Genomic DNA, 57,671 nt, shown 5'->3' on the forward strand with positions numbered 1-57,671 from the left:
GCCAGTGACGCCGACACGCCACCGAACACCGGATCGGTCAACACGGAGATATAGGGCACGCCGGCCTGCTTGAGGCGCTCAAGCGCGGCGGAGGTCTTGGCCATCTGCATCAGCGAGAACAGCGCTTCCTGCATGCGCGCACCGCCGGATGCGGAGAAGCACACCAGCGGCTGGCCCTCTTCGAGAGCGATAGTGGCGGCACGTACGAACTTTTCGCCGACCACGGCCCCCATGGAGCCACCCATGAAGGTGAACTCGAAGGCCACCGCGACCACCGGCAGGCCATCCAGCGAACCGCGCATGGCGATCAGGGCGTCGTTCTCGCCGGTGTCCTTCTGGGCCGCGGCCAGGCGGTCCTTGTACTTCTTGGAGTCACGGAACTTGAGACGATCCACCGGCTCGAGGTCGGCGGCGATCTCTTCTCGACCTTCCTTGTCGAGGAACCAGTCAAGGCGCTTGCGCGCGGTCAGGCGCAGATGGTGATCACACTTGGGACACACGTTGTGGTGCTTTTCGAGTTCGGGCAGGTAAAGCACCGACTCGCACTTGGGGCACTTACGCCAGAGACCGTCCGGAACGCTCGCCCGGCGGTCCTTGCGCTGAATGCGGCCCACCGAGGGCACAATCTTGTCTAGCCAGCTCATGTCAGAAGTCTTCCGTTGCTACGGTCGCCGGCGGTGGCCGACGACAGGGTCGAATCTCTTCCCCGATCGCCTCTCAGGCGTCCAGGGCCTGGCGTATCTCTGTCATCACCGCCTTCAATTCGGCGATGGCCTCGCGGGGAGCGTCACAGTGCTCGGCGATGCGTGAGACCAGGGCACTGCCGACGATGACGCCATCGGCAACCTTTGCCACTTCCGCGGCGGAGGCGCCGTCGCGGATACCGAAACCGACACACAGGGGCAGGTCGGTCAGTTCGCGCAGCGGCGCCAGATGGGCCGCCACATCGTCGGCGTTGAGGCTCGCCGAGCCGGTCACTCCCTTGAGCGACACATAGTAGAGATAGCCATGCGCGTGGGCGCATATTGTAGCGGCACGCTCTGGGGAAGTGGTAGGGGCGACAAGAAAGATTGGCGCCAAATCCTCGGCTTCCAGCAAGGGCCCCAGTTCATCGGCCTCTTCCGGCGGCATGTCCACCACCAGCACGCCATCGACGCCGGCCGCCCTCGCCTCGCGGGCGAAGCGCTCGATACCCAGGCGCTCGATGGGATTGAGATAGCCCATCAGCACTACTGGGGTGTCGTCGTCCTGACGCCGAAATTCGGCCACCATGGCCAACAGGTCGGTCAGGCGGGTGCCGTGCTTCAAGGCACGCTCACAGGCCTTCTGGATGACCGGGCCATCGGCCATGGGGTCGCTGAAGGGGACCCCGAGCTCGATGATGTCGGCGCCGGACTCTACCAGCGCGTGCATGTAGTCGACGGTCACCTCAGGGGTGGGATCTCCCCCGGTGATGTAGGGAACCAGCGCCTTGCGACCCTGATTGGCGAGAGAACGAAAGCGTTTATCGATACGAGACATGAAATTCTCTAGCTCCTACAGGTCGATTCCGTCGATCTTGGCAACGGTGAGGATGTCCTTGTCGCCACGCCCGGACAGGTTGACCACGATGTTCTGGTCCGGCGACAGGGTCGGCGCCAGCACCTTGGCGTGGGCCAGGGCGTGGGCCGATTCCAGCGCCGGCATGATGCCCTCGACGTGGGTCAGCTCACGGAAGGCCTCGAGCACGGCGTCGTCGTTGGCGGCCACATAGTTGACCCGGCCGACGTCCTTCCACAGCGCGTGTTCGGGTCCGACACCGGGGTAGTCGAGGCCCGCCGAGATCGAGTGGGTATCGCTGACCTGGCCGCCCTCGTCGGACATCAGGTAGGTGCGGTTGCCGTGAAGCACGCCGCGGGGCGCGCCGGAGGCCAGGGGCGCGGCGTGACGGCCGGTCTCGACCCCGTCGCCGCCGGCTTCGACGCCATACATCTCGACGCCGTCGTCCTCGACGAAGGGATAGAACAGCCCCATGGCGTTGGAGCCACCGCCGACGCAGGCGATCAGCGCGTCAGGCAGCTTGCCGAACTGCTCGAGCGACTGGCGCCGCGCTTCACGGCCGACCACCGCGTTGAAGTCACGCACCAGTTGCGGGTAGGGATGCGGCCCCGCCACGGTGCCGATGATGTAGAAGGTATCGTCGACGTTGGTGACCCAGTCGCGCAGCGCCTCGTTCATGGCATCCTTGAGCGTGCGGGTGCCGGAAGTCACCGGAATGACGTTGGCCCCCAGCAGGCGCATGCGATAGACGTTGAGCTTCTGACGCTCGGTATCGGCCTCGCCCATGTAGACGTCACAGCGCAGGCCCAGCCGCGCCGCAACCGTGGCGGTCGCCACGCCATGCTGGCCGGCGCCGGTTTCTGCGATCACCCGGGGCTTGCCACTCTTCTTGGCCAGCAGCGCCTGGCCAATAGTGTTGTTCACCTTGTGGGCGCCGGTGTGGTTGAGATCCTCGCGCTTCAGCCAGATCTGGGCACCGCCAAGCTGCGCAGACCAGCGCCGGGCGTGATAGAGCGGCGACGGCCGACCGACGTAGTGCGCCAGGTCGTGGTCAAATTCGGCCTGAAAGTCAGGATCATCCTTGAGGCTTTCGTAGGTGCGGCTCAGATCGTCCAGCGCAAAGCTCAAGGTTTCCGAGACAAAGCGACCTCCGTAGGCCCCATAGTGCCCCCGAGCGTCAGGCCATTGGGTCAGTTCACTGAACTTGCTCACGTCGGACTCCTTGCGGATAAACTGGCTGAATAAAAAGTCGGTGATGGTCGCTCGCTACCGGGCGTGGGGCCTGCTGCCGCGTCAGCGGCGGGCGTCGCCCTGCCCCACGGCGCGCATGAAGGCCTGCATGCGCTCTGGATCCTTGGCGCCCGGCGCGCTTTCGATGCCCCCGGAGACGTCGAGGGCGAAGGGCCTCACCCGGTCAATCGCCTCGGCGGCGTTGTCCGCCGACAGGCCACCGGCGAGGATAACAGGTTTTGCCAGCGACGACGGGATGCGCGACCAGTCGAAAGTGTCACCGGTGCCGCCGGGCACGCCTGGGCGATAGGCGTCCAGCAGCAGTGCCTGGGCGCCGGCGTAGGTGCGTTCGGCCTCGTGCAGATCGAGGCCGTCGCGCATTCTCAGCGCCTTTATATAAGGGCGCGCAAAGCGCTCGCAGGCCTCGGCGCTCTCGCTACCGTGAAACTGCAGCAGGTCGAGACACGGCAGTGCCCTTTCGATGGTCTCGTCGTCGGCATCGACGAACAGCCCCACCCGGGTGACGAAGGCCGGCACCCGCGCCGCGAGTTCTGCCAGCCGCTCCAGGCTGACCGCCCTCTTGCTGCCGGGCCACAGCACAAAGCCCAAGGCATCGGCGCCCAACGCCACGGCGGCGTCGATATCCTCTTCGCGGGTAAAGCCGCAGAACTTGACGCGGGTACGGTGCGCGGAAGCGATCATCAGGACTCCTTGTCCGCGGCGTGCGCCGCCGAAGCGCCGGCAGGTCCTTCAGCGAAACCGTCGCCGAGCCCGTCGCCGAGCCCGTCGCCGAGCCCGTCGGCGAGCTCTTCGGCACGTACCGCCCTGCGCGTCTCGGCGATCGGACGTCCGCGGCGAAACTCCACCATAGGGCAGTCCGGCAGCGGGCGCTCTCCTGTCCACTCCCCCAGGAAGGCCAGCAGATTCGGCCCCAAGGGTTCGGCGGGCAGTTGCCACTCGGGGTCGTACAGGGTGTCGACGAAGTGCAACCCACAGCCTGGCGCCGTCACATCGCTCTGCTTGCGATCCTTGAGTGCCATCAGTCGCGCGATGTAGTCGGTGCCCTGCTCACCCCGTCCCACCGTCACCAGCGCGCCGACGATGTTGCGCACCATGTGGTGCAGGAAGGCGTTGGCCTGAAGGTCCACCACCACCAGCGGGCCGTGGCGGTGTACCTCGATAAAGTGCAGGTGGCGCCAGGGCGTCTTCGACTGACAGCCGGCGGCACGAAAACTCGAGAAATCGTGCTCGCCGACCAGCGCCTGGGCGGCCTCGTGCATGGCGTCGGCATCCAGCGGGTCGCGGCACCAGGTGGCGTTGGCACGCTCCAGCACCGGGCGGCTCGGCTGGTTGAGGATGACGTAGCGATAGCGCCGGCCCAACGCCTTGAAGCGGGCGTGGAATTCGTCGGGCACCTCGCGAATCCAGCGGATCGCCACATCCCGGGGGAGGTTGGCGTTGCCGCCGAACACCCAGGCCTTCTCGGAACGCTCCACCGGCGGGTCGAAGTGGGCGATCTGGCGGGTCGCGTGCACGCCTGAGTCGGTGCGTCCGCTGCAATGCAACGTGATCGGCACACCCGCCACCTTGGCCAGCGCCTTCTCCACCGCCCCCTGCACCGACGGGGCGTGCTTGAGCCGCTGCCAACCGCAATAGTGGGTACCGTCGTACTCGACGCTGAGCGCCAGACGACCCTTGAGGGGGGTACGTTCATCGAGATGGTGAAAGAAGGACATACGACCTGCTGAATACAAGATAATCAATAGAGGCAACCAGATCCGCGCTCCACAGCCGAATCTGCACCGCTGGCGCTAGTCGGCCATTATCGCCTATCCGCGTCGCGGCAGCCAGCCGTGCGCACAACTGGCGTTTTTCGCGTACAAACCAGGACCGGCTCATTACCATTTTTACCCCCCAGCCATGGCAGCGAACCCCGCATCACGACATCGTCTCAAATACCGCCCGATATCCAATGTAAGGAAAAACCCTTTTAGGCAAAAAAAAGACGAAAAGGTCTTTAAAAACCATCCCACATTTCGGGCATTCAGCCCCCCTCTGCCACCCTCTACTCTGAATCCCTTGCACCCGCCCATGAGTACAATGTCGCCATCTTTTTTCCTTGCATACGTTTAACAAGCCCCGCCTTCCCTAACGGCATCCATGCAAGGAATTACCCAATGAACTTCAACACCGATTCATCATTGAATCAGTCCACTGCCGCCACACTGCTGGCGCAGGACAGCACCACCCAGGTCACCGCCCTGGCGCTGCTGGATGAAGATGGCTTGCCCAATGGCATTCCTGGCGGCCCACAGGATGCGGCTGGCCAGGACACCGTGGCCACCGGCACCCTGGGCTATAATTTCGGCGCCAACGGCCCAGCCGCGACCCATCCCTTTCGCTGGGAAACCACCGGCCTTCCTTCACTGAAATCTGGCGGCGAGTCCCTTTCCTATCAGGTTTCCACAAGCGGCCGGACCTTGTCCGCCTCTACCAGCGATGGCACCACCCTACTTCAGGTCAGGCTGACCGATCTTGCCTCAGGCAGCTACAGCATCTCGCTGCTCGGCCCGATCGATCATCCCGACGCAACCATCGAGAACAACCTGATCTTTTCGGTCTACTACACCATCACCGATGGTGACGGTGATAGCGCCACTGCACGCCTGGGCGTGGATATCGACGATGACTCGCCGACCACCACCGTTATCGCGCCCTCGAGCCTGGAAGCCGGCGATACCGTCACCGGTACCTGGTCACAGCAAGGCGGGGCCGACGGCGTCGCCGATACCGTCGTCAACCTCCAGGCCGACGACAACGAGTATCCGCTCGGCACCCCGATCGATACCGGCAAGGGCATCTTGACCGTCAACCCCAACGGCACCTGGAGTTTCAGCGCCGACAACGATGCCAGTGGCGCACTCGATTTCAACATCACCACCAAGGACGGCGACGGTGACAGCTTCAGCTCCAGTGCCCACATCGTCATCTCCGGCGGCAATGGGATAGGCCCCACCACCCCCGAGACGGATGGCAATTCTGCCACCGTATCGCCCAAGGCGGTGGTCGATGAAGATGGCCTTCCCGGCGGCATCGCCGGTGGCATCAATGACTACCCGGGCGAACGCACCATCGCCACCGGCCGGCTGCGCTATAACTTCGGCGATGACGGCCCTGGCGGCTTCACCTGGAGCACCGCCGGCCTGCCGGTACTGACCTCCCAGGGAAGCCTGGTCAGCTGGGCACTCAGCGCAGACGGACGCTCTCTTCTTGGCACCAGCGCCAGCGGCCAGCAGGTCCTCTCGATTGAACTGAGCGATCTTGCCGCCGGCACCTACCGGGTCGACCTGTTCAAGCCGCTGGATCACCCCCGAGCCGATGTCGAGAGCGACATCAACTTCAGCGTCGGCTACACCATCACCGACGCCGACGGCGACAGTGCGCAGGGCATCCTCCGCGTTACCGTGGATGACGACATGCCAGTGCCGGGCGACGATACCGCCGCAGGCGACAACAGCGGGCCCATCACGGTTGACGTACTGGACAACGACAACTTTGGCGCCGATGGCCCCGGCGAGCTCACCAGTGTCACCGTCCAGGGCGGCCCGGATGTTGGCACCGCCACCATCAACCCCGACGGCACCCTGACCTTTGTTCCCAACCCTGGCTTTACCGGAAACGCCACGATTGACTACACCGCCACCGATGGCGATGGCAGCACCGTTACCGGCAATCTCAGTGTCGGGGTCGCGGACGGCGGCGGCACAGGTACAGGCCCCACCACGCCGGAAACCGATGGCAATCCCGACACCACCCCGCCAAAAGCGGTTCTCGACGAGGACGGCCTGCCTGGCGGCATCGCCGGTGGCATCAATGACGTGGCTGGTGAACGGCTCGCGGCGATCGGCTCGCTGGGCTACGACTTTGGCAGCGACGGCCGCGGCAGCTTTACCTGGAATACCGCCGGCCTCCCCGTCCTGACCTCCGGCGGCAGCCCGGTCACCTGGTCGCTGAGCGGCAATGGTCGTTCGCTGGTCGGCTTCAACAACGCGGGTGAACGTGTCATTTCCGTCCAGCTCACCGACGTTGCCAACGGCATCTACAAGGTGGTGCTGGCCAAACCGCTGGATCATTCCAACCCCAGTGTCGAGAGCGACATCAACTTCAGCGTCGGCTACACCATCACCGACGGCGTCGGTGACAGCGCCTCGGGCACTATCGGCATTACCGTCGATGACGACACGCCAGTGGCCAACGCCGACGTCGCCACCACCGACAACGACGGCTCCGTCACCGTCGATGTGCTCGGCAACGACCAGTTCGGCGCCGATGGCCCCGGCGGCATCACCAACGCCACCGTCCAGGGCGGCGCGGGTGTCGGTACCGTCACCGTCAACCCCGACGGCACCCTGACGTTCGTCCCCCACCCGAACTTTGTCGGCAACGCCAACATCAACTATACCGCCACCGACGGTGACGGCAGCGCTGTCAACGGCAGCCTCAGCGTCCAGGTGAATGATGGCGGCACTGGCCCCACCACGCCGGAGACCGATGGCAATCCCCACACCACGCCCCCCAAGGCGGTACTCGACGAAGACGGCCTGCCTGGCGGCATCGCCGGCGGCATCAATGACGTGGCCGGCGAACGGACTGCGGCGGTCGGCTCACTGGGCTACGACTTTGGCAGCGATGGCCCCGGCAGCTTTAGCTGGAACACCGCCGGCCTCCCCGTCCTGACCTCCGGCGGCAGCCCGGTCATCTGGTCGCTGAGCGGCAATGGTCGTTCGCTGGTCGGCTTTGACAACACAGGTAACCGTGTCATCTCCGTCCAGCTCACCGACGTTGCCAACGGCATCTACAAGGTGGTGCTGGCCAAGCCGCTGGATCATTCCAACCCCAGCGTCGAGAGCGACATCAACTTCAGCGTCGGCTACACCATCACCGACAGCGTCGGTGACAGCGCCTCGGGCACTATCGGCATTACCGTCGATGACGACACGCCGGTGGCCAACGCCGACGTGGCTACCACCGACAATGACGGTTCCGTCACTGTCGACGTGCTCGGCAACGACCAGTTCGGCGCCGATGGCTCCGGCGGCATCACCAACGCCACGGTCCAGGGCGGCGGCGCTGTCGGCACCGTCGCGGTGAACCCCGACGGTACCCTGACCTTCACGCCCAACCCTGACTTCGTCGGCAACGCCACCATCGACTATACCGCCACCGACGGTGACGGCAGCACGATCGGCGGTAGCCTCAGTGTGGCGGTCGGCGACGGCGGCACTGGCCCCACCACGCCGGAAACCGATGGCAATCCCAACACCACGCCCCCCAAGGCGGTACTCGACGAAGACGGCCTGCCTGGCGGCATCGCCGGCGGCATCAATGACGTGGCCGGCGAACGGACTGCGGCCACCGGCTCACTGGGCTACGATTTTGGCAGCGACGGCCCTGGCAGCTTTAGCTGGAACACCACCGGCCTCCCCGCCCTGACCTCCGGCGGCAGCCCGGTCACCTGGTCGCTGAGCGGCAATGGTCGTTCGCTGGTCGGCTTTGACAACACGGGTAGCCGTGTCATCTCCGTCCAGCTCACCGACGTTGCCAACGGCAACTACAAGGTGGTGCTGGCCAAGCCGCTGGATCATTCCCACCCCGGTGTCGAGAGCGACATCAACTTCAGCGTCGGCTACACCATCACCGACAGCGTCGGTGACAGCGCCTCCGGCAGTATCGATATCACGGTCGATGACGACACGCCGGTGGCCAACGCTGACAGCGCCACCACCGACAACGATGGCACCGTCACCGTCGATGTGCTCGGTAACGACCAGTTCGGCGCCGATGGTCAAGGCGCGTTAACCGGTGCCACCGTTCAGGGTGGCGCGACAGTCGGTACCGTCGCAGTCAACCCGGACGGCAGCCTGGCCTTCACGCCCAACCCCGGCTTCGTCGGCAACGCCACCATCGACTATACCGCCACCGACGGCGACGGCAGCACGGTCGGCGGTAGCCTCAATGTCGCAGTCGCCGACGGTGGCACTGGCCCGACCACCCCCGATAGCGATGGCGACCCAACCACCACCAACCCCACTGCTGTCGTTGACGAAGATGGCCTGCCTGGCGGCATAGCCGGTGGCGTCGGTGACGTGGCAGGCGAGAACACCGTCGCCAGTGGCACCTTAGGCTACAGCTTTGGCACCGATGGTCCTGCAGCCAACGGTGCCTTCACCTGGCGCCTTGCCGGCCTGCCATCCGATCTCGAGACCGCGGATGGTCGTGCGGTAACGTTTACGCTTGGCAACGCTGGCAGCACCATTGTCGGTTTGGCCAGCGATGGTAGTGGCGGCACCGAGCAGGTAATCACCATCACCCTGACCGACCAGGCCTCGGGCACCTATCAGGTGACGCTGCACCAGCCGCTCGAGCACTCCCCGGGCAATGGCGAGAACGATCTCGGTTTCTTCGCTGGTTACACCATTACCGATGCCGATGGCAGCCAGGCAAATGGCTTCCTTTCGGTGGTGGTCGATGACGATACGCCCCATGCATCCGATGCCCAGGATGGGCTGCTGGCCTCAGGCACAGTCAACTTTGGCGATATTGCGGGAGCCGATGGCATCAAGTCCGTGCAATTTGGTGCCGGACTGAACGGGGCGGAGGTCAAGAGTGCCAGTGGCGGGATGCTGCTCACGTCTAATGGCGAGAGCCTGACCTACCAATTGAGCGGTGATGGCAAGACGCTGCAGGCCAAGACCGCTGGAGGTGACGTGGCGTTCGAGGTGAGTTTGGCGGCGGATGGTTCTACCTACGAGGTAGAGGTCCTCGATGATGGAATCCGAGCATTTGACGGTACCAGCACGCAAATCAGTGACGGCAGCAAACACATTGTGTTTGAGTTCGGAGACAATGGTTCCGGATCCGGGCATCGCTTCGTCGGCTTTGAGGGAACCGAGGGAGCAGCCGATGTTGTGGCATCCGCCTGGACTTACAATGGGCCTCATGCGTCCTGGCTGCGAACTGACGGGGATACACAGCTGGCTGCGGGCCACGATGACCTGACGGGCTTCAACGAGTCGGTTCGACTCGATTTCGTTGACAACCTCCGTTTTACCAACACCGAAGCAAGCTGGGATAACCATCGCGGAATTACCTATATCCGCCAGTTTATCAATACAGAAGCAACTTTTGCCGATATCGAGATCAGGGCCATTTCTTCAGCTGCTGATGGCACCGACACGAGCGGACATCCGGTTGCCGTCAGCGGTCAGGTGCTGGACCTTTCTAGGAGCGATGTTCGCTTCCTGGATAGTGCCGGCAATGACATCACCTCGTCGGTGACGATTGAGGAAAATGCCGATGGTACCATCAACGTGAGAAGCATTCCCGTCGGTGCTCAGCTGGTGCTTACGACCAGCGAGGCTTTTGAAGCGATCGAGTATCGCGGTTTGGATGGCACCCGGCCATTTTCTGTAGGGGACTTTGTCTACGCCGAAGCGGAGAATGCACCGACACTGGCATTGCCACTGGCCGTAACGGATAACGACGGCGATACAGCCGACGGTACTCTGGCGCTGGCTTTGCCGGATGGTGACCAGCTACTCGTCGGCGGCAGCGGCAATGACAGCATCGCCGGTGGTAATGGTGACGACGCCATTCTCGGCGATGCTGGCGGTACCCATACCGTGCTCGAACCTGCGCAGAACTACAATGTGTCCTTTATTCTCGACGTTTCACCAAGCATGGGAGAAATGTTGGAAAACGGGCAATCACGCTTCAAGGTGGCTATCGAAGCGCTACGAGCCCAGCTTACCGAACTGGCTTCTTTCGAAGGAACGATCAATGCCCAGATCGTGACGTTTGGTGGAAAGTTTTCTCCTTCGATAGATTTTAATGATCTATCAGTAGAGGACTTGGATGACGTCAATGAATTTCTCGATAGTCGAGTGGTTATTAGTTCAACCAATTATGAGCAAGCGTTTAATGTCGCTAACGACTGGATGACGACTGTTAGTCAAGAAGGTTTCAACAACGTTGCCTACTTCATGACAGATGGAGACCCTGTATCTCATAATGATAATGGTAATATTGGTGTATCTGATGCAGGGAATATCACCACTCTGAAAGATATTGTCAATTCAATCGAAGGATACCAGCCGTTGGCAGCCATCAGTCGGGTGGAGGCGATCGGGGTAGGCGACGACACCAATCTTGAGGTGCTGAAGATTTTCGACAACACCTCGAATGATGAGTTGAAAATGGTGCCCATTCCCCTAGATGCCGGCACATCGGTAGGCAGTGCGGAATTTCTTGCGTCATTCGATACAGGAGATACAGGAAGGCTCGCATCCATCGATAATTGGGCGTTGCAGACTGCCGATGGTGGAGTAACCATCGAAAGCACCTCGATCGGCACCTATCTACGCATTCGGGACAATGGCACAGGTGATGGCAGCACGATCGTCACCAGTGACGCTTTCGTCGTGAATGAACCTGCCGGTGTCAACCAGTTCTATAGCGTGTCATTTAACTTCGTGACCGACACCGCAAACGACCTGGAACAGGAAGGAAATATAAACGACAACTTCTCCTGGGCGCTGCAGACGCAAAATGATGAGGGAGGCTGGGATGCCGTTGCCACGGGGTTAAGATTTCGCTCGGGTAATATCAACAATAGCACTAGTCAGATTGTGGCCAACGGGCTGGAAGGAGGCACCTATAGGCTACAGTTCGAGGTGGAGAACGCTAGAGGGGAGTTCTTCACCTTGTACGTGCAGGATATCTCACTCGATCTTCAAAGCTACACAGACGACCAGCTTGTGCCGGCCGGTGAGGTATCCATAATCAACACCGCCGAGGAGTTTGCAACGGCGCTGGACGGTGGCTCATCCTTCGATCAGCCTGCAGATCTCGGCGATGACGTTCTGGCCGGCGGTGCCGGCGACGACGTAATTTTTGGCGATGAGATCAACCCGGCGGATGTCGGAGGAGAGAGCGGAAGTGGCTTTGCCGGACTGGTCGATTACCTGACCACGCAGAATGGCGCCGAGCCCACCAAGGATGAGACGGCCGCCTTTATTCGGGACAATGTCGATGCCTTGGCCAGCGGATCGCGCAGCGATGGTGGTGACGATCAGCTATCTGGTGGAGCGGGCGACGACATTCTGATCGGCGGCGGCGGAAACGATGTGCTACTCGGTGGTAGTGATAGCGATCTGCTGATCGGTGGTGGCGACAACGATCAGTTGACCGGCGGTGCCGGAGCCGATGTCTTTGCCTGGGGATTGGATGATGCCGGTAGCTCGGCCACGCCGGCACGGGATACCGTGACCGACTTCACCGTCGGTGAGTTTGGCGTCGATGCCGATGCCGATCGGCTCGATCTTGCCGACCTTCTCCAGGGTGCCGACGAGACCAACCTCGCAGACTATCTGCAGGCCAGCCAGGACGGAGACGACACCGTGCTGTCCATCAGCAGCGAGGGTAACCTCGCCGCCGGAGGCGGCAACGCTGACCAGGTGGTCGTTCTGGTCGGCGTTCAGATGGGAGCAGATGGGGACACCTTCCTGCAGAACCTGCTCGACGATGGCCAGTTGAAGGTCGACTAGGGTAACGCAGGCCAAACGGGGTGGGCGGCCCGCCGCCCACCCATTGACAACAACCTGATGGCAAGCATGAGAAAGAACTGAAAAGAGCGTCGACAAGTATGACCAGACCCACAATGGCTGGCCATTCCGTTCAGCCGACGCTTAAAGCCTGAGTCCTGTACTGTACAGGGTTCAGGCTTTTCGTTTCCGCCTGAGCCGTTCGTGGTTGCCACCATGGGTGCACTGGAGACGACTCTGCTGCGACGCTTCCGCCGTGGCGAACGGATTCAGGTGAATAACCTCGGTCTTCAGGATTCAGACGTAGCTCTCCAATTCGCACCCCCAGAGCTGAAGCAACCTCCGCTTCTTCGACACTGCCGCAATCGATTTCTCCTCGGGTCTGGGCATGACCGCGTTGAATGTAGCCAGCAGCCTCCGGCTTTCGGTCTTCAAGACAAGGCGCGATGTACGAGATCAATGCTTTTCCCACTAGTACATTGCCACACCCGTCGCTATCGATCCCTCTTACGACAATGACATAAAAACCTCTCATTCTTGACATTTTTGCTTCTGACGTCTGCCTATACCACTGATTGTATTACTACCAAAGCATCCCTCCCCGAACCAATAGCCACCCCTTCCCATGAGGATAGAAGCAGACGACTGGGTGCGGGGATTCTTCCTTCAGCATACTCTTCATATTCGCCAGAGCGTCGGATTCCCTGCAAACACCCTTCATCACTTACCGGCAAGGAGTTTTACCATGAAATCTGGCTTGGATAGTTTCGTTGCCGCGACCATCCAGTCGCCCCCGTTAGAGGAAGGCGACGATATCAGTACGGTCGCCAGCGTGGATGAGGATGGGCTTCCTGGCGGTAATCTCGAAGGCCCGAGCGACCTTGGCGGGTCTGCGACGGTGGTCACCGGCACCATCCCCTACAGCTTTGGCAGTCTGGGAGCGGCAGATTTTGCGCCCTTCTCGTGGTCATCCAGCGGCCTGCCGAGCCTGTCGTCCCAGGGCGAAGCGCTACACTATGTCGTTTCGCCCAGCGGCAAGACCCTGGCAGCCAGGACCCTGGACGGCCAGACCGTCTTGCACCTGACCGTTACCGACATCGATACCGGGGCCTATCGCCTTGCCCTGCGCGCGCCACTGGATCATCCCATCACAGGTAACGAGGATGATCTGGCCTTTTCGGTCAAGTACACCATTCGCGACAGCCAGAACAATCAGGCATCTGCCAGGGTAGGCATCGTGATTGACGATGACTCCCCGACAAATACCATCGATTCACCCGTCGCCGTGGACGCTGGCGACAATGTGACCGGCTTCTGGCGCCAGCGCGGCGGCGCCGATGGCGTCGATTCCACCAAGGTGACCCTGTCCGGCAGCACCACCGAGTTCGAGCTGGATCAACGCATCTTTACTCCACAGGGAAGCCTGACGGTCAACTCGGACGGCAGTTTCACCCTGAACGCGAGCCCCAACATCACCTCAGACACAGAGCAGGTCTTTCAGATTGTCACCACCGATGGTGATGGCGATAGCGTGGCAAGCGAGGGTCGCATCAGCGTCAATGCAGCACTACTGTCTGACGATCGCCCAACGACGCCCTTGAGTGATGGTGACCTTGCAACCTCATCGCCACTTGCCTTGCTCGATGAGGATGGCCTGCCGGGGGGTGAGCCCGGCGGAATCGGTGACATACCCGGCGAGGCAACCGTCGCCATGGGCAACCTCGGCTACGACTTTGGAGACGACGGCGCCGGAGACGTTGTCTGGGAAACCCACAACCTTCCTGATATCCGTTCCGGTGGCACACGGATCGACTGGCAGCCAAGCGCTGAGGGCAAGCAGCTGTCCGGTCTCGACGCCGATGGCAGGACAGCACTTCACGTCGAGCTGCTGGACGTGGAGGATGGCACCTACCGCGTCACCCTGGCTCGCCCGCTGGATCATGGTGGGGTCAACATCGAGGACAATCTGGATCTGAGCTTTGGCTACCGGATCACCGACAGCGACGGCGACAGCGCCCTGGGTGAGCTGCTCGTGCGCATCAACGACGACTCGCCGGTGAAGGGACGATCAAACCAGGACACTCCCGCAGCCGAGCCACTCGATATCGCCGAGCTACTCGATGACAGCGAGAGCGCTGGCAAACTCACTGACCCCGCCATCACTCCCATCTTGGCCGATGATCCGAGTCCCTCGCCGATAACGGCGCAGACCTCTCTCGATAGCGAAATGGCGCCAACGATCAACGAGGATTTGCGCACTCTGCTGGAGGATACGACGATCCCTGCCGATATCTAAGGCGTGCACCAAAAGTGCCTTGGCTCATCGACCTTTCGAATTGTGACTGACACACAGTCAGACCGCGCCCTGCAAGCAGGTCAATCGAGCGGTCCGCTTCGGGAGCGCTTTCTAGCGAGCAGGGTCGGCAGTATCCAGCCGACTCATCAGCTGCCTGAGGCCGCGCTCGAATTCGGCCTTGCCGCCGTAGGAAGGGTGACGCAGGGCGACGACCTCGCGCTCGGGAAAGGCAGCCTGGGCGGCCAGGGTGCCCTTTCGCCCTACCCCGGCCACCATCATCGGCGTCGAGTGGGCAGCGACCAGCTGATCCAGCCGCCTGAGCCAGTCGATGCCTTCGCGCAGCTCTGCTGCGCGTGGCGCGCGGTTGCTGTGCGTCCGCGCTATTTGATGGGGGTGAAAGGGAAAGGCGTTCCACACCAGCGGCGTCAGCCCAAGACGAGCGAAGCACTCCCAGGCGATGGTGGCGGTGGCTTCGCTGCCGCCCTCCGGCACCAGGGCGAGGTTCGGCCTCAGCGTCTCGATAAAGGGATGCTTACAAGAGCGAAGTAGTGCTGGACTCGACAATGGGATACCCGTCTCGCCACCACCCTTGAAGCCCAGCGCTTCGGCCACCAGCAGCAGTCTGGGCCGGCCAGCGGCGGTCGTTTCCCTGGCGTGTTCCAGCATCAGCTCGAGATAGGCCGTCAGGTTGTCGGCCAATGGTTTCTTGCGCCAGGGATTGGCAACGTCTGGCCCGTCTGGCCGCCTGCGCAATCGCCTGACGAATGAACGAACGGTGGTCTTGCCCAAGCGCCCTGCTCCGCTGATGATCGATCATGTAAACAACGCGATGGGCCCGCACATCAGAGGCCCTGAACGACGTCGGGGCGCCCAAAAGGCGCCCCGACGAACCGATAGTGCTTTGCCTTAGCGCTCGCGCAGTACCTTGAGCATGCGCTTGAGCGGCTCGGCGGCGCCCCACAAAAGCTGGTCACCGACGCTGAAGGCACTGAGGTACTCACCACCCATGTTCAGCTTGCGCAGACGACCCACCGGGATGCTCAGGGTGCCGGTGGCGGCGGTCGGCGTCAGCCCATCGATGGTGGCGTCCTTGTCATTGGGGATGACCTTGACCCACTCATTGTGGCTGGCGATACGCTCCTCGATCTCGTCGAGCGGCACATCCTGCTTGAGCTTGATGGTGAACGCCTGACTATGAGAGCGCATGGCGCCGATACGCACGCACAGACCGTCGATGGGGACCGGGCTGTCCTGGCGGCCGAGAATCTTGTTGGTCTCGACGTAGCCCTTCCATTCCTCGCGGCTCTGACCGTTATCCAGCTTGGAATCGATCCACGGCAGCAGGCTGCCGGCGAGCGGCGCACCGAAGTTGTCGGTGGGGATGGCGCCAGTACGCATCGCCTCGGTGACCTTGCGGTCGATGTCGAGGATGGCACTGGCCGGATCCTTGAGCTCGCTTGCCACGCTGTCACGCAGGCCGCCCATCTGGTTGAGCAGCTCGCGCATGTGCTTGGCGCCGGAGCCGGATGCGGCCTGATACGTCATGGAGGTCATCCACTCGATCATGTCCGCCTCGAACAACCCGCCGAGGCCCATCAGCATCAGGCTGACGGTGCAGTTGCCGCCGACGAAGGTGCGCGCACCGGCGTCGAGCTGGGCGTCGATCACCTTGCGGTTGACCGGGTCGAGCACGATGGTGGCGTCATCGCTCATGCGCAGGGTGCTGGCAGCGTCGATCCAGTAGCCCTTCCAGCCGGCACCGCGCAGGTCTTCATAGACCTTCTTGGTGTAGTCGCCGCCCTGGCAGGTGATGATCACGTCCAGCGCCTTGAGCGCCTCGATGTCGAAGGCGTCCTTCAGCGGAGGCACGTCCACACCCACGTCGGGGCCGGCCTGACCGACTTGGGAGGTGGTGAAGAAGACCGGCTCGATGCCGTTGAAATCTCCATCTTCCACCATCCGCTGCATGAGCACGGAACCCACCATGCCACGCCAACCGACGAAACCGACTTTCAACATGTGAAGTCCTCCAGAAATCGAGTGAGGCAATCATTATACAGAAACCGGCAGCACCTTTCAGATGCCACCGGCAAAGTCAGGATGGGCGACGCCCGATGCCGGGCGCCAGCACCATTAACAAAGGCGTTAAAGCGCCGCCAGCACCGCATCCCCCATCTCACTGGTGGACACCTGGCGGGTGCCCGGATAGGCGATGTCGGCGGTGCGCAGGCCCTGATCCAGCACCTTGCCCACCGCAGCCTCGATGCGCTCGGCCATTGCCGGCTCGTTGAGTGAATAGCGCAGCATCATCGCCACCGAGAGGATGGTGGCCAGCGGATTGGCGACACCCTGGCCAGCGATATCCGGGGCGCTGCCGTGGCAAGGCTCGTACATGCCCTGGCCGCTTTCGTTGAGCGAGGCCGACGGCAGCATGCCGATGGAGCCGGTCAGCATGGCGGCGGCGTCGGACAGGATGTCGCCGAACATGTTGCCGGTCACCACTACGTCAAACTGCTTGGGCGCGCGCACCAGCTGCATGGCGGCGTTGTCCACGTACATGTGCGACAGCTCCACGTCCGGGTACTCGGCGGACAGCCGCTCCATCACCTCGCGCCACAGGATGGTGACCTCCAGCACGTTGGCCTTGTCGACGCTGCAAAGCTTCTTGTCACGCTTGCGCGCCATCTCGAAGGCTACCCGGCCGATACGCTCGATCTCGCTCTCGCTGTAGACGTAGGTGTTGAAGCCGACGCGCTCACCGTCACGCTCCTCGACGCCGCGGGGCTGGCCGAAGTAGATACCCCCGGTCAGCTCACGCACGATCATGATATCGAGCCCGGACACCACCTCGGGCTTGAGGGTCGAGGCCTCGGCCAGCTGCGGATAGAGGATCGCCGGGCGCAGGTTGCCGAACAGCCCCAGCTCCTTGCGCAGCCCCAGAAGCCCCTTCTCCGGTCGCTTGGAAAGGTCCTCGATGGTGTCCCACTGGGGGCCGCCTACGGCCCCCAGCAGGATGGCGTCCGCCGCCCGCGCCTTGGCCAGGGTCTCCTCGGGCAAGGGCACGCCGTGGACGTCATAGGCGCCGCCGCCTACCAGCGCTTCCTCCACGTCCACGTCGAGCCCCTTGGCCTTGAGCGCCTCGAGCACGCGGCTGGCCTGGGCGGTGATCTCGGGGCCGATGCCGTCACCGGGAAGGACAAGAATCTTGCGGGTCATGAGATGGGGTTCCTGAAAGCTGGCAGAAAGATGAAGATCGAGAGAATCGTAGGCCCCGCCATCGGGCGGGGCCAGCTGTCGATGACAGACAGGTCTACGCCTTGGCCGGCTCGCGGAACAGCCAAGGGCGAGCGGTGCGATGACGCGCCTCGAAATCGGCGATGGCGGCCTCGTCCTTGAGAGTGATGCCGATATCGTCGAGGCCTTCAAGCAGGCAGTGCTTGCGGAAAGCATCCACCTCGAACTCGAGGATCTCGCCGCCAGGGGTCACCACACGCTGGTGCTCGAGATCGATATCGAGACGGTAGCCCTCGTTGGCCTCGACCTCGGCGAACAGCCGGTCGACCTGCTCTTCAGGCAGGGTAATCAGCAGGATGCCGTTCTTGAAGGCATTGTTGTAGAAGATATCGGCGAAACTCGGCGCGATGACCGCGCGGAAGCCGAAGTCCTCCAGCGCCCAGGGCGCGTGCTCACGGGAACTGCCGCAGCCGAAGTTGCGCCGTGCCAGCAGCACCTGGGCCCCCTGATAACGCGGCTGATTGAGTACGAAATCCGGGTTCAGCGGGCGCTGACTGACGTCCTGACCGGGCTGGCCCTCGTCGAGGTAGCGCAGTTCATCGAACAGGTTGACGCCGAAGCCGGTACGCTTGATCGACTTCAGAAACTGCTTGGGGATGATCAGGTCGGTGTCGACGTTGGCCCGATCCATCGGCGCGACCAGACCCTCGAGGCGTTCGAACTTTTGCATGGCTCAGGCCTCCTGGCGAGCGGTGGTGGAATCAAACTGGCGCACATCGACGAAGTGGCCGGCGATGGCGGCAGCGGCGGCCATGGCAGGGCTGACCAGGTGGGTGCGACCACCGTAACCCTGACGCCCCTCGAAGTTGCGGTTGGAGGTGGAGGCGCAGTGCTCGCCGGCACCGAGCTTGTCGGCGTTCATCGCCAGACACATGGAGCAGCCGGGCTCACGCCACTCGAAGCCGGCCTCGATGAACACCTTGTGGAGCCCTTCCTCCTCGGCCTGGCGCTTCACCAGACCGGAGCCCGGGACGACCATCGCCAGCTGGATGCTGTCGGCGACCTTGCGACCACGGGCCACCTTGGCCGCCTCACGCAGATCTTCGATGCGTGAGTTGGTGCAGGACCCGATGAACACCTTGTCGAGGCGGATATCGGTGATCTTCTGGCGCGGTGACAGCCCCATGTACTCAAGCGCCCGGGTGATGCCGGTGCGCGCGGTGTCGTCATCGGCCTCGGCGGGATCCGGGACCTCACCGCTGACACCGGTGACCATCTCGGGGCTGGTGCCCCAGCTGACCTGAGGCTCGATGGACGCAGCGTCCAGCGTCACCACCTTGTCGAACGCGGCGTCACCATCGGAGACCAGCTCGCGCCAGTCGGCCACGGCGGCGTCCCACTGCTCGCCGCTGGGGGCAAAGGGGCGCTCGGCCAGATACTCGATGGTGGTGTCGTCCACCGCGATCAGGCCGACCCGGGCTCCGGCCTCGATGGCCATGTTGCACACCGTCATGCGACCTTCCATCGACAGGCTCTCGATGGCGCTGCCGGCAAACTCGATGGCGTAGCCGGTGCCACCGGCGGTACCGATCTCGCCGATGATCGCCAGCACCACGTCCTTGGCGGTGACGCCCTCGCCCAGCTCGCCTTCGACGCGCACCTGCATGTTCTTCATCTTCTGCGCCAGCAGACACTGGGTGGCCAGCACGTGCTCGACCTCGGAGGTGCCGATGCCATGGGCCAAGGCGGCAAAGGCGCCGTGAGTAGCGGTATGGGAGTCGCCACACACCACGGTCATGCCCGGCAGCGTCGCACCCTGCTCGGGGCCGACCACGTGGACGATGCCCTGGCGCGGGTCATTGATGCGAAACTCCTCGATACCGAAGGCCTCGCAGTTATCATCAAGCGTCTGCACCTGGATCAGTGATACCGGATCCTTGATCCCGCTGTTGCCCTCGGAACGTTCCTTCACGGTGGTCGGCACGTTGTGGTCCGGGGTCGCCAGGTTGGCGTCCAGCCGCCACGGCTTGCGCCCGGCCAGACGCAGACCTTCAAAGGCCTGGGGCGAGGTCACCTCGTGCAGCAGTTGACGATCGATATAGATCAGCGCGGTGCCATCGTCGCGCTCCTTGACCAGGTGCTGCCGCCACAACTTGTCGTAGAGTGTCTGGCCTGCCATGCGGTGTCTCCTCCGGGGGCTTGGCTCCAGGCGCCACGCTGGCGGTGGGCCTGTCGGTCGTTCTGAAGCCGCCCCTCTCGATTGATCGAAAACGGTCGTTTGCCGGTCCCGCGGGCCTTGCCCGGGGATGGGATAGGTCGAGTGTCGCGCCACTCGCCAATAAAATCAATTCATGTTATTTATTCAAACGATTCCCAAGTGGAATACATCATTACCCGGCAAATCGTCGCCACGTTTCCTCGTCATCCGCCCCGGGAGCACCGCCATGGATACCCAGAGCCTGCAGGCCTTTCTCGCCGTGGCCGACAGCGGCAGCTTCTCCCGCGCGGCGGAACAGCTTCACCTCACCCAGCCGGCCGTCAGCAAGCGTATCGCCAGCCTGGAGGCACTGACGCGCGCCCGACTGTTCGACCGTATCGGCCGCCGCGTCAGTCTGACCGAAGCCGGGCGGCTGCTGCTGCCGCGGGCACGCCAGATCCTGGTCATGGTCGACGACAGCCGCCGGGCCCTGAGCAACCTGAGCGACGAGGTCAGCGGAGAGCTGACCCTGGCCACCAGCCATCATATCGGCCTGCACCGGCTGCCGCCGGTGCTGGGCAGCTACGTCAAGCGCTACCCGGAGGTGCGCCTCGACCTGCGCTTTCTCGACTCCGAGCAGGCCTACCAGGGCGTGCTGGACGGCGATATCGAGGTGGCCCTGGTGACCCTGTCGGCCCACCCCGACCCTCAGCTTCGCGCCACCAGAGTGTGGGTCGACGACATGACCTTCGTTGCCGCCCCGGAGCATCCGCTCGCCCGGGAGAGCCGCGTAACCCTGGCGACCCTGTGCGAGCATGACGCCCTGTTGCCGGGGCCACTGACCTTCACCCGCCAGCTGATCCTCGAGCGGCTGGCCAGGCACGGTCTGGCGCCGCGGGTGGGACAGTCGACCAACTATCTGGAAACCCTCAAGATGATGGCCTCGGCCGGGCTTGGCTGGAGTCTGTTGCCCGACCCCATGGTCGAGCGGGACATCGCCAGCGAAAGACTGGTCCGGCTGGCCCTCGAGGAGCCTGCCATACAGCGCCCGCTCGGCTACCTGGTGCACCGCGACCGCACCCTGTCCAACGCCGCCCGCTCGCTGCTCGAATGCCTCGACCAGGAAGCCGTGGCAAACCCCGCCTCGCCTTGAGCGCACCACCACAGGGACGTCTGTATGACTCGCATGCCTCTCCCTCCACCGCGACACCGTCTGGCCGGCGCACTGACGTTGGCGGGCCTGCTGACGCAGATCGCGGGCCTGGGCCTCGACGGGCTGCCGAGCTGGAGCGTCAGCCTGCCCTTGTGGGCCGCCAGCCTGCTGATGTGGCCGGACATTCCCCGGCGCAATCAGTGGCAGGCCGGCGTGCTGGCGGTGCTGGGGCTTGCCTTTCTGGTGTTGGCGGTGGTGGGCTTCGACGCCACCCCCGACATCACCACCTTGCTCGATGGAAACGCCTTCGTGGTGGCGATGCTGGTAGGGGTGAGCTTTATCGCCTTGATCGGGCGCCCCTCGGAGGGGCCACCGAACAGCGAACCGGTGACCGGGCGCCGAGGTCTGGCCGGGACCTGGCTGGGGGTGCAGCTGCTCGGGGCCATCCTCAACCTGTCCGCGGTCTTCATGGTCGGCGATCGCCTGGAGCGCCGCGGTCGTCTGCTCGAGGTTCAACTACTGGGGCTCAACCGAGGGCTTTCCAGCGCCGCCATGTGGTCGCCGTTCTTCGCCGCCATGGGCGTGGCGGTCTCCCTGGCTCCATCGCTTGAATACACCACGGTGCTGGCCGCCGGACTGCCGCTGGCCTTTGCCGGCGGACTCTACAGCGTGTTCGAACTGTCACGCCGCTTCGACGTCAGCGAGGTCCCCGGCTTTTCACTGTCCCCCCGCAGTCTGCTGATGCCGGCCAGCGTGGCCGGACTGGTGATGGTGTTTCACTACGTCATCACACCGTCTCTGACCATCGTCAGCATCATCACCTTCCTGATGCCGACACTGGCGCTGGCCGCCAACCTGGCCAGGGGCGCTGCAGCGACCCGAGAACGCCTTGTTCGCCACCTCCACTATCGACTGCCGGGCATGCGCGGCGAAATCACCCTGTTTCTGTGTGCGGGACTTCTGACCAAGGGACTCTCGATCCTAGTCGCCGCCGCCACCAACGGTGACTGGACGCTGTTTGCCGACTTTGGCGTGGGGCCTGCCATGCTGAGTTATGTGGCCATCGTTGCCAGCGCCATTGCCGGCTTGCACCCGATCATCGGCATCTCGGTGCTGGCCTCGATGCTGGATCTGGATGGCCCCCACCAGACCCTGTTCGGTTTCGTCGCCCTGGCATCCTGGGGCGTGGGCACCGCCGTCGGCCCGCTGTCGGGCATCAACCTGTCACTGCAGGGGCGCTACGGGATCAGTGGCTATCGCATGATGAAGCACAATCTACACTACGCTCTGGTCATGTCGGCGCTGGTGCTGGTGGCGATCGCCTGCCTGGCCCAGGCCGTCTCGGCCTGAGCCGTACGCCAGACGATAGCCACCTGATATTGCGCGGACGGCGCGTTCGGCGGACGTCAGCCGACGCGCCCAAAGTAGCGATGGCCGCACTGATGGCAGGGCTCGATGCGCTTGACCCCGTGCAGTTCGACCACGGCGTCGCAGTGCACGCAGGACATGCGTCCCGGCGCCGCCAGTTCGCCGGCGGTGTAGTCGGCACGGGAGGCCTCAAGGTCGTCCTCGAGCTGCTCGCGCTCGATCACGCTGCGATCGGCGATCGACAAAAGCGAGTCGACCACCTTGCGCGACAGGATGGTCAGGTCGATGCCGAGCCAGCTGGCCACGCCCTCGCCGCCGGCAGCCAGGTAGCGGCGCATGTCCTTGAGATCACGTTCGACCCAGGCCCTGAGCAGCGCCAGTTCGTCCTTGGTGTACTCCTCGAGCTCCGCCTCGAACTCCACGGCGTCATCGAGATCCTTCTGCAGGTTGTCCCAGGTGAGGTCCTCGGCCCCTTCCTTGAGCCGGGCCAGTACCCGCTCATAGCCGTCGCGCAGACGATGTTCGCCGGACGAAGAATGTTGATCACTCATGACGGTGTCCTCCTTGATGCAGACAAGGACCGCTCGGGGTAACCCGAACGGAACACTGGCGGCCCACCATAGCCGGACCCCGGGCTGCTGGGGTATCCTTGCGGGCATCATTGCCGCGCCGGTGACAGGGCCGCATCAACCTTGATTCTGCACAACCCTGCCGCCGGACGATACCCATACCCTGCGCGCCGCCTTGGGCGCGCCTTGATTGCAAGGTACTCGAAGACCGCGATGGACGCCCAGTACAAGCCCCACGAAATCGAACACGACGCCCAGCAGTTCTGGAATGAAAACCAGTGTTTCAAGGCGATCGAGGATCAGGATCGCGAGAAATTCTACTGCCTGTCGATGTTCCCCTACCCCAGCGGCAAGCTGCACATGGGGCATGTACGCAACTACACCATCGGCGACGTGGTCAGCCGCTTCCAGCGCATGCAGGGCAAGAACGTGATGCAGCCGATGGGCTGGGACGCTTTCGGCATGCCGGCGGAAAACGCCGCGATCAAGAACCAGGTACCGCCGGCCAAGTGGACCTACGAGAACATCGACTACATGCGTGCCCAGCTCAAGGCGCTGGGCTTTGCCTATGACTGGGATCGTGAGTTCGCCACCTGCGACAGCGACTATTACCTCTGGGAGCAGTGGTTCTTCACCAAGCTGGTGGAAAAAGGCCTGGTCTACAAGAAGATGTCCACCGTCAACTGGGACCCGGTGGATCAGACCGTACTGGCCAACGAGCAGGTCATCGACGGCTGTGGCTGGCGCTCCGGTGCGCCGGTGGAGCGCAAGGAAATCCCGCTGTGGTTCTTGAAGATCACCGACTACGCCGATGAGCTGCTGGCGGATCTGGACAAGGTCGAGTGGCCCGAGCAGGTCAAGACCATGCAGCGCAACTGGATCGGCAAGTCCAAGGGGGTCGAGCTGGCCTTCGACGTCGATGGCGACGAGCCGCTCAGAGTCTACACCACCCGCCCCGACACCCTGATGGGGGTGACCTACGTGGCGGTGGCCGCCGGCCACCCGCTGGCGATCAAGGCCGCCGAGGGCAAGCCCGAACTCGCCGCCTTCCTCGAGGAGTGCTCCCACGGCGGCACCTCGGAAGCCGAGCTTGCGACCATGGAAAAACGCGGCATGGCCACCGGCTTCGAGGCCATCCACCCGCTGACCGGCGACCGTGTGCCGGTGTATGTCGCCAACTTCGTGTTGATGGAATACGGCACCGGTGCGGTGATGGCGGTGCCCGGCCACGACCAGCGTGACTGGGAGTTCGCCACCAAGTATGAACTCCCGATCCGCGCGGTGATCGCCGACGCCGATGGCCAGGCCCCGGACCTGTCCCAGGGCGCCTGGGTCGAGCACGGCAGCCTGATCAACTCCGGCGACTTTGACGGCCTCGACTTCCAGGCGGCCTTCGACGCCATCGCCAGCCGCCTCGAGCGCGACGGCCACGGCGAGGTCAAGACCAACTACCGCCTGCGCGACTGGGGCGTGGCCCGCCAGCGCTACTGGGGCGCGCCGATTCCGGTCAAGTACGGCCCCGAGGGCCAGACCGTGCCGCTCACCGACGACGAGCTGCCGGTGGCGCTGCCGCTGGAGGTCACCGTGGACGCTTCCGGCTCACCGCTCAAGAAGATGCCGGCATTCAGCGATCTGGGCGATGGCTGGACCCGCGAGACCGACACCTTCGATACCTTCATGGAGTCCTCCTGGTACTACGCGCGCTTCTGCTGCGCCGACAACCCGGAGGCCATGCTGGATGAGCGTGCCAACTACTGGCTGCCGGTGGATCTGTACATCGGTGGCATCGAGCACGCCATCCTCCACCTGCTCTACGCCCGCTTCTTCCACAAGCTGATGCGCGACTTCGGCCTGGTCGACTCCGACGAGCCGTTCCAGCGCCTGCTGACCCAGGGCATGGTGATCGCCGAGACCTTCTACCGCCCCGAGGCCAACGGCGGTAAGGAGTGGTTCAACCCCGCCGACGTCGAGGTCAAGCGTGACGACAAGGGACGCCCGCTCAGCGCCACCCTGATCAGCGATGGCCAGCCGGTGGAGATGGGCGGCATCGAGAAGATGTCGAAGTCCAAGAACAACGGCGTCGACCCCCAGGCCATGATCGATCGCTTCGGTGCCGACACCGTGCGCCTGTTCATGATGTTCGCCGCGCCCCCGGAGCAGTCACTGGAGTGGTCCGACTCCGGCGTCGAGGGCGCCCACCGCTTCCTCAAGCGGCTGTGGCGTCTGGTCGCGGAGCATCTGGAGGCCGGTACGCCGGCAGCGCTGGATGCCGCCGCCATCGCCTCGCTCGACGACGCCCAGCGCGAACTGCGCCGCAAGACCCACGAGACGATCAAGAAGGCCGGCGACGACATCGGCCGCCGCACCACCTTCAATACCGCGATCGCCGCGGTGATGGAGCTGACCAACGCCATCGCCAAGTTCGGCGATACCAGCCCTCAGGGCCTGGCGGTCAGCCGCGAGGCGATCGAGGCCTGCGTGCTGCTGCTGGCACCGATCACGCCCCACGCCTGCCACGCACTGTGGCGCTCACTGGGCCACGACGGCGCGGTCATCGATGCCACCTGGCCGGCGTTCGACGAAAGCGCCCTGGCGCGCGACAGCATCGAGCTGGTGGTGCAGGTCAACGGCAAGCTGCGCGCGCGCCTCGAGGTGCCCGCCGACGCCGACAAGGCCGCCGTCGAAGCGCTGGCACTGGCCAACGACAACGTCCAGCGCCATACCGAGGGCAAGACCCTGCGCAAGGTGATCGTGGTGCCGGGCAAGCTGGTCAACATCGTCGCCAACTGACAGCTCGCGGCGGGCGTCTCGCCCGCCGCGTCAGACTGTCGGTGATACCAGGACATGATGCCGAAGGCTGTGCCTTCGGTTTTTCCCTAACGCTGGACAAGGAGTTCCCATGCAGCGTCGTCACTTCCTTGGTCTGACCCTGGCCTCCGGCGCCGCCCTGCTGCTCGCGGGCTGCGGCTTCCACCTGCGCGGCGTCGGCGGCGAGGTGCTGTCCCTGGACAGCCTGGCGCTCGACGGTGCCGACACCCCCTTCGCCGAGCAATTGACCAAGCGTCTGGAAAGCCTCGGCACCCGCGTCGACGAGACGGCGTCGCTGCGTCTCAACCTGGGTGGCGAAGACGTCAGCATCCGTCAGGTCGGCGTGCTCGACACCGGCTCTCAGGACCAGCAACTGGTGCTGCGGATTCCCTACTCGATCCAGCGCGCAAGCGATGGCGCCTACCTGGCCGATCGCCAGGCGGTGGAGGTGCTCGAAGAGTTCTCGATCACCGACGACAACCTGCTGTCCCAGGATGAGCTGCGCACGGATGCCCTGGAAAACGCCCGCCGCGAGGCCGTACGCCAGATGATCGACCGACTGCGCGCCATCGAGGAAGTCTGATTCACCCATGAAGGTCTTTGCCGACAAGCTGCCGGACGCGCTTTCCAAGTCTGTGCCCCCTGTCATCATCGTCGCCGGTGATGAGCCTCTGCAGCACATGGAGGCCTGCGATCAGGTCCGGGCACGTGCGCGCGAGTCGGGCGTCGAGGAACGTGAGGTGCTCCACGTCGAGGCCAACTTCGCCTGGGGCCGCCTCACCGAGTCCGCGGCGAGCCTGTCGCTGTTCGCCTCGCGCAAGTTGATCGAGCTGCGTCTGGGCAGCGCCAAGCCGGGCCAGGAAGGCGGCAAGGCGCTCAAGGAGTACGCCGAACAGGCACAGGGCAGCGACAACATCCTGCTGGTCAGCTGCGCCAAGCTCGACGCCCGCGAGCAGAAGAGCGCCTGGTTCAAGGCGCTCGACAAGCTGGGGCTGTTCGTTCCGGTGTGGCCGGTCGACCCTTCCCGCCTGGGTTTCTGGCTGAGGGACCGCGCCCAGCGCCACGGTCTGTCGATGTCGCTGGACGCCGCCCGGCTGCTGGGTGAGCGCACCGAGGGCAACCTTCTGGCCGCCGACCAGGAACTGCAGAAGCTGGCCTTGATGCTTCCTCCCGGCGCTCAGGTATCCCCCCGTGACGTCGCCGGAGGGGTCGAGAACAGTGCCCGCTACGACGTCTTCACTCTGGTCGATGCCTGCCTGAAAGCCGAGCGCGAGCGCGTCCTGCGTATCCTCGCGGGACTGGCCGCCGAGGGTACCGAGCCACCGATCATCCTGTGGGCCCTGACCCGCGAGATTCGCACCCTGCTGTCGCTGCATCAGCACCTGGACCAGGGCCAGAGCTTCGAGCACGCCTGCAAGGCCCAGAAGCCTCCGATCTTCGACCGTCGGCGCCCCGCCTACCAGGAAGCCATCCGTCGCCTGCCACTCAAGCGTCTGCACAAGCTTCTGATGTTCGCCCAACGCCTGGACCTGTCGATCAAGGGCGCAGCGGACCTGCCGCTGCAACAGGGCATCCAGGACCTGGCATTGACCCTCGCTGGCGGTCGTGGACTGCTGGCAGAAATGGCCTGGTCCTATCGCGTGGCGCCGTAGCCGACGATTCGTCTTCCTTGCTCTCGCATGATGTGGCCTGGCGTCACCCCTGTGACGCCAGGATGGGATAGGTCAGCCCGGCCAATGGGGGTATGACCCCGCACTGCGGGTACTCTGCGCATAGAATAGGGCAAGCACCTGCATCATTACCCCTTGGGCGCCCAGCGCGTCTGGTCGCCAGCGACCGCGAGTGCCCCCATCATGACCCGTGTCTTCCCGCTGGTTCTGGCCGCCGGCGTCACCTTGCTTTCGACCGCCAGCGCCCTGCTGTTGCTCGGCTACCTGAGCCAGGTGCGCCAGCCCATGGGCGTTATCCGCGATGCCCTCATCATCGAAACGGCACGGTCTCAGGAAAATGTGGCGAGCATCGCTTCACTCAAGCAGTTTGCCGGCATCGACAACTCGCCCCGGGCTCACGAGCTCACGCAAGTGGCCGATACCCTCCAACACCGTCTACGGACGCTGGCGGGCACCGCCACGCGACTGCCCACCTCCCAGCGGGACAGCGTGGTCGGCTACCTGCAACGTGCCGAGCACTCGATCAACCTGATCGCTCCTTCGCCTCTCTCTGGCACCACCGCAGACATCGACGACACCTTGCCGGGGCTCGCTTCGACCATCGATGAGCTGGCCATCTATCTGATGGAGACCGAGTCGCACCAGCGCAAGCTCGATCGACGCCTGGCATTGGTGGCTACCATCCTGACGGCGCTGGTACTGATGGTCGGCACGGTGCTGTTTGTCGCCTTGCTGCGTCTGGAACGCCACAGCAACGCGCTACACTACCTGGCGATGACCGACGACCTCACCCAGCTCTACAATCGTCGCCAGTGGCTCGACCAGGCCCCCCACCTGCTGGCCCTTCGGCGCCCAGCGGACAGCCCAGTGGCGCTGATGCTGCTGGATCTGGACAACTTCAAACGCATCAATGACGGCTACGGCCACCCCACCGGTGACAAGGTATTGAAGTCTTTCGGCGAGATGCTCAAGCGCGTGGCCAGGCGCAGCGATCTGGCGGCGCGTCTGGGGGGCGACGAGTTCGCCCTGCTGATGCCCCAGGCGGACGCCCGCAACGCCGAAACCGTCGGCGAACGAATTCGCCACGAAACCGAGCACTTCGACCTGACCCAGCCGGCGGCCGGCGCCAACCTTACGGTCAGTATCGGCATCGCCGTCTCAAGCCACGCCGATGACGACTTCTCCACCCTGTACCGACGGGCCGACCAGGCGCTCTACCAGGCCAAGCATCAAGGACGCAATTGCATCCGCCTGGGCTAGAGAAACCAACAACCTGCATGAAATTCCTGTACCACCTTCGTTATACTCCTGTTGTCGCCAACGCATCCGGCCGGCAGGATGCCACTGGATGCATGTCGCCATCACCAAGGATCGAACAATTCCCGACACCATCAACAAGGAAGCCCCCATGACTTCACGACTGCGCCGCTTGCTGTGTACCGTTCTGATGCTGTGCCTGACCCTGGGCGCCGCCAGCGCCGGGGCCGCCACCTCGGTCCCGCTGGCCTCGACCAACGACGTGCTGGCCTCCCAGCAGAGCCAGGACGCCCGAGAACGCATCCATCAGGTACTGGCCCGCGATGACGTACGCCAGCAACTCGAACTCCAGGGCGTAGATCCCGGTGAGGTCGAGGACCGCGTAGCCGCCCTGTCCGACGCCGAAGCTCAGCAGATGGCCGACCAGCTCGACCAGATGCCCGCCGGCGCCAGCGTCATTGGCGTGCTGTTCGCGGTCTTCGTCATCCTGCTTGTCACCGACATCCTGGGTCTGACCGACGTCTACCCGTTCACCCGCTAAGGACATGCGCGTGATGCGCTCATTCGTCTCGAGCGCCCGCCTGGCGGGCGCTCTTTCGTTGGTGATGTGGCTCACGGCCTGTGCCAGCGCCCCCGAACTGGACCACAGCGTCACCGCTACGCTGCCCCAACGCCAGCTCCTCGAAGACGTCCCCTTTCACCCCCAGCGTGACTACCAGTGCGGCCCGGCCACACTCGCCATGGTGCTCAACCATGCAGGGGTCGACGTCGGCGTCGATCAACTGATCCCCGAAATCTACGTGCCCAGTCGCAAGGGCAGCTTCCAGCCCGAGATGCTGGCCGCCAGTCGCCGGCACGGGCGAATCCCGTTCACTCTGGCGCCACGCTTCGCCTCGCTGCTCGAAGAGGTCGATGCCGGCCGCGCGGTGGTGGTACTCCAGAACCTGTCGCTGCCGGCCTTCCCGCTGTGGCACTTCGCGGTGGTCAACGGCTACGATCTCGAGAGCGAAGAGGTATTGCTACGCACCGGCGTCACCCGTCAGGATGCCACCGATTTCGGGCGTTTCGACGCCACCTGGCAACGTTCCGAGCGCTGGGCCTTCGTGGCACTGACGCCAGGAGAGCTGCCGGTGACGATTGCACCTGAGGCGGCCATCCAGGCCACCTCGGACTTCGAACGGGTCCAGGGGCCAGCGCAAAGCCTGCCGGCCTGGCAAGCTCTGGTCGAACGCTTTCCCGAGGAGTCCATGGGGCACTTCGCGCTGGCCAACGCCTACCATGCGGCGGGCCAGCCTGACGCGGCCATCGACGCCTGGCTCAGCGCTGTCGCCAAGGATCCGTCGCTGGCGCCGGCCTGGTTGAACCTGGGTCTCACCCTGGCGTCCCAAGGAGATGACGAAGGGGCTCGAGAAGCGCTCAGGCGTGCGGCTTCGCTTGACGGGCCCTGGCAGCAAAGCGCCAGGGAGGCGCTGAACGAACAGCAAGGAGGAGCTCGATGAGCTACGACATCGTGTTCAAGGGCGTCTACCAGGCGCCCGAGCCCGACGACGGCGCCCGAGTACTGGTCGACCGCCTGTGGCCCAGAGGACGCAGCCGCGAGTCCCTGGCGCTTACCGAGTGGTACCGTGAGGCCTCACCCAGCAATGCCCTGCGACGCCAGTATCAGCTCGAGGAGATCAGTTCCAGGGTCTTCGAGATTCGCTACCGCGGCGAGCTACGCGACCACCCCGACCGGCTGTATCCGCTGATGCGCCTGGCCCGGCGTGGCCGCTTGACGCTGGTGACCGCGGCGCGCGATGTCGACAGCACCCATCTGCCCGAGCTGCGCCAGCGCCTGCTCGAGGCACTGCACCAGGAAGATCAGGAAGACGCCCTGCCCTCCTCGCCGCCTTGCTATGCCCACGAGAGCGGCCAGCACTAGGGCTTGTCTAAAAGTGCCTGCGCTCGGTAATACGGCGTTAAAAATCGGATCAAAATGCTCATTTACACCCCGTAAACTGCGCTTTCTCACCGATTTTTGCCTTGTCTAACCTTCGCTCGTCGACTTTTCGGACAGCGCCTAAGCTTGTCTAAAAGTGCCTGCGCTCGTCGACTTTTCGGATATAGCCTAGCGCTCAGGTACCGGATCCAGCCGGAGCCATCCGACCCCAGACAAGAAAGGTGCCCAAGGGCACCTTTCTTGTCGGTCGTGCTGGCCGACTCAGAACACCCGGTTGAGGCCATTCTGGGCGGCCACCCGGTAGGCCTCGGCCATGGTCGGATAGTTGAAGGTGGTGTTGACGAAGTACTTCAGCGTATTCGCCTCCCCTTCCTGCTGCATGATCGCCTGGCCGATATGGACGATCTCCGAGGCCTGGTCGCCGAAGCAGTGGATGCCGTAGATCTCCAGGGTATCCTGATCGAACAGGATCTTGAGCATGCCGACGGTATCGCCGGTGATCTGGGCGCGGGCGGTGTCCTTGAAGAAGGCATGGCCGACCTCGTAAGGCACCTTGGCCTCGGTCAACTCGCGCTCGGTGCGACCGAAGGAGCTGATCTCGGGAATGGTGTAGATCCCGGTGGGCACCTCGGTGACGTAGCGGAACTCCCGGTCCAGCAGCTCGTCGCAGGCGTTCAGCCCCTGATCGTAGGCGGCGCTGGCGAGACTCGGCCAGCCGACCACGTCTCCGGCGGCGTAAATGTGGGGCAGCGCCGTACGATAGTGCTCGTCGACCTGCAGCTGACCGCGGCCGTTGGCGGTGAGACCGATGTTCTCGAGGCCCAGCTGATCGGTATTGCCGGTGCGCCCGTTGGCCCACAGGAAGGCGTCGGCACGCAGCCGCTTGCCCGACTTCAGATGCACCGTGACGCCGTGTTCGTCACCCTCAACGCGCTCGTACTCCTCGTTGTGGCGGATCAACACACCATGCTTGCGCAGATGATAGGACAGCGCATCGCTGATCTCGTCATCGAGGAAGGACAAGAGGCTGCCGCGGTTGTTGATCAGATCCACCTTGAGTCCGAGCCCGGAGAAGATCGAGGCGTACTCACAGCCGATGACGCCGGCGCCGAAGATGATCAGGGTACGCGGGGTGTGCTGCAGACCAAGAATGGTATCGGAGCAGTAGATACGAGGATGGCGAAAATCGATGTCCGCCGGACGATAGGGCCGTGACCCGGTGGCGATGATCACCTTGTCCGCTACCAGTTCTTCCTGGTTTTCTCCACTGCCCCTTACCATCAGGGTGTGTTCGTCCTTGAAGCGTGCGATCCCGTGATACAGGTCGATGCGATTGCGCGCGTAGAAGTTGGTGCGCATGGACACCTGCTGATCGATGGTCACCCGGGAGCGTTCACGCACCTTGGGGAACGAGAACCAGCGCGGCTCGCCGATATCCCGGAACATGCTGTTGGTGTTGAACGACATGATCTGGCGGACCTGATGACGCAGCGCCTTGGAAGGGATGGTGCCCCAGTGGGTGCAATTGCCGCCGACCCGCGCCTGCTTTTCGACCACCGCGACCCGCTTGCCATGCTTGGCCGCATTGATCGCTGCGCTCTCGCCGGCGGGCCCGGTGCCGATCACCACCACGTCATAGTTGTGGACTGCCATCGTGTCTTCCTTCTCCTGGAAACCGACCCGGATGTGAGATGCCGGGCACTGCTTATCATGAGGACGGCGCCTCGAGAGGCGCCGTCATGGTCAGGGGGCGTCGATGCTGCCGCTCAGCGACGAGTCGCGTCGTAGCCCAGGTCCAGTCCGCGATTCTCGTCGGATTGGCGGCGCTGACTGGTGGCGCGCTTCTTCGATTCTTCCTCGCACACCTCATCCTTGCCGCCGCAGATCTCGCAGCCGTCCTTCAGGCCAAGCTGGTTGAGCCCGCCGCAGGAGCCGGCGATGGGCTTGCGGCCAAGAATGACACCGATCGCCATGGCGCCGATGATCAGCAGCATGGCACCGAAAACGATAAGGTAGATGGTCATGATGGACTCCTCGCTGGATGGGGCAGGATAGCTCTGGTCACTTTCTCGCGAACACTTTGTCGCGAACACCATCGCCTGCCTTTCTCCCATTGGACAGCGGTTGGACAAGAGATATCCCTGGGCGGAACAACGAATGGCCGTCGCCATACGCCCGAGGCGTTGAAGGTACCGACTCGACAAGGTCCCGTGTCCTCCCAGGACAGTCCGCGGGGCATTCTCGAGTCGGCGCGACAATTATGCCAGAACTCCTCTCGCGGCAAAATCACAAGGCGCACAAACCAACGAGCCCCGCACGGGGCGGGGCTCGCAAGGTGCCCTTGGGCACACGGACAGGCGCGTGATCAGCCGCCGAAGTCATCCAGCATGATGTTCTCGGGCTCGACGCCGAGATCCAGCAGCATCTTTATGACGGAGGCGTTCATCATGGGCGGCCCGCACATGTAGTACTCGCAGTCCTCGGGAGCCGGATGGTCCTTGAGGTACATGTCGTAGAGCACGTTGTGGATGAACCCGGTCGGCCCTTCCCAGTTGTCTTCCGGCTGGGGATCGGACAGTGCCAGGTGCCAGTCGAAGTTCTCATGCTCCTCGGCCAGCTTGTCGTACTCTTCGTTGTAGAAGGTCTCGCGCCAGGAGCGTGCGCCGTACCAGAAGGTCATCTTGCGCTCGCTGTTCAGACGCTTCAGCTGGTCGAAGATGTGGCTGCGCATCGGCGCCATGCCGGCACCACCACCGATGAAGACCATCTCGGCGTCGGTGTCCTTGGCGAAGAACTCACCGAAGGGCCCCATCACCGTGACCTTGTCACCCGGCTTCAGGCTGAAGACGTAGGTGGACATCAGGCCAGGCGGGTGGCTGGAGTTGGGCGGAGGCGTCGCGATCCGGATGTTGAACTTGAGAATACCCTTCTCTTCCGGATAGTTGGCCATGGAGTAGGCACGAATGACCTCTTCGGTGTTCTTGTGCGAGACGTCGAACAGACCGAATTTCTCCCAGTCGCCGCGGTACTCTTCCTCGATATCGAAGTCGGAGAACTTGATGTCGTAGGCCGGTGCCACCAGCTGCACGTAGCCGCCGGCACGGAAGGCCACTTCCTCGCCTTCCGGCAGCTTCAGGTTCAGCTCCTTGATGAAGGTGGCGACGTTGGGGTTCTCGATGACCTCGCATTCCCACTTCTTGACGCCGAACACTTCCTCGGGGACCTGGATCTTCATGTCCTGCTTGACCGGTACCTGACAGGACAGACGCCAGCCGACCTTCTTCTCGCGCAGGGTGAAGTGGCTTTCCTCGGTGGGCAGGATCGAGCCGCCGCCCTCCTCGACCCGGCACTTGCACTGGGCGCAGGAGCCGCCGCCGCCACAGGCGGAGGACAGGAAGATGCCGTTGGCCGCCAGGGTGTTGAGCAGCTTGCCGCCGGCCTGGGTGGTCAGGGTGTTCTCGGGATCGTCATTGATCTCGATGGTCACATCGCCCGAGCTCACGAGCTTGGAGCGGGCCGCCAGGATCACCGCCGTCAGACTGATGACGATGATGGTGAACATGACGACGCCGAGCACGATGACTGTTGTATCAACCATGTCGGTTTCCTATTGCTAGGGTTAGGGCCTGCACCGAGGGCCAGCGCCCCCGGTGCAGGGCACTCAGAGCTGGATGCCGGAGAAGGACATGAAGCCCAGGGACATCAGACCCACGGTGATGAAGGTGATGCCCAGTCCCTGCAGGGAAGCGGGCACATCGCTGTACTTCAGTTTCTCGCGGATACCGGCCAGGGCGGTGATCGCCAGCGCCCAGCCGACACCGGCGCCCAGGCCATAGACCACGGACTCACCGAAGTTGTAGCTGCGCTCGACCATGAACAGGGTGCCACCGAGGATGGCGCAGTTCACGGTGATCAGCGGCAGGAACACGCCGAGGGCGTTGTAGAGCGCCGGCACGAACTTGTCGAGGAACATCTCGAGGATCTGCACCAGTGCGGCGATGACGCCGATGTAGGACAGCAGACCCAGGAACGACAGATCGATGTTCTCGGCGCCGGCGATACCGGTCCAGGACAGCGCGCCTTCCGCCAGCAGATACTCGAGGATCAGGTTGTTCACCGGCACGGTGATGGTCAGTACCGCTACCACCGCGATGCCCAGACCGATGGCCGAGGATACCTTCTTGGACACGGCCATGAAGGTACACATGCCCAGGAAGAACGCCAGTGCCATGTTCTCCACGAACACCGAGGCAACGAAAAGGCTCAGATAGTGTTCCATGTTACACGGCCTCCTTCGGCTGGGTGTTTTCCTTCATCACGAACTCGTTGTCCTCGACCTGCTCCGGGTTGAGGCTGCGCAGCACCCAGATGATCAGACCGATGATGAAGAAGGCAGACGGCGGCAGCAGCAGCAGGCCGTTGGGCACGTACCAGCCACCGTTCTGCACGGTTTCCAGGATGGTCACGCCGAACAGGCTGCCGGAGCCGAACAGCTCGCGGAAGAAGCCGACGGTCATCAGGATGAAGCCGTAGCCCAGACCGTTGCCGACACCGTCGAGGAACGACAGCGTCGGGGTGTTGGTCATGGCAAAGCCTTCGGCGCGGCCCATCACGATGCAGTTGGTGATGATCAGACCGACGAATACCGACAGCTGCTTGGACATCTCATAGGCAAAGGCCTTGAGGATCTGGTCCACCACGATCACCAACGAGGCGATGATGGTCATCTGCACGATGATACGGATGGAGGACGGAATGTGATTGCGGATCAGCGAGACGAACATGCTCGAGAACGCCGTCACGAAGATCACGGCCAGACTCATGACCAGCGAGACGCTGAGGCTCGAGGTCACCGCCAGCGCCGAACAGATACCGAGGATCTGCAGGGCGATGGGGTTGTTCTTGAAGATCGGCGTCAGGATGACGCCCTTGGGAGTCGGTGCAGACATCGTCAGGCTCCTTCGCTGTCGTCAGAGGGGCTGGCGTCGGCGCTGGCCTGGCTGTCCACGCCATCGCGGAAGCGCGCCAGGTAGTGACCGAAGCCTTCCTCGCTCAGCCAGAATTGCACCAGCTTGGTCACGCCGCGGCTGGTCAGGGACGCGCCGGACAGGGCGTCGACCTCGGTGGACTCGCTGGCACCACCCTTCACCAGCTGGATGGCCGGCTCCATGGTGTCGCTCGAGGCGTAGATTTCCTTGCCTTCCCACTGCGCCTTCCAGCGCGGGTTGTCGACCTCGCCACCCAGGCCAGGTGTCTCGGCGTGGGAATAGAAGGTGATCCCGCCGATGGTGTTGCCGTCACCCTGCACAGACAGGTAGCCGCGCATCAGGCCCCACAGGCCCTGGCCACGAATCGGCAGCACGATCTGCTCGGGGTTGTTCTCGTCACCGACCAGATAGATGGTGGAGAACTGCTCCTGACGGCCGAGACCGGCGATGTCCTTCTCCCCGGACAGGGTGCGCGACTGGGCCGGATCCTTGGCGGCCTGGAAGCCGTCATAGGTCTCGGGATCGACCTCATCGGTGTACTCCCCGGTGTCGAGATCGACGACCTTGGCGGTCACCGCCTGGGAGAACTCCTTGCCGACGTCCATGCCCGGTTCGTACAGGTCGGCCACGGCCAGGATGTTGGACTTGCGGTCCAGCTCCTGGTTGCGCTCCTGGCGCGCCTTGAGCCCCACCGCCGCCGTCGACACGATGATCGAGCAGACGATACACAGGGAGAAGGCGACCGTCAGGATCTTCTTGATGGAGTTGTTACCTTGTGCCATCAGGCGGTCTCCTCGGCCACGACAGCGGTGCGCTTGGCGCGACGCTTGATGTTGGCCTGAACAAAGAAGTGATCGATGAGCGGCGCGAACAGGTTGGCGAACAGGATCGCCAGCATGATGCCCTCGGGGAAGGCCGGGTTGACCACACGGATCAGTACCGTCATCACACCGATCAGGGCGCCGAAGATGAAGCGACCCGGGTTGGTCATGGACGCCGACACGGGATCGGTGGCCATGAACACCATGCCGAAGGCGAAGCCACCCACCACCAGGTGCCAGTACCAGGGCATGGCGAACATGGCGTTGGTGTCGGAGCCGATCAGGTTGAGAATGGAGCTCATCGCTACCATGCCGAGGAACACGCCGGCAACGATCCGCCACGAGGCGATCTTCATGCCGATCAGCACCACCGCCCCGATCAGGATAGCAAGCGTCGAGGTCTCACCCACAGAGCCGGGAATGAAGCCAAGGAAGGCGTCCCACCAGCTGTACTGGTCCTGCAGTGCGGCCATACCGCTCTGGTAGGCGGTAGACAGCGGCGTCGCGCCGGTGAAGCCGTCGGCGGCGACCCATACGGCATCACCGGAGATCTGCGCCGGATAGGCGAAGTACAGGAAGGCACGACCGGTCAGCGCCGGGTTGAGGAAGTTCTTGCCGGTACCACCGAAGATTTCCTTGCCGATCACCACACCGAAGGTGATGCCGAGCGCCACCTGCCACAGCGGGATGGTAGCCGGCAGGATCAGGGCGTAGAGCACGGAGGTGACGAAGAAGCCTTCGTTGACCTCGTGGCCGCGCTTGATCGCGAACAGCACTTCCCAGAAGCCACCGATGACGAAGGTCACCAGGTAGATCGGGAGGAAGTAGGTAGCGCCAAGCACGAAGTTGGACCACAGGCTGCCGGCATCGTGGCCACCGGCGAAGGTCAGCAGGATCATCTCGCGCCAGCCGCCCATGGAGTCGTAACCCGCGGCAATGGCCTCGTTGGCCTGCCAGCCAGCGTTCCACATGCCGAAGAACATGGCCGGGAAGGTGCAGAACCACACCGTGATCATCATGCGCTTGAGGTCGATGCCGTCACGCACGTGAGCCGTGGTCTTGGTCACGCTGGGAGGCGCATAGAAGATAGTGTCCACCGCCTCGTACAGCGGATAGAACTTCTCGTACTTGCCACCCTTGTGAAAGTGCGGCTCGAGATTGTCGAGTGTCTGTCGAATACCCATCATCAGGCCTCTTTCTCGATCATGGTGAGGTTGTCACGCAGGATGGGACCGTACTCATACTTGCCCGGGCACACATAGGTGCACAGCGCCAGGTCTTCTTCATCCAGCTCGAGGCAGCCGAGCTCCATCGCCGACTCGATGTCGCCGACGATCAGCGAACGCAAGAGCTGCGTGGGCATGATGTCCAGCGGCATCACCTTTTCATACGCACCCACCGGCACCATGGCGCGCTCGGAGCCATTGGTCGAGGTGGTCGGCGCATAGTTGCGCAGGCCCTTCAGGCTCGACAGGTAGATACCCAGTACCGAGTGACGATTGGCACCCGGCGACAACCAGCCCATGAAGGCACGCTTGTTGCCCTCTTCCAGCAGGGTGATCTGGTTGTGGAAGCGGCCCAGGTAGCGCAGGCTGCCTTCGGCGGTGAAGCCGGAGAACACGCCTCCGCTGATGACGCGGGTGTCATCGGCAGACTTGATCTCGTGATCCAGCAGCTCGTCAGTGCTGGCACCCACACGGGTACGCACCAGACGCGGACGCTCGGCACGCGGGCCGCCCACGGCGACCACTCGGCTCAGGTCCAGCTTGCCTTCACTGAACAGCTTGCCGAAGGCGATCACGTCCTGATAGCCGATGTGCCAGACGCGACGCTGCAGCGACACCGGGGACAGGAAGTGAATGTGGGTACCGACCAGGCCCGCAGGATGGGGACCGGCGAAGCTCTCGTGGTGGACGCCCTTGACCTTGGTGCCCGGAATCTGGGCATCGGTGGCGGTGCACAGGAACACCTTGCCCTCGGTCAGTCGTCCCAGCACCTTGAGGCCGTCCTCGAACGCCTCGGCCTGCTCGTTGATGACCAGCGACGGATCGGCGGCCAGCGGCTGGGTGTCGATGGCGGTGACGAAGATGTCGGTGGGTACGGCGTCGGGCGCCGGGGTACGCGAGAACGGGCGAGTGCGCAGCGCGGTCCAGAGACCGGACTCCACCAGTTGGTCGACCACGGTCTGACGTTCGAGGGACTCGAGCGCATCGCGGCCATGAGCCGTGAAGGACTCGGCCTCGGCGCTGTCGTCGACCTCGATCACCACCGACAGGAGCCTGCGCTTTTCCCCGCGATTGATCGCCACTACTTCACCCGAGGCCGGCGAGGTAAAGCGCACGCCCTCGATCTTCTTGTCGGTGAACAGTAATTGGCCCAGCTTGACCTTGTCCCCCTCCTTGACCTCCATTGTCGGCTTCATGCCGATATAGTCGGTCCCCAGGAGCGCCACGTGGCGCACCGGTCGCGCATCCTCGATACGCTGCTCCGGCGCTCCCGTGATGGGGAGATCCAGGCCTTTCTTGACTTCGATCATAGACTCGCCCAGTTGATGGATCGTAGATAATGGACGGAGGTTCGGTGGAAATGAGAGGAATTCTTGTTATAAGCCACGCATCACCAGTCACGCCGAGGCGACATCGAACCACCCCGAAAAATCCCCAGCATTATAAAGACAAGCCAGTGGATTGACCACATGATCGAACGTCGCAGAACTGCGTGATTCTGCAAAACCGCTTCCATCCCAAACAGAAAAACCCCTTGCCAAACAAGGTTGGCAAGGGGTATTCGAGCTACCTCAACGCGAGACTCTCGCCCCGCTCGGCACGGACTAGGCGTGACGCGGCAGCTTACAGAAGGCCACGTTGGAGATCTGCTGCAGGATACGAATCACCTGGCAGCTATAGCCGAACTCGTTGTCGTACCACACATAGACCACCGCGTGGCGGCCCTGGGCGATGGTCGCCTTGGCGTCGACGATGCCGGCGTGACGGTTGCCGACGAAGTCGGTGGAGACCACCTCCGGCGAGTCGACGAAGTCGATCTGTTTCTGGAAGGCCGAGTCGATGGACATGCGGCGCAGGTAGTCGTTGAGCGACTCGGCGTCGGTCTCGCGCTCGAGCGACAGGTTGAGGATCGCCATCGACACATTGGGCGTGGGCACGCGGATGGCGTTGCCGGTCAGCTTGCCACCCAGCTCCGGCAGTGCCTTGGAAACCGCCTTGGCAGCACCGGTCTCGGTCAGCACCATGTTCAGCGGTGCGCTGCGTCCGCGACGGTCACCCTTGTGGTAGTTGTCGATCAGGTTCTGATCGTTGGTGTAGGAGTGAACGGTCTCGACGTGGCCATGCTCGATGCCGTATTCGTCGTTCATCACCTTCAATACCGGCACGATGGCGTTGGTGGTGCAGGACGCCGCGGAGATGATGCGATCATCCTGGGTGATGTCGCCATGATTGATGCCATAGACGATGTTTTTCAGGTCGCCCTTGCCCGGGGCGGTCAGCAGCGCCTTGGACACGCCCTTGCACTCCAGGTGCTGACCGAGGCCAGCCTCGTCGCGCCAGATACCGGTGTTGTCGACCACCACGGCGTTGTTGATGCCGTAGGCGGTGTAGTCGACATCGCTCGGCGAATCGGCGTAGATGACCTGGATCACGTTGCCGTTGGCGGTCAGGGTGCGGGTCTCCGGGCACACGCTGATGGTGCCGTCGAAGGGACCGTGGACGCTGTCACGACGCAGCAGGCTGGCGCGCTTTTCCAGATCCTTGGCGATATCGCCACGACCGCGCACCACGATGGCCTTGAGGCGCAGCAGGTTGCCGCCACCGGCCTTCTCGATCAGCACACGGGCCAGGATCCGGCCGATCCGGCCGAAGCCGTAGAGCACCACGTCCTTGGGCTCGCCATTGCCGGCGTCAGGATCGTGACAGTCGACGATCTCGGCCAGCTGCTCGCGCATGAACGCCAGCGCATCGCCACCGCCCTGCTTCTTGAATGCCACACCCAGCTTGCCCACATCGACGTGAGCCGGCCCCAGATTCAGCTGGGTCATCGCCTGTACCAGCGGGAAGGTGTCCTGCACCGACAACTCGGTACCTTCGATCTTCCTGACGAAACGATGGTCCTTGAGGATGCGGATGACGCTGCGGTTGAACAGCGAACGTCCGAACATGGTGGTGACCACGTTATTGCGACGATACAGGCTGCCGATCAGCGGGATCATCTGCTCGGCCACGGCCTGGTTGTCGTGCCATTGCTGGAAGACGATATCGGGTTGCTGGCTCACGAGAGACCTCTAAGTCTGATGGGGAAACGAGCGTATTATCAGCTCCCCCCTTGAAAGGGGCAATGACTGTATGGTCGCACCTCCTGTAGGCCCATTACACAAATCGCGGTTTGACTACATGAGCGAGATCGGGCTGGTATGATGCCTGCTCGACCTCTGAACGCCAGCGAAACGACATCCTCTATGCCTACCTTTTCGCCGCTCGATCCGCCGCGTCCCCGGGGCGCCCGTGACACCCTGTACCTCACCACGCCCGCCGGCAGCGCCAGCGCCCTGGCGCTTTCGCGACTGGCTGCCGACGCGCCACTGCTGGTGATTACCCAGGATACCGCCGAGGCACTGAGGCTCGAGAACGAACTGGCCTTCTATGCCGACGTGCCGGTACTGCCCTTTCCCGACTGGGAGACGCTGCCCTACGACAGCTTTTCGCCCCATCAGGACATCGTCTCGTCACGCCTGCGCACCCTCCGGCATCTGCAGGATGGTGTGCACGGCATCGTGCTGGTACCGATCAATACCCTGATGCAGCGCCTGCCGCCGGTGGACTATATCGCCGCACGGGTGCTGACCCTGGAGGTCGGCGCCACCCTTAAGCGGGAAACCTTCCGCGAACAGCTGTCACGGGCGGGCTACCGGGCGGTGGAAACCGTCTTCGAGCCGGGGGAATACGCCCTGCGTGGCGCCCTGATCGATCTGTTTCCCATGGGCAGCGACCATCCGCTTCGCATCGACCTGTTCGACGACGAGATCGACACCCTCAGGAGCTTCGACCCCGACACCCAGCGCAGCCTCGACAAGGTCGAGCGGATCGACCTGCTGCCGGCGCACGAGTATTCGCTGTCACGCTCGGCCATCGCCTGCTTTCGTGAAGGCTTCGAGACCCTGTTCGACGTCGACCCACGCCAGTGCCCGCTTTATGTCGATGCGCTGAAGGGCATCCCCTCACCCGGTCTCGAGCAGTATCTGCCGTTGTTCTTCGAGGCCACCGCTTCACTGTTCGACCATCTGCCCGCGGACACCCGCGTCGCCCTTATGTCCGGCTGCCGCGAAGCCGCCGAGCACCACTGGCAGGCGATCACCACCCGCTACGAAAATCTCGGCGTCGATCCGACCCGCCCCCTGCTGCCGCCCCACCGTGCCTTCATCCCGGAAGCGGAACTGTTCGGGCTGATCAAGACCCACCCCAGGGTCGAGCTGACAGCAGACAGCGAGCATCCCCACGCCCATCCCTCGGATGCCAGCGACGCCCCCCAGGTGGCGATCAATGCCAGGGCAAAGGATCCGCTGGCGGCGCTCAGAGGCTTTCTGAACGAGCACGCAGAGCGGCGGGTGCTGTTCGTGGCCGAGTCCCGGGGGCGTCGGGAAGCGCTGGAGGAGACGCTGGCCCCCGCTACCGGTGCACTGGACGCCGCGGACGGATTTTCCGACTTCCTCGCCGGCAGCTCTCGCCTGGCCATCGCCGAGGGGCAGCTCTCCAGCGGCCTGTCGCTCGGCTCCCCCGCGGTCAGTGTGATCACCGAGACGGAGCTGTTCGGCGAAATCGTGCGCCAGACCCGCCGCCAGGCCAAGGCCACCGACGACAACGAACTCGCCGTACGCCACCTTTCCGAACTCAAGGTCGGCGCCCCGGTGGTCCACCAGTCCCATGGCGTCGGCCGCTACCGCGGGCTGGAAACGCTGGAAGCCGGCGGCCAGGCGGCCGAATTCGTCAGCCTCGAGTACGCCGACGGCGCCAAGCTCTACGTGCCGGTGGACAGCCTGCACCTTATTTCCCGCTACGCCGGTGCCGACGATGAACTGGCACCGCTGCATCGACTGGGCTCGGAACAGTGGGAAAAGGCCAAGCGCAAGGCCGCCGAGAAGATCCGCGATACCGCCGCCGAGCTGCTCGACATCTATGCCCGCCGCGAGGCCCGGGAAGGCTTCGCCTGTGCCGCCCCGGATGAGGAGTACGCTCGCTTCGTGGCCAACTTCCCGTTCGAGGAGACACCGGATCAGCGGGTCACCATCCAGGCGGTGATCCAGGACATGACCGCACCGCGCCCGATGGACCGTGTGGTCTGCGGCGACGTCGGCTTCGGCAAGACCGAGGTCGCCATGCGTGCCGCCTTTCTTGCGGTACAGTCCGGTCGCCAGGTGGTGGTGCTGGTGCCGACCACCCTGCTCGCCCGCCAGCATTTCGAGAACTTCCGTGACCGCTTCGCCGATACCGCGGTGGATATCGAGCTGTTGTCCCGCTTCACCAGCAGCGGCAGTCAGACGGACACCCTCAAGCGCGTTCGCGAAGGCAAGGTCGATATCGTCATCGGCACCCACAAGCTGTTGTCTCGGAAGCTCGACTTCCCGGAATTGGGACTGGTCATCATCGATGAAGAGCATCGCTTCGGCGTGTCCCAGAAGGAAAGGCTCAAGACCCTGCGTGCCGAGGTCGACGTACTGACCATGACCGCAACGCCGATCCCGCGAACCCTCAACATGGCCATGAGCGGCATCCGCGACCTGTCGATCATCGCCACCCCACCGGCCAGACGCCTGTCGGTGAAGACCTTCGTCCAGCAGCGGGAAGAAGCCGTGATCAAGGAGGCGATCCTGCGCGAGATACTGCGCGGTGGCCAGGTCTATTACCTGCACAACGAGGTCAAGACCATCGAGACAGCCGCCGAGAAGGTCCGCGAACTGGTGCCCGATGCCCGCGTCGCGGTGGCCCATGGGCAGCTGCCCGAGCGCTCGCTGGAACGGGTGATGTCCGACTTCTATCACAAGCGCTTCAACGTGCTGGTGTGCTCGACCATCATCGAGACCGGCATCGACGTGCCCAGCGCCAACACCATCATCATCGAGCGTGCCGACAAGTTCGGACTGGCCCAGCTCCACCAGCTGCGCGGCCGGGTAGGCCGCAGCCACCACCAGGCCTACGCCTACCTGCTGGCGCCGCCGCCTCGCTCGATCACCCGAGATGCGGTCAAGCGCCTCGAGGCGATCGGCCAGGCCGAAGACCTGGGCGCTGGCTTCACCCTGGCCAGCCACGACATGGAAATCCGCGGCGCCGGCGAACTGCTGGGCGACGAACAGAGCGGCCAGATGGAGGCGGTGGGCTACAGCCTCTATATGGAGATGCTCGACCGGGCGGTGAAGGCCATCCGTGAAGGCCGCACCCCGAATATCGAGGCGCCGCTGCAGGAAGGCGTCGAGATCAGCCTCAACCTGCCCGCGCTGATTCCCGACGACTATCTCCCCGATGTCCAGCAGCGTCTGGTGATGTACAAGCGCATCGCCAACGCCGACAACGAGGCCGAGCTCAAGGAACTGCGTGTGGAGATGATCGATCGCTTCGGCCTGCTGCCCGCCCCGGTCAAGACGCTGCTGCGCCAGACCCGCCTCAGGCAGCGTGCCGAAAGGCTCGGTATCGTGCGCCTGGACGCGGGCGCCGAGCGCGGACGCGTGCTGTTCGGCGGCCAGACCGCGGTGGATCCGCTGACGCTGGTGGGGCTGATCCAGGGGGCGCCGGAACGCTATCGACTGGAGGGCGCCGACACCCTGCGCTTCCAGGCCGACATGGCCACCGAGGAGACCCGCTTCGAGGCCGTCGAGGCGCTGCTGGACCAACTCAATCGAAAGACTCAGGCGGCCTGAGCCATCCCTTGCAAGGGACTGGCGCAACGCCGCATTAGCGGGCAATCTATGTACATAGGACACCGCAAATTCCGGCCGGGTGATCCCCGGCTTTCACCCATTATCGAGACTGCTGCAATGACTTCGACTTCACTTCGCCGGCCACTCGTCCGCCTCGCCACCCTGTGTGGCGTCGTGGGCGCGCTGGCGGCACCTCTGGCGGCGGCCGACGACCTGCCCCGGGGCCACTACCTGCTGCCCGAAGAAGGCGACCTGATCGGTGAGGTCTACACCGTCGAAGCCGACGAGGAAGACACCCTCATCGATATCGGACACGAGCACGGCATCGGCTTCAACGCCATCACCCGCGCCAACCCCGACATCAGCATCTGGTATCCCGGCGAGGGTACCGAAGTGACCATCCCGGCCCAGTTCATCCTGCCCGATGCACCGCGCAACGGCATCGTGGTCAACGTGGCCGAGATGCGCCTCTACTACTACCCCCCGGCCAAGGAAGGCGAGCCGCGTACGGTGCAGACCTACCCGATCGCTGTGGGCCGCATGGACTGGAAGACGCCGCTGGGCTCCACCACCATCACCCAGATGGTCAAGAATCCGTCCTGGTATCCTCCTGCCTCCATTCGCCGCGAACACGCCGAGGCCGGCGACCCCTTGCCCGGCGTGGTGCCGCCCGGACCCGACAACCCCATGGGCACGCGCAAGATGCGCCTGGGCATCCCCGGCTACCTGATCCACGGCACCAACAAGCCCGAGGGCGTCGGCATGCGCGTCACCCACGGCTGCATCCGCATGCTGCCCGACGATGTAGAGAATCTGTTCGATCAAGTCGCGGTGGGCACCCGTGTCCGACTGGTCAACGAACCGCTGAAGCTCGGCTGGTCCGACGAGCACCTCTATGTCCAGGCCTACCCCTACCTCGACGAAGAAGAAGGCGCGCCGATCGAGGACATGACCGCCGCTATCGAGGAGGTCGAGGCCGCCGTCAAGGACAAGGACTACGACGTCGACTTTGCGCGCCTGCGTAGCGCCATGGAGACGCCCAGCGGCCTTCCGGTCGCCATGCAGACCACCACCCCGGCAGAACCCAAGCCGCTGCCTGGCAGCCTCTATGACCATATCGAGTTGATCGCCGACGAGCCTGCCCTGCTGGGACAGGTCAGCCACGAAGGCTGAACCGGCGACCACAGGCACCACATCAAGCACGTGACGTGCACGGCGCCCCGACAGGGGCGCCTTTTTTTGGCGCCAACATTTCCAGAGCGAGCCTCGTCGGCATGGTGGCGACACCTTGATCCAGCTCAAACGACGCATCCGCAGCAGTCAGTGGTCAGGCAGAGGAGAGGCAGCCGTCAGGCAGAGGAGAGGCAGCCGTCAGGCAGAAGAGAGGCAGCCGTCAGGCGACAAGCGACAGGACAGGCAGCCGTCAGGCAGAGGAGAGGCAGCCGTCAGGCGACAAGCGACAGGACAGGCAGCCGTCAGGCAGAGGAGAGTCAGCCGTCAGGAGACAAGCGACAGGACAGGCAGCCGTCAGATGAAGGAACAGGCAGCGGTCAGACGATTGGCTGGCAGCTCCCGCCCACCATCAATCGTCATGCAATGATCACACGCCACAAACGACTGAGGCCCCACCTTTCGGTGGGGCCTCAGCCTATCGTTTCATGACCTGGACGACCTGATTTCGATGAAACCCTGACGTCCTGTCGTTCAATCCCGCGAACGGGATGCGAAACGATTACTTGCGCATGGAGCGCTCGAACATGCGGTTCATCTCTTCGCGGTTCTGCTGAGACAGCTGCAGGGCCGCTTGAGCGTCACGCTGTGCCTGGTTGGCAGTGTTCTGAGCCTGAGTGGCGATGCTGCGAGCTTCTGCAGCGTCGGCCTGAGCGGACTCAGCGGTCATGCGGACTTCTTCCAGAGCGCTGGAAGAAGCACAGCCAGCCAGAACGGCCAGAGAAGCGGCGGCGGCGGTCAGCTTCAGGGTAGTCTTCAGAGTCATGGTGTTCTCCTTGAGTCTTCCTTGGTACTGCGTTGGTGACAGTAACATACCCGATCAGGGTATGTATCCATCAGGCTTCCTGCAAAGGCAGGCCTTTCTTGCAGCGACTTGTGCTGCTAAGCACAGGAGTCAAACGCTGTTTTATAATACACAACGGCGCTTGTCCATAGTCTTGAACGTCCCTTGCGCCCCTAAAGACTAGCGGATGACGACGCGAGTGCCAACATCAATCAAGCCGGAAAGTTCCCGAATTTCATGATTGGTCACGGCGACACATCCGTTGGTCCAGTCAAAGTTGCGATGGATGTCCATGTCCCCATCGCCGACTCCGTGTATGCCGATATAACCGCCCAGGATCGTCTGCTGGGGCGGGCTACGATGCCGGCGATAGTAGTCGAAATAGTCGTCGTAATCCTGCTGACTGTACAGCCCCGTCTCCAGCGCCATCCTGGCGTGGGTGGGCGTCGGATAGTCCAGGCCGATGAAGATGTCGAACTTGCTGTCGAAGTTGAAGCGATTGACGTGGAACTCGCCTCTTGGCGTGGTCTTGTCGCCCATGACCCGCTGGGACTTGGCGCCCCCTCTACCGACCGAAATCGGTGAGTATCGAGCCAGCTCCACCCCCCCGCGATACACCGTCAGGCGAGAGTCCTGGTTATCGATCAGGACCCAGATCTCGCTGGAGGAGTCCGGGACAATGGCACGGCGAAGCTGGTCCTCCACCATGTCCATGCTGGCACTGACACCCAGAGGGAGTAGCAGCATGGCACCAAGTATCATTTGGATGAAACGGCGACGTTGACTCTGGGCGAACATGGATAAACTCACTGTGAATAAACGAAAACATCTGTGACGCAGTGTAATCCCGATTCTGCGGAACTTCACGCGGAACCTGGCCGATTTCACGGCAGGCAAACGAGCTCTGTCGCAGCTATCAAACGACGGCGCACAGAAGCGTCGCCGGCCGACGACACTCTGCCTTTACCATTCCTCACTGGTCTGGCGTAAGGCGGCGATCTCGACCTTGGCCGCCTCGAGGCAATGCTGCAATTCCTGCCCCAGATCCGCCTGCCGGTCCACGGCAATTACCCCGGACAATGCCGGCGAGCGAAGTCGACTCGCACCGTCATCGCCGTGCAGCGCCTCGAGATGACCGATGACACGGTATAGCCAACTGCTGCCGTCGCGGGCCAGCTCACGTAGCCGATGAACCTCGGCCACGGCGGGTGGGTCATCACCCAGCAACAGGCTTCGCCAGTCATGTTCCGCCAGATGCGCATGCTCGCAGACGTCGCGCAGCAGGGCGTCGATCGCCAGCTCGAACAACGCCAGGGCGCCCTCCTCGCTGGCCCTCTTTCTGGCGCCCTGGTGCTCGTCGTCACCCGGCGCCACGTCCAGCAGCAACTGCGCCTGATACAACAACTGATTGGTGCGGGCCCGCGGTGTCACTTGCGCTTGTCCTCCACCACCCACTTGTTACCGTCCCAGCTCGCCTTCCAGCCACTGGCCTTGCCATTGTCCCCGTCGGTCATCACGAACTGCTCCTTGAGCTTGCGCGAGAAACGAATCTGAGCCGGGCGCCCATCCGGGTCCTGGTCCGGCGCATCGAGCAGGTAGTGGTACTTCTCCGGCAGCTCGTCGGCGTGGGGCTTCAGTTCCTTGACCAGAGGCGGACGGGTCTCCCGGTTCTTCGGGAACTTGCTGGCGGCCAGGAACAGCCCGCTGGCGCCATCGCGCAGCACGTAGTGGTCTTCCACCTTCTGGCAGGCCAGCTCCGGCATCGGAATCGGATCCATCTTGGGCGGAGCCACTTCACCGTTGCGCAACAGCTTGCGGGTATTCTTGCAGCTGTCACTGGTGCAGCCGAAGTACTTGCCGAAGCGCCCGGACTTGAGCTGCATCTCGGAGCCGCACTTGTCACACTCGATGACCGGGCCGTCGTAGCCCTTGATGCGGAACTTGCCCTGTTCGATCTTGTAGCCGTCACAGTCGGGGCTGTTACCGCAGATATGCAGCTTGCGCCCTTCATCGATCAGGTAGCTGTCCATGGCGGTGGAACACACCGGACAGCGTTCCTTGGCACGCAAGGCATCGGTCTCGGCTTCTTCGCCGGCATCGGCGGCGACAGCTTCTTCACCCGGCAGCAGGTCGATGGTGGTCTTGCAGCGCTCCTTGGGCGGCAGGTTGTAGCCACTGCAGCCGAGGAAGACACCGGTCGAGGCGGTACGAATCTGCATCTTGCGCCCGCAGGTGGGGCAGTCGATATCGGTGGGTACCGGCTGATTTGGCCGCATCCCCTCGTCGCTCTCGGCCTTGGCCAGCTCCCCGCGAAACTCCTGATAGAAAGCGTCGAGCAGCTCACGCCAGCTACGCTCGCCCTCGGCGATCTCGTCGAGGCTATCCTCCATGCGCGCGGTGAAGGAGTAGTCCATCAGGTCGGGGAACGACTCCTTGAGTCGCTCGGTGACGATGTCGCCCAGCTTCTCGGCGTAGAACCGTCGGTTCTCGAGCTTGACGTAACCACGATCCTGGATGGTGGAGATGATGGCGGCGTAGGTCGAGGGGCGACCGATGCCGCGCTTCTCCAGTTCCTTGACCAGGCTGGCTTCGGTGTAACGGGCCGGCGGCTTGGTGAAGTGCTGCCTGGGGTCCAGCGCGTCGAGGTGCATCGGGGTGCCCTCGCCCAGATCCGGCAGCGCCTGATCCTCTTCCTTGCGCCCCATGGGGGTCATCACTCGGGTGTAGCCATCGAACTTGAGCACCCGGCCCTTGGCCTTGAGCTCGTAGCCGTCCACCACCACGCTCAGGGTCGACGACAGGTATTCCGCCGGGGTCATCTGGCAGGCGACAAACTGCCGCCAGATCAGTTCGTACAAGCGCTCGGCATCCCGCTCCATGCCCGCCAGGTCGGTCGAGCGACGGGACACCTCGGACGGCCGGATGGCTTCGTGAGCCTCCTGGGCGCCTTCCTTGCTGGAATAGCGGTTAGGGGCTTCGGGCAGGTAGCGATCGCCGAACTCCTCACCGATATAGTCACGCACGCTCTCCACTGCCTCGCGGGACAGGTTGGTCGAGTCGGTACGCATATAGGTGATGTAGCCCGCCTCGTAGAGCCGCTGGGCCAGGGTCATGGTCTTCTTCACCGAGAACCCCAGCCGGCCACTGGCGGCCTGCTGCAGCGTCGAGGTGATGAAGGGGGCGTTGGGCTTGGACCGGGTCGGCTTGTCTTCCCGCGAGGTGATCGCAAGACTGGCCTTGCGCAGCGCAGCGATGCGCTCGAGGGTCTCGCTCTCGCTGGTGGGCCTGAACGTCTTGCCATCCTGACGTACCAGCTCGAAGCGGATGGCCTCGCCGTCCGGCGTCACCAGGTCGGCATGAACGTCCCAGAATTCCTCGGGCACGAAGGCGCGAATCTCGCTTTCGCGCTCGCTGATCAGGCGCATGGCCACCGACTGGACACGACCGGCCGAGAGCCCGCGGGCTACCTTGGCCCACAGCAGCGGCGACAGCATGAAGCCCACCACACGATCGAGGAAGCGGCGAGCCTGCTGGGCCTCGACCCTGGGCATGTTCAGCTGACCGGGGTCGGTGAAGGCTTCCTGGATGGCATTCTTGGTGATCTCGTTGAACACCACCCGGCGATAGCGTTGCTCGTCCCCACCGATGGTCTCGCGAAGGTGCCAGGCGATGGCTTCCCCTTCGCGGTCCAGATCGGTCGCGAGATAGACGGTGTCGGCTTTCTCCGCCAGCTTCTTGAGCTCGGCCACGACCTTTTCCTTGCCCGGCAGGATCTCGTAGTTGGCCTGCCAGCCATGGTCAGGGTCGATACCCATGCGTCGTATCAGCTGGCTATGCGCCTTCTGCTGCTTGTAGACCGCCTTTTCCTCAGCCGACATCTTGCGCGTCGCGGCCGCCTGGCGAGCCCGCTCCTTGGGATCGGAAGCCGCCTTGCCAGAGCCGCTGGTCGGAAGATCACGGATGTGACCCACGCTCGACTTCACGATGAACTCGTTGCCGAGGTACTTGTTGATCGTCTTCGCCTTGGCGGGCGACTCGACGATGACCAGAGACTTGCCCATAGTACTCCACAGTAGTCAGGGCGCCGCGCTCCTTGGCGAACGCCAGTATGTGCCACTCCCGCCGATGGTGGACGGGAAAAATGCGCTTACCCTAACCCAGCGCCGAACGTCGCGCCAGTCACATCGGTTCGAGCCCCAGGCAGGCTAGACGCATGCCCAGTCGTTTCCCCACGACTGACGCCCTGGCGTCCACCTGACATCGCCAAGAGACTAGCCCTTACCTCGACGGCCGACAAGCCGCCCCTCAGAACCGACTTGCCCCTGCACGAAGCAGGGGCAAGCGGAATGGTCGATGTCTCACACTCGATCATCGAAGGCGGTCAGGCGCTTGACTAGCGCTTGCGCCGCTGCCCTCGGGGCGATCCAGTGCTGCGCCGACGGGTCGCTGCAGGCGCCTTCTCGGCGTCATTGCCTCCCTCGCGAGAGGCTGGCGTGGCGGCCTGGGCAGCCTTGGGCTCGGCCTCAGCCACAGGCTTGGTCTCGACCTCAGGCTTGGCCTCAGGTTTGGCCTCAGTTTTAGCGTCAGCCGCCGGTTTGGTCTCGGGCTTGGCCTCAGGTTTAGTTTCAGCCGCCGGCTTGGACTCGGGCTTGGTCTCGGGCTTGGCCTCGGTTTTAGCGTCAACCGCAGGCTTGGGCTCGGGCTTCGCCTCAGGTTTAGTTTCAGGCTTCGCTTCGGCAGCCGGCTTCGCCTCGGTCCTCGCCTGGGCCTTTGCCGCAGGCGCATCAGCAGGCTCGGCGTCGGCCATGGGCGCGGCCTGGGCCTGCCCTTCGACGCGGGAAGCTTCGCTTGCAGATTGACGAGTGCCGCGCTTGGCTGACGTGCCGCTAGCCGGCGACGTCTTGGCGCTGCTGTTACCACTGGCCCCACCACTGCGGCGGGCCGTACGACGCGTTGCCGGACGGGCCTTGCCAAACAGCGCCTTGATACGCTCGAAACGAGCGGCGGCGTGCTCGCTGAGCTCACCGCTGGCCGCCAGTACATGCTCGATATGCTCGATATGGCCGTCGATCGTCTTGGCATCGAGCCCCTTGAGCAGCTCGGGAATGGCCTCCAGCGCAGCCTCACGATCCTGCTTCAGGATAAAGAACTGATCGCGCATCAGATGCTTGAAGTCTTCCAGCCGCAGCTCCGGCTCAAGCTCGCTGCGTGACGCCTGCAGGCGGCGGAAATTGCGGCCATCGGTAGCAGGAGCACCACCCAGCACGAAGATCACCGAGCGCATCACGGCCTCGTGGGCGCCGCCTTGCGCCACCTGCTCGCGCACCTCCTGCTGGCGACGCTGGATAAAGCGACGACGCTCCGGCTCGGAGCCAGGCACCTGACGCTCACCCTCCACGGCGCCTTTCAGCCCCACCAGCGACTGCAACAGCGGCTGACCATAGAGGTCAAGGAAGGCCTTCTCGAGGGCGCGATCGCGCAGTACCCGCCAGGCATCCAGACTCCGCGAGATCAGGCTCGACCCGATGTCCTCATACACTCGGAAGATGTTGTCATCACCGAGTTCATGACGATGCTTGCGCACCGACTCCGCCATCACCGGCAACGACGACATCATCGGATTACGATCGGACAGCAGGCGATAGCCCATGCGATTGGGGTGCATCTTGCGCATCCAGCGAGCCGACTCGGGTGTCGACACGGCACGAATCCAGGGTTGCAGGAACTGACGATAGAGCCCCAGATTGATCTCCGAGACCCTGGCCACCGTGGCGAAACGCAGCTCGTCCTCGGGGCTATGCTTGACCACCTGATTCAGGTCGTCGAGGTCCCGGGTAGAGAACTCCAGCAGGTAGTCCCGCTCGATCAATTCGGCGTCGGGCCGCTCGCTGGCCTTGGACACCGTGGTCTCGTAGAGCCCCGGCGGCAGCACGTCGATGTAGTCCATGTTGGCGGTGAACTCGGCGTGTTCCTTGCGCGAGACGCTGCCGGAAACGAAGATGCCGAGGTGGCCGGTCTTGTCATGGACGCAGTAGACGATGGTCTGCTCGTTGGCGATGATGTCGTCGACGCCGTCGTAGAGATCACGCACCCAGCCAAGCGCCTGAGGCGGCGGCGTGATGTCATCACCTTGTGAGCAGAACACCACCACCGGGGAGCGCACGTTGCGAAGATCGATACGGCGCCCGTCGGACGTCACAAGCTGGGCCGTGGACAGGCGATTGCCGACAAACAGGTTGTCGACGATGTACTGGATCTCTTCTCCACCCAGCACCACATGGCCGCCCCACCAGCGCTCGAACTGAAGATAGCGATCGGCTTCGGTATCGACATGGGCGTACAGGTTGTACTGCTTGTCCCACCAGGTGTTGGCCGGATTGAGGCGTTCGAAGTTCTGCACCAGCCAGGCCCCGTCGAACAGGCCATCGCCCATGTCCGAGAGCATATGGGTGGCCCAGCTGCCGCCGGTCATGCCGCCGGTATAGCGCATCGGCGCCTTGCCGCGCTCCCCGGCCCAGTAGGACAGCGGTGCACCGGCGATCAGGATCGGTCCGAACAGCTCGGGCTCGAGCGCTGCCGCCATCATGATCTGCCAGCCCGCCTGACAGTTGCCCACGACCATCGGTTTTTCGCTATCGGGATGCAGCTCCGCGACGTGGCGCAGGAAGGTGACCTCGGCTTCAACCACGTCCTCGACCCGCTGCCCCGGGACGGGATAGGGCATGAAGGCGATGAAGTAGCAGGGATGGCCGGCGCGCAGTGCGATACCGATCTCGCTGTCGGGCTTGAAGCCACCGATACCCGGGCCATGCCCGGCGCGCGGGTCGACCACCACGAAGGGGCGTGCCAGTTCATCGGTCTCTACACCCTCGGGCGGGTGCACGCGCAAAAGCTCATAGTTGACGGGGCGAGGCAGGGTCTCGCCTTCCATCACGATGTCGGTATCGAAGCCAAGTACGGTGGGGCGGGTCTTCTCGATATGTTCGAGGTATTCGTTGCCGCGCTGGCGCATGACATCCCAGTAGAGGATGCTGCGCTCGACGCTGTCACGCCAGTAGTCGGCCGCGGCACGGCCGAAGCCGAAGGGGTCGAACAGTGGAGCAAAGGGTTCCGCCAGCGCGAACAGGGGCGCGGTGGCGCTTGGCATCAACGCATTCATATAGGCTCCCAGGGTTGCGTGATGCGCAGCAGGCGATCCTTGCGTCTGCGCACTTGTTGCAGTGCAATATAGCGCAATAATGCAGGTACTGCGAAGCCCCCTCCTTTCGGAGCTGCACATCGTGTAGGAGATTCACTGTAGAGCGGGTACGCTCAAAAACACAACGCCCGGCAATGCCGGGCGTTGTGGGTAGCTGAAATACCGCTTTCGCTCTACTTCACTTCGATACCGTGTGCCTGCTGATCGGCATGGTAGGACGAGCGCACCAACGGGCCGGAAGCCACGTGGGTGAAGCCCATGGCGCGCCCCTGCTCGGCGAACCAGTCGAACGTGGACGGCGGCACCCAGCGATCCACCGGCAGGTGATTGCGAGACGGCTGCATGTACTGCCCCAGGGTCAGCATGTCCACGTCGTGGGCACGCAGGTCGCGCATCACCTCGATGACCTGCTCGTCGGTCTCGCCGACACCCAGCATCAAGCCAGACTTGGTCATCACTTCGGGACGGCGCGCCTTGTAGCCCTTGAGCAGGTCCAGCGACCACTGATAGTCGGCCCCCGGCCGCACCTTGCGATACAGACTCGGCACCGTCTCCAGGTTGTGGTTGAAGACGTCGGGCGGCGTGGTCTCGAGGATGTCCAGCGCCACCTCCATGCGACCACGAAAGTCCGGCACCAGTACCTCGATCTCGATGCTCGGGCTATCACGACGAATCTCGCGGATGCAGTCGACGAAGTGCTGGGCACCGCCGTCACGCAGATCGTCACGGTCGACGGAGGTCACCACCACATAGTTCAGGCGCATCTCGGCGATGGCCTCGGCCAGTTCGCGCGGCTCGCGCTCGTTCAGGGCGTTGGGACGCCCGTGAGCCACATCACAGAACGGGCAGCGGCGGGTACAGATATCGCCCATGATCATGAAGGTGGCGGTACCGCCGTTGAAGCACTCGCCCAGGTTGGGGCATGAGGCTTCCTCGCAGACGGTGTGCAGGCCATGACGTCGCAGGGTCTCCTTGATACGGGTGACTTCCTTGGACACCGGCATGCGTACCCTGAGCCAGTCCGGCTTGCGCGGAATCTCCTCCGTGGGGATCACCTTGACCGGGATCCGCGCCACCTTGTCGGCGCCGCGAAGCTTCACTCCCCTTTCGCTGCGGGCGTTCTTCTTGGCCTTGGCGGCGGCGGCCGCCGCCTGGATGGCGGAACTGTCTGTCATTTCACTGTCCTGTGAGGATCGCTCGGGAGACACGTTGCTGTGACGGCCTTCGGCGTGCCCTGTGCGATCAGTCAAAATTGTGGGCGTCGAGCACTCCCGGCAAGCCGGGGCGCTCGATCAGTTCGCGTTGTCCCAGTCGCGTCGCCAGCGTGCGCAATAGCCGACGCGCTTCGGCTTCCATGTCCAGCCTCGAAGAGACCAGATCGGCCAGCCGGGTCATCTCGAGTCCAGCGTAGCCACATGGGTTGATAAACGAAAATGGCGTGAGATCGACCTCGAGATTGACCGCGATGCCATGAAAACTGGCACCCCGTCGAATCCTCAACCCCAGTGAGGCAATCTTGCGTTCACCGACGTACACGCCAGGCGCGTCAGGCCGGGCGCTTGCCTCGATGCCATGCTCGCCCAGGGCATCGACCACGCTGTCTTCCAGCGCACTGACGAGGTCTCGGACCCCCAGTCTGGCACGCTTGACATCGATCAGCGGGTACAGCACAAGCTGACCCGGGCCGTGGTAGGTCACCTGCCCGCCGCGATCGGTCTCCACCACCGGAATCTCGCCCGGCATCAACAGGTGCTCGGGCTTGCCTGCCTGGCCCTGGGTGAACACCGGCGGGTGCTGGACCACCCAGATCTGGTCAGGCGTATCGCCATCTCGGGTGTCGGTCAGTTCGCGCATCGCCTGCCACACTGGCCGATAGGGCTTGAGCCCCAGATGATAGACGTCGATCGCCTCCATCACACCACCATGTGCACGCGGCCTGTGGCCTTGAGTTCGTCGAACAGCGCCTTGAGCTGGGCTTCACCGGTGGCGCGCATGGTCAACCGCACCGACTGGAAGCGCCCGTTGCGACTGTCGACCACCTCGAGGCTGCTGCCCTCGAAGGTAGGATCATGGCGATGCACGATCTGGCTGACGGTGGCGGCGAAGTCCTCGGCAGCATCTCCGACCACCTTGATCGGATAGTCGCAGGGAAAGGTGATGGTGACATCCGCCGGATCCGGCCCTGCCTGGGTGCGCAGATCGCGAAAGGTCCTGTCGTTCATCCGATGCCCCTTACAATGGATACCCGAGTATTCTACTCAACCTTGGCATCACGACCAAGGACGCCGGCCGAGGCGGCTCACCTCGGCCGGCGTCACGGCGACCACAGGGCGCGCATTGACGCCAGGGCCGCACCACAGGGACGATCAGTCGAACCAGCCGCCGACCAGGTCGCTGAAGAACCGCTGGACCTTGTCGATCATGCGCTTGAACAGCCCACCCTGCTCTACCGCTTCCAGCGCCACCAGGTCACGCTCGCCGACCACCTCGTCCCCGAGGCGCACCTCCATGGTGCCGACCCGCTGGCCGGCGGCGATGGGTGCGGTCAAGCCACTGTCGATGTCCAGGCGCGCGGTGAGCTCGTCATTGCGGTTGCGCGGCACGGTCATGTAGACGCCATTGTCGACGCCCACCTTGAGCTCGTTGGTGCTGCCTTCCCACACCCGCGGCGTATTGAGTACGGCGCCACGGTCATACAGTTTCAGCGTCTCGTAGTAGCGGAAGCCATAGCTCAAAAGCTTCTGGGTTTCCTGGGCGCGGGCTTCTTCGGAGCTGGTCCCCATCACCACCGAGATCAACCGCATGTCATCACGCTGGCCCGAGGACACCAGGCAGTAGCCGGCCTCTTCGGTCCAGCCGGTCTTGAGGCCGTCGACGCTGGGGTCGCGCCACAACAGACGGTTGCGGTTGGCCTGTTCGATGCCGTTGTAGGTGAAGTGCTTCTGGCTGTAGATGGCGTAGTGTTCCGGGTAGTCCAGAATGATGTGCCTGGCCAGACGCATCAGATCCCGAGCCGAGGAGTAGTGATTCTCCGACGGCAGCCCGGTAGCGTTCTCGTAGTGGGTGTTCTCCATGCCCAGCTGGGTGGCGTGCTGGTTCATCAGGTCGGCAAAGGGGTCCTCGCCGCCGGCCAGATACTCGGACATGGCGACGCTGGCGTCATTGCCGGAGACGATGACGATACCGTGGAGCAGTTCCTCGACGGAGACACGAGTACCGACCTCGACAAACATCTTCGAGCCGCCGGTACGCCAGGCCTTCTCGCTGATCGGCACCATGTCGTCGGGCTGGATGTTGCCCCGATCAAGTTCACGTTCGACCAGGTACGCCGTCATCAGCTTGGTCAGGCTGGCCGGCGGCAGGCGCTGGTCAGAATTGTGCTCGGCCAGGACTCGTCCGCTGTTGGCGTCGATCAGGATCCAGGACTTGGCCGCCAGCTGAGGCGGTGCCGGGATCATGACCTGGGGCTCTGGCACGTCCGGTGTCGGCGAGTCGGGCTGCTGAGCACTCGTCAGGGGTGCCACCAGGGCCGCACATACAAAGGCCACGGGCAACCAGCGGCGAGTAAAGGATGACTTAGCGATCATGGTGAAATGTCTCGTTACAACAATCAGGGAAAGCGGTGATCAGGGCCACCGCACAATGCTTCCAACAGCCGGCCTCACTGGAACCGCCGGCATCGACCGGCCGGACGATCAGCGAGGCGTCGGCTGCACTTCGTCGACACCTAGCGAGCATCGACGACAAAGGTCTGCGCGAATCCCGCCTGGCGCAAGCGTTCGCGGACCGGCTCCGCCTGCCCGCGGCTCGCCAGCGGCCCGACCTGCACCTTGTGCAGACCGGCGGCGCTGGCCACACGCACCTGCT

The 57,671-nt window shown here is 63.5% G+C and carries 43 protein-coding genes (2 of these 43 running past the window's edge); 13 read left to right on the forward strand and 30 right to left on the reverse strand.

Features of this window, described 5'->3' with window-relative positions; genetic code table 11:
• From accD to truA, 5 genes are all read right to left on the reverse strand, one after another.
• Positions 1–644, reverse strand: partial view of an acetyl-CoA carboxylase, carboxyltransferase subunit beta gene (gene accD / locus KUV74_RS13240; protein WP_222516558.1) — the 5' portion only. Its footprint begins 424 nt before the window's first position; 644 of the gene's 1,068 nt are visible here — the first part of the coding sequence; it begins with the start codon at positions 642–644; its stop codon lies off the left edge, out of view.
• 73 nt (positions 645–717) lie between these two features.
• Complete coding sequence (gene trpA, locus KUV74_RS13245; RefSeq protein ID WP_222516559.1) at positions 718–1,521, reverse strand: tryptophan synthase subunit alpha; 804 nt, start codon at positions 1,519–1,521, stop codon at positions 718–720.
• Between the two features lie 15 nt (positions 1,522–1,536).
• On the reverse strand, positions 1,537–2,751 hold the full coding sequence (gene trpB / locus KUV74_RS13250; RefSeq protein ID WP_181248630.1) for a tryptophan synthase subunit beta: 1,215 nt from the start codon (positions 2,749–2,751) through the stop codon (positions 1,537–1,539).
• A gap of 81 nt (positions 2,752–2,832) precedes the next feature.
• Complete coding sequence (locus KUV74_RS13255) at positions 2,833–3,471, reverse strand: phosphoribosylanthranilate isomerase (RefSeq protein ID WP_108448848.1); 639 nt, start codon at positions 3,469–3,471, stop codon at positions 2,833–2,835.
• Positions 3,471–4,505: a tRNA pseudouridine(38-40) synthase TruA gene (truA, locus tag KUV74_RS13260; RefSeq protein WP_222516560.1), complete on the reverse strand. Its 1,035-nt coding sequence runs from the start codon at positions 4,503–4,505 to the stop codon at positions 3,471–3,473. The genes KUV74_RS13255 and truA overlap by 1 nt, the downstream gene beginning before the upstream one ends.
• Positions 4,506–4,946: 441 nt before the next feature.
• Between truA and KUV74_RS13265 the strand changes: the two genes are divergently transcribed.
• Together KUV74_RS13265 and KUV74_RS13270 are read left to right on the forward strand one after the other, a co-directional pair.
• Positions 4,947–12,374 carry an Ig-like domain-containing protein gene (locus tag KUV74_RS13265; protein WP_222516561.1) on the forward strand — a complete coding sequence of 2,476 codons (7,428 nt, stop codon included), beginning with the start codon at positions 4,947–4,949 and terminating at the stop codon, positions 12,372–12,374.
• 742 nt (positions 12,375–13,116) lie between these two features.
• Positions 13,117–14,667: a hypothetical protein gene (locus tag KUV74_RS13270; RefSeq protein WP_222516562.1), complete on the forward strand. Its 1,551-nt coding sequence runs from the start codon at positions 13,117–13,119 to the stop codon at positions 14,665–14,667.
• A 111-nt stretch (positions 14,668–14,778) separates the two neighbouring features.
• On the opposite strand, the gene KUV74_RS13275 is transcribed toward KUV74_RS13270, so the two are convergent.
• The 5 genes from KUV74_RS13275 to leuC all read right to left on the reverse strand — a co-directional run bounded on the left by KUV74_RS13275 (position 14,779) and on the right by leuC (position 20,080).
• Positions 14,779–15,366 (reverse strand): uracil-DNA glycosylase, encoded by a 588-nt coding sequence (locus KUV74_RS13275; RefSeq protein WP_222516563.1) that lies wholly within the window; start codon positions 15,364–15,366, stop codon positions 14,779–14,781.
• Between the two features lie 207 nt (positions 15,367–15,573).
• Complete coding sequence (gene asd / locus KUV74_RS13280) at positions 15,574–16,686, reverse strand: aspartate-semialdehyde dehydrogenase (protein WP_045992648.1); 1,113 nt, start codon at positions 16,684–16,686, stop codon at positions 15,574–15,576.
• Positions 16,687–16,812: 126 nt separating this feature from the next.
• Positions 16,813–17,883 carry a 3-isopropylmalate dehydrogenase gene (leuB, locus tag KUV74_RS13285; RefSeq protein WP_045992649.1) on the reverse strand — a complete coding sequence of 357 codons (1,071 nt, stop codon included), beginning with the start codon at positions 17,881–17,883 and terminating at the stop codon, positions 16,813–16,815.
• A 94-nt stretch (positions 17,884–17,977) separates the two neighbouring features.
• Positions 17,978–18,631: a 3-isopropylmalate dehydratase small subunit gene (leuD, locus tag KUV74_RS13290; RefSeq protein WP_045992650.1), complete on the reverse strand. Its 654-nt coding sequence runs from the start codon at positions 18,629–18,631 to the stop codon at positions 17,978–17,980.
• A 3-nt stretch (positions 18,632–18,634) separates the two neighbouring features.
• Positions 18,635–20,080: a 3-isopropylmalate dehydratase large subunit gene (gene leuC / locus KUV74_RS13295; RefSeq protein WP_222516564.1), complete on the reverse strand. Its 1,446-nt coding sequence runs from the start codon at positions 20,078–20,080 to the stop codon at positions 18,635–18,637.
• A gap of 265 nt (positions 20,081–20,345) precedes the next feature.
• Here leuC and KUV74_RS13300 point away from each other — a divergent pair, with 265 nt between their 5' ends.
• Both KUV74_RS13300 and KUV74_RS13305 read left to right on the forward strand, forming a co-directional pair.
• The gene (locus KUV74_RS13300) at positions 20,346–21,251 is read left to right on the forward strand and encodes a LysR family transcriptional regulator (RefSeq protein WP_124803678.1); all 906 of its coding nucleotides are present in this window, start codon (positions 20,346–20,348) and stop codon (positions 21,249–21,251) included.
• A gap of 24 nt (positions 21,252–21,275) precedes the next feature.
• Positions 21,276–22,601 carry a hypothetical protein gene (locus tag KUV74_RS13305; protein WP_409996304.1) on the forward strand — a complete coding sequence of 442 codons (1,326 nt, stop codon included), beginning with the start codon at positions 21,276–21,278 and terminating at the stop codon, positions 22,599–22,601.
• Positions 22,602–22,657: 56 nt separating this feature from the next.
• Here KUV74_RS13305 and KUV74_RS13310 read toward each other — a convergent pair whose 3' ends face one another.
• Entirely contained in the window at positions 22,658–23,170 is a 513-nt protein-coding gene (locus tag KUV74_RS13310; RefSeq protein ID WP_045992653.1) for a zinc ribbon-containing protein, read from the reverse strand.
• A gap of 231 nt (positions 23,171–23,401) precedes the next feature.
• Here KUV74_RS13310 and leuS point away from each other — a divergent pair, with 231 nt between their 5' ends.
• From leuS to KUV74_RS13345, 7 genes are all read left to right on the forward strand, one after another.
• Positions 23,402–25,978 carry a leucine--tRNA ligase gene (gene leuS, locus KUV74_RS13315; protein ID WP_222516565.1) on the forward strand — a complete coding sequence of 859 codons (2,577 nt, stop codon included), beginning with the start codon at positions 23,402–23,404 and terminating at the stop codon, positions 25,976–25,978.
• Between the two features lie 109 nt (positions 25,979–26,087).
• Positions 26,088–26,579: an LPS assembly lipoprotein LptE gene (gene lptE / locus KUV74_RS13320; protein ID WP_108132826.1), complete on the forward strand. Its 492-nt coding sequence runs from the start codon at positions 26,088–26,090 to the stop codon at positions 26,577–26,579.
• 7 nt (positions 26,580–26,586) lie between these two features.
• Complete coding sequence (gene holA, locus KUV74_RS13325) at positions 26,587–27,648, forward strand: DNA polymerase III subunit delta (protein WP_222516566.1); 1,062 nt, start codon at positions 26,587–26,589, stop codon at positions 27,646–27,648.
• 201 nt (positions 27,649–27,849) lie between these two features.
• On the forward strand, positions 27,850–28,926 hold the full coding sequence (locus KUV74_RS13330; protein WP_222516567.1) for a GGDEF domain-containing protein: 1,077 nt from the start codon (positions 27,850–27,852) through the stop codon (positions 28,924–28,926).
• A gap of 148 nt (positions 28,927–29,074) precedes the next feature.
• Positions 29,075–29,464: a PA2779 family protein gene (locus KUV74_RS13335; protein ID WP_045992681.1), complete on the forward strand. Its 390-nt coding sequence runs from the start codon at positions 29,075–29,077 to the stop codon at positions 29,462–29,464.
• Between the two features lie 13 nt (positions 29,465–29,477).
• Entirely contained in the window at positions 29,478–30,422 is a 945-nt protein-coding gene (locus tag KUV74_RS13340) for a PA2778 family cysteine peptidase (RefSeq protein WP_261395412.1), read from the forward strand.
• Complete coding sequence (locus tag KUV74_RS13345; protein WP_213227178.1) at positions 30,419–30,844, forward strand: DUF488 domain-containing protein; 426 nt, start codon at positions 30,419–30,421, stop codon at positions 30,842–30,844. The genes KUV74_RS13340 and KUV74_RS13345 overlap by 4 nt, the downstream gene beginning before the upstream one ends.
• A 279-nt stretch (positions 30,845–31,123) precedes the next feature.
• Here the strand turns inward: KUV74_RS13345 and sthA are convergent, their stop codons facing one another.
• The 9 genes from sthA to KUV74_RS13390 form a co-directional block, all read right to left on the reverse strand.
• A complete protein-coding gene (gene sthA / locus KUV74_RS13350; protein WP_045992659.1) occupies positions 31,124–32,515 on the reverse strand; it encodes a Si-specific NAD(P)(+) transhydrogenase in 1,392 nt (463 codons plus the stop codon).
• Positions 32,516–32,628: 113 nt separating this feature from the next.
• Entirely contained in the window at positions 32,629–32,886 is a 258-nt protein-coding gene (gene nqrM / locus KUV74_RS13355; RefSeq protein WP_045992660.1) for a (Na+)-NQR maturation NqrM, read from the reverse strand.
• A gap of 341 nt (positions 32,887–33,227) precedes the next feature.
• Positions 33,228–34,460: an NADH:ubiquinone reductase (Na(+)-transporting) subunit F gene (gene nqrF, locus KUV74_RS13360; protein WP_045992661.1), complete on the reverse strand. Its 1,233-nt coding sequence runs from the start codon at positions 34,458–34,460 to the stop codon at positions 33,228–33,230.
• A 63-nt stretch (positions 34,461–34,523) separates the two neighbouring features.
• Positions 34,524–35,141 carry an NADH:ubiquinone reductase (Na(+)-transporting) subunit E gene (nqrE, locus tag KUV74_RS13365; protein WP_045992662.1) on the reverse strand — a complete coding sequence of 206 codons (618 nt, stop codon included), beginning with the start codon at positions 35,139–35,141 and terminating at the stop codon, positions 34,524–34,526.
• Position 35,142: 1 nt separating this feature from the next.
• The gene (locus KUV74_RS13370) at positions 35,143–35,811 is read right to left on the reverse strand and encodes an NADH:ubiquinone reductase (Na(+)-transporting) subunit D (protein ID WP_045992663.1); all 669 of its coding nucleotides are present in this window, start codon (positions 35,809–35,811) and stop codon (positions 35,143–35,145) included.
• 2 nt (positions 35,812–35,813) lie between these two features.
• Positions 35,814–36,632, reverse strand: coding sequence for a Na(+)-translocating NADH-quinone reductase subunit C (locus tag KUV74_RS13375; RefSeq protein ID WP_108132830.1), 819 nt, complete (start codon positions 36,630–36,632; stop codon positions 35,814–35,816).
• The gene (locus tag KUV74_RS13380; RefSeq protein ID WP_045992665.1) at positions 36,632–37,858 is read right to left on the reverse strand and encodes an NADH:ubiquinone reductase (Na(+)-transporting) subunit B; all 1,227 of its coding nucleotides are present in this window, start codon (positions 37,856–37,858) and stop codon (positions 36,632–36,634) included. Before KUV74_RS13380 ends, KUV74_RS13375 begins: the two co-directional genes overlap by 1 nt.
• A complete protein-coding gene (locus tag KUV74_RS13385; protein ID WP_108132831.1) occupies positions 37,858–39,207 on the reverse strand; it encodes a Na(+)-translocating NADH-quinone reductase subunit A in 1,350 nt (449 codons plus the stop codon). Before KUV74_RS13385 ends, KUV74_RS13380 begins: the two co-directional genes overlap by 1 nt.
• A 294-nt stretch (positions 39,208–39,501) precedes the next feature.
• Positions 39,502–40,959 (reverse strand): glyceraldehyde-3-phosphate dehydrogenase, encoded by a 1,458-nt coding sequence (locus KUV74_RS13390; protein ID WP_045992667.1) that lies wholly within the window; start codon positions 40,957–40,959, stop codon positions 39,502–39,504.
• 183 nt (positions 40,960–41,142) lie between these two features.
• On the opposite strand from KUV74_RS13390, the gene mfd reads away from it, so the two are divergent.
• Entirely contained in the window at positions 41,143–44,592 is a 3,450-nt protein-coding gene (gene mfd / locus KUV74_RS13395; protein WP_222516569.1) for a transcription-repair coupling factor, read from the forward strand.
• 117 nt (positions 44,593–44,709) lie between these two features.
• Positions 44,710–45,765, forward strand: coding sequence for a L,D-transpeptidase family protein (locus KUV74_RS13400; protein WP_108132833.1), 1,056 nt, complete (start codon positions 44,710–44,712; stop codon positions 45,763–45,765).
• A gap of 559 nt (positions 45,766–46,324) precedes the next feature.
• Here KUV74_RS13400 and KUV74_RS13405 read toward each other — a convergent pair.
• The 10 genes from KUV74_RS13405 to KUV74_RS13450 all read right to left on the reverse strand — a co-directional run.
• Positions 46,325–46,588 carry an Lpp/OprI family alanine-zipper lipoprotein gene (locus tag KUV74_RS13405; protein ID WP_045992670.1) on the reverse strand — a complete coding sequence of 88 codons (264 nt, stop codon included), beginning with the start codon at positions 46,586–46,588 and terminating at the stop codon, positions 46,325–46,327.
• Between the two features lie 198 nt (positions 46,589–46,786).
• Positions 46,787–47,353: a murein L,D-transpeptidase family protein gene (locus tag KUV74_RS13410; protein ID WP_253028625.1), complete on the reverse strand. Its 567-nt coding sequence runs from the start codon at positions 47,351–47,353 to the stop codon at positions 46,787–46,789.
• A gap of 216 nt (positions 47,354–47,569) precedes the next feature.
• Entirely contained in the window at positions 47,570–48,037 is a 468-nt protein-coding gene (locus KUV74_RS13415) for a DUF6586 family protein (protein ID WP_222516571.1), read from the reverse strand.
• Positions 48,034–50,667 (reverse strand): type I DNA topoisomerase, encoded by a 2,634-nt coding sequence (topA, locus tag KUV74_RS13420; RefSeq protein WP_222516572.1) that lies wholly within the window; start codon positions 50,665–50,667, stop codon positions 48,034–48,036. Before topA ends, KUV74_RS13415 begins: the two co-directional genes overlap by 4 nt.
• Before the next feature lie 332 nt (positions 50,668–50,999).
• Positions 51,000–53,765 (reverse strand): DUF3141 domain-containing protein, encoded by a 2,766-nt coding sequence (locus tag KUV74_RS13425; protein ID WP_222516573.1) that lies wholly within the window; start codon positions 53,763–53,765, stop codon positions 51,000–51,002.
• Between the two features lie 212 nt (positions 53,766–53,977).
• Complete coding sequence (gene lipA / locus KUV74_RS13430) at positions 53,978–54,979, reverse strand: lipoyl synthase (RefSeq protein WP_045992674.1); 1,002 nt, start codon at positions 54,977–54,979, stop codon at positions 53,978–53,980.
• Between the two features lie 67 nt (positions 54,980–55,046).
• Positions 55,047–55,718, reverse strand: a complete 672-nt coding sequence (lipB, locus tag KUV74_RS13435; RefSeq protein ID WP_045992675.1) for a lipoyl(octanoyl) transferase LipB — start codon at positions 55,716–55,718, stop codon at positions 55,047–55,049.
• Entirely contained in the window at positions 55,718–56,026 is a 309-nt protein-coding gene (locus KUV74_RS13440) for a YbeD family protein (protein ID WP_045992676.1), read from the reverse strand. The genes lipB and KUV74_RS13440 overlap by 1 nt, the downstream gene beginning before the upstream one ends.
• Positions 56,027–56,170: 144 nt before the next feature.
• Entirely contained in the window at positions 56,171–57,391 is a 1,221-nt protein-coding gene (locus KUV74_RS13445; RefSeq protein ID WP_083970391.1) for a D-alanyl-D-alanine carboxypeptidase family protein, read from the reverse strand.
• A 140-nt stretch (positions 57,392–57,531) separates the two neighbouring features.
• Positions 57,532–57,671 carry the end of a septal ring lytic transglycosylase RlpA family protein gene (locus tag KUV74_RS13450; RefSeq protein WP_222516717.1) on the reverse strand. The gene runs 901 nt beyond the window's last position, so only the last 140 of its 1,041 coding nucleotides appear in the window; the start codon falls outside the window, past its right edge; the stop codon is at positions 57,532–57,534.

It is taken from the genome of Halomonas sp. DP1Y21-3, assembly GCF_019801245.1.
Lineage (GTDB): Bacteria > Pseudomonadota > Gammaproteobacteria > Pseudomonadales > Halomonadaceae > Halomonas > Halomonas litopenaei.

Bases quoted from the DNA above. Each gene is read 5' to 3' on its own strand.
- trpA (WP_222516559.1), bottom strand. From the start codon at position 1,521: ATGTCTCGTATCGATAAACGCTTTCGTTCTCTCGCCAATCAGGGTCGC.
- KUV74_RS13255 (WP_108448848.1), bottom strand. From the start codon at position 3,471: ATGATCGCTTCCGCGCACCGTACCCGCGTCAAGTTCTGCGGCTTTACC.
- truA (WP_222516560.1), bottom strand. From the start codon at position 4,505: ATGTCCTTCTTTCACCATCTCGATGAACGTACCCCCCTCAAGGGTCGT.
- KUV74_RS13265 (WP_222516561.1), top strand. From the start codon at position 4,947: ATGAACTTCAACACCGATTCATCATTGAATCAGTCCACTGCCGCCACA.
- KUV74_RS13270 (WP_222516562.1), top strand. From the start codon at position 13,117: ATGAAATCTGGCTTGGATAGTTTCGTTGCCGCGACCATCCAGTCGCCC.
- asd (WP_045992648.1), bottom strand. From the start codon at position 16,686: ATGTTGAAAGTCGGTTTCGTCGGTTGGCGTGGCATGGTGGGTTCCGTG.
- leuB (WP_045992649.1), bottom strand. From the start codon at position 17,883: ATGACCCGCAAGATTCTTGTCCTTCCCGGTGACGGCATCGGCCCCGAG.
- leuD (WP_045992650.1), bottom strand. From the start codon at position 18,631: ATGCAAAAGTTCGAACGCCTCGAGGGTCTGGTCGCGCCGATGGATCGG.
- leuC (WP_222516564.1), bottom strand. From the start codon at position 20,080: ATGGCAGGCCAGACACTCTACGACAAGTTGTGGCGGCAGCACCTGGTC.
- KUV74_RS13300 (WP_124803678.1), top strand. From the start codon at position 20,346: ATGGATACCCAGAGCCTGCAGGCCTTTCTCGCCGTGGCCGACAGCGGC.
- KUV74_RS13305 (WP_409996304.1), top strand. From the start codon at position 21,276: ATGACTCGCATGCCTCTCCCTCCACCGCGACACCGTCTGGCCGGCGCA.
- KUV74_RS13310 (WP_045992653.1), bottom strand. From the start codon at position 23,170: ATGAGTGATCAACATTCTTCGTCCGGCGAACATCGTCTGCGCGACGGC.
- leuS (WP_222516565.1), top strand. From the start codon at position 23,402: ATGGACGCCCAGTACAAGCCCCACGAAATCGAACACGACGCCCAGCAG.
- lptE (WP_108132826.1), top strand. From the start codon at position 26,088: ATGCAGCGTCGTCACTTCCTTGGTCTGACCCTGGCCTCCGGCGCCGCC.
- holA (WP_222516566.1), top strand. From the start codon at position 26,587: ATGAAGGTCTTTGCCGACAAGCTGCCGGACGCGCTTTCCAAGTCTGTG.
- KUV74_RS13330 (WP_222516567.1), top strand. From the start codon at position 27,850: ATGACCCGTGTCTTCCCGCTGGTTCTGGCCGCCGGCGTCACCTTGCTT.
- KUV74_RS13335 (WP_045992681.1), top strand. From the start codon at position 29,075: ATGACTTCACGACTGCGCCGCTTGCTGTGTACCGTTCTGATGCTGTGC.
- KUV74_RS13340 (WP_261395412.1), top strand. From the start codon at position 29,478: ATGCGCTCATTCGTCTCGAGCGCCCGCCTGGCGGGCGCTCTTTCGTTG.
- KUV74_RS13345 (WP_213227178.1), top strand. From the start codon at position 30,419: ATGAGCTACGACATCGTGTTCAAGGGCGTCTACCAGGCGCCCGAGCCC.
- sthA (WP_045992659.1), bottom strand. From the start codon at position 32,515: ATGGCAGTCCACAACTATGACGTGGTGGTGATCGGCACCGGGCCCGCC.
- nqrM (WP_045992660.1), bottom strand. From the start codon at position 32,886: ATGACCATCTACCTTATCGTTTTCGGTGCCATGCTGCTGATCATCGGC.
- nqrF (WP_045992661.1), bottom strand. From the start codon at position 34,460: ATGGTTGATACAACAGTCATCGTGCTCGGCGTCGTCATGTTCACCATC.
- nqrE (WP_045992662.1), bottom strand. From the start codon at position 35,141: ATGGAACACTATCTGAGCCTTTTCGTTGCCTCGGTGTTCGTGGAGAAC.
- KUV74_RS13370 (WP_045992663.1), bottom strand. From the start codon at position 35,811: ATGTCTGCACCGACTCCCAAGGGCGTCATCCTGACGCCGATCTTCAAG.
- KUV74_RS13375 (WP_108132830.1), bottom strand. From the start codon at position 36,632: ATGGCACAAGGTAACAACTCCATCAAGAAGATCCTGACGGTCGCCTTC.
- KUV74_RS13380 (WP_045992665.1), bottom strand. From the start codon at position 37,858: ATGATGGGTATTCGACAGACACTCGACAATCTCGAGCCGCACTTTCAC.
- KUV74_RS13385 (WP_108132831.1), bottom strand. From the start codon at position 39,207: ATGATCGAAGTCAAGAAAGGCCTGGATCTCCCCATCACGGGAGCGCCG.
- mfd (WP_222516569.1), top strand. From the start codon at position 41,143: ATGCCTACCTTTTCGCCGCTCGATCCGCCGCGTCCCCGGGGCGCCCGT.
- KUV74_RS13400 (WP_108132833.1), top strand. From the start codon at position 44,710: ATGACTTCGACTTCACTTCGCCGGCCACTCGTCCGCCTCGCCACCCTG.
- KUV74_RS13405 (WP_045992670.1), bottom strand. From the start codon at position 46,588: ATGACTCTGAAGACTACCCTGAAGCTGACCGCCGCCGCCGCTTCTCTG.
- KUV74_RS13410 (WP_253028625.1), bottom strand. From the start codon at position 47,353: ATGCTGCTACTCCCTCTGGGTGTCAGTGCCAGCATGGACATGGTGGAG.
- topA (WP_222516572.1), bottom strand. From the start codon at position 50,667: ATGGGCAAGTCTCTGGTCATCGTCGAGTCGCCCGCCAAGGCGAAGACG.
- KUV74_RS13425 (WP_222516573.1), bottom strand. From the start codon at position 53,765: ATGAATGCGTTGATGCCAAGCGCCACCGCGCCCCTGTTCGCGCTGGCG.
- lipA (WP_045992674.1), bottom strand. From the start codon at position 54,979: ATGACAGACAGTTCCGCCATCCAGGCGGCGGCCGCCGCCGCCAAGGCC.
- lipB (WP_045992675.1), bottom strand. From the start codon at position 55,718: ATGGAGGCGATCGACGTCTATCATCTGGGGCTCAAGCCCTATCGGCCA.
- KUV74_RS13440 (WP_045992676.1), bottom strand. From the start codon at position 56,026: ATGAACGACAGGACCTTTCGCGATCTGCGCACCCAGGCAGGGCCGGAT.
- KUV74_RS13445 (WP_083970391.1), bottom strand. From the start codon at position 57,391: ATGATCGCTAAGTCATCCTTTACTCGCCGCTGGTTGCCCGTGGCCTTT.